General features: G+C 72.8%; 48 protein-coding genes and 1 tRNA gene (1 of these 49 running past the window's edge). 30 read left to right on the top strand and 19 right to left on the bottom strand.

What is annotated here, in order from left to right:
- Window positions 1-23: 23 nt before the first annotated feature.
- From Saso_RS15980 to Saso_RS15965, 4 genes are all read right to left on the bottom strand, one after another.
- Window positions 24-866 carry an S-methyl-5'-thioadenosine phosphorylase gene (locus tag Saso_RS15980; RefSeq protein WP_189920866.1) on the bottom strand — a complete coding sequence of 281 codons (843 nt, stop codon included), beginning with the start codon at window positions 864-866 and terminating at the stop codon, window positions 24-26.
- Window positions 867-941: 75 nt separating this feature from the next.
- The gene (locus Saso_RS15975; RefSeq protein ID WP_189920864.1) at window positions 942-1259 is read right to left on the bottom strand and encodes an FmdB family zinc ribbon protein; all 318 of its coding nucleotides are present in this window, start codon (window positions 1257-1259) and stop codon (window positions 942-944) included.
- A gap of 67 nt (window positions 1260-1326) precedes the next feature.
- On the bottom strand, window positions 1327-2619 hold the full coding sequence (locus Saso_RS15970) for an MFS transporter (RefSeq protein ID WP_189920862.1): 1293 nt from the start codon (window positions 2617-2619) through the stop codon (window positions 1327-1329).
- 277 nt (window positions 2620-2896) lie between these two features.
- A complete protein-coding gene (locus tag Saso_RS15965) occupies window positions 2897-4393 on the bottom strand; it encodes a potassium/proton antiporter (RefSeq protein ID WP_189921413.1) in 1497 nt (498 codons plus the stop codon).
- Window positions 4394-4670: 277 nt separating this feature from the next.
- Between Saso_RS15965 and Saso_RS15960 the strand changes: the two genes are divergently transcribed.
- A complete protein-coding gene (locus tag Saso_RS15960) occupies window positions 4671-7499 on the top strand; it encodes a penicillin acylase family protein (protein WP_189920860.1) in 2829 nt (942 codons plus the stop codon).
- A gap of 121 nt (window positions 7500-7620) precedes the next feature.
- On the opposite strand, the gene Saso_RS15955 is transcribed toward Saso_RS15960, so the two are convergent.
- The gene (locus Saso_RS15955) at window positions 7621-8235 is read right to left on the bottom strand and encodes a 5-formyltetrahydrofolate cyclo-ligase (RefSeq protein WP_189920858.1); all 615 of its coding nucleotides are present in this window, start codon (window positions 8233-8235) and stop codon (window positions 7621-7623) included.
- A 104-nt stretch (window positions 8236-8339) separates the two neighbouring features.
- On the opposite strand from Saso_RS15955, the gene galU reads away from it, so the two are divergent.
- The 7 genes from galU (at window position 8340) to Saso_RS15920 (ending at window position 13860) form a co-directional block, all read left to right on the top strand.
- Entirely contained in the window at window positions 8340-9242 is a 903-nt protein-coding gene (gene galU, locus Saso_RS15950) for a UTP--glucose-1-phosphate uridylyltransferase GalU (protein ID WP_189920856.1), read from the top strand.
- Window positions 9243-9247: 5 nt separating this feature from the next.
- The gene (gene glp, locus Saso_RS15945) at window positions 9248-10573 is read left to right on the top strand and encodes a molybdotransferase-like divisome protein Glp (RefSeq protein WP_189920854.1); all 1326 of its coding nucleotides are present in this window, start codon (window positions 9248-9250) and stop codon (window positions 10571-10573) included.
- A 60-nt stretch (window positions 10574-10633) separates the two neighbouring features.
- On the top strand, window positions 10634-11113 hold the full coding sequence (moaC, locus tag Saso_RS15940; RefSeq protein ID WP_189920852.1) for a cyclic pyranopterin monophosphate synthase MoaC: 480 nt from the start codon (window positions 10634-10636) through the stop codon (window positions 11111-11113).
- Window positions 11110-11646 carry a MogA/MoaB family molybdenum cofactor biosynthesis protein gene (locus tag Saso_RS15935; protein WP_189920850.1) on the top strand — a complete coding sequence of 179 codons (537 nt, stop codon included), beginning with the start codon at window positions 11110-11112 and terminating at the stop codon, window positions 11644-11646. The genes moaC and Saso_RS15935 overlap by 4 nt, the downstream gene beginning before the upstream one ends.
- A gap of 26 nt (window positions 11647-11672) precedes the next feature.
- Complete coding sequence (locus Saso_RS15930) at window positions 11673-12269, top strand: GNAT family N-acetyltransferase (protein WP_229901214.1); 597 nt, start codon at window positions 11673-11675, stop codon at window positions 12267-12269.
- A 136-nt stretch (window positions 12270-12405) separates the two neighbouring features.
- Window positions 12406-13704 carry a divisome protein SepX/GlpR gene (gene sepX, locus Saso_RS15925; RefSeq protein WP_189920848.1) on the top strand — a complete coding sequence of 433 codons (1299 nt, stop codon included), beginning with the start codon at window positions 12406-12408 and terminating at the stop codon, window positions 13702-13704.
- Between the two features lie 82 nt (window positions 13705-13786).
- A tRNA-Ala gene (locus Saso_RS15920) sits at window positions 13787-13860 on the top strand.
- 61 nt (window positions 13861-13921) lie between these two features.
- Here Saso_RS15920 and Saso_RS15915 read toward each other — a convergent pair.
- Both Saso_RS15915 and Saso_RS15910 read right to left on the bottom strand, forming a co-directional pair.
- Entirely contained in the window at window positions 13922-16354 is a 2433-nt protein-coding gene (locus Saso_RS15915) for an ABC transporter permease (protein WP_189920846.1), read from the bottom strand.
- On the bottom strand, window positions 16348-17181 hold the full coding sequence (locus Saso_RS15910) for an ABC transporter ATP-binding protein (protein WP_229901213.1): 834 nt from the start codon (window positions 17179-17181) through the stop codon (window positions 16348-16350). The genes Saso_RS15915 and Saso_RS15910 overlap by 7 nt, the downstream gene beginning before the upstream one ends.
- Before the next feature lie 134 nt (window positions 17182-17315).
- Here Saso_RS15910 and Saso_RS15905 point away from each other — a divergent pair, with 134 nt between their 5' ends.
- A complete protein-coding gene (locus Saso_RS15905; protein ID WP_189920844.1) occupies window positions 17316-18701 on the top strand; it encodes a sensor histidine kinase in 1386 nt (461 codons plus the stop codon).
- Complete coding sequence (locus tag Saso_RS15900; RefSeq protein ID WP_229901212.1) at window positions 18683-19333, top strand: response regulator; 651 nt, start codon at window positions 18683-18685, stop codon at window positions 19331-19333. Before Saso_RS15905 ends, Saso_RS15900 begins: the two co-directional genes overlap by 19 nt.
- Before the next feature lie 69 nt (window positions 19334-19402).
- Here the strand turns inward: Saso_RS15900 and Saso_RS15895 are convergent, their stop codons facing one another.
- Window positions 19403-19885, bottom strand: a complete 483-nt coding sequence (locus Saso_RS15895) for a GNAT family N-acetyltransferase (RefSeq protein ID WP_189920840.1) — start codon at window positions 19883-19885, stop codon at window positions 19403-19405.
- 100 nt (window positions 19886-19985) lie between these two features.
- Here Saso_RS15895 and Saso_RS15890 point away from each other — a divergent pair, with 100 nt between their 5' ends.
- Window positions 19986-20789, top strand: coding sequence for an exodeoxyribonuclease III (locus tag Saso_RS15890; RefSeq protein WP_189920838.1), 804 nt, complete (start codon window positions 19986-19988; stop codon window positions 20787-20789).
- Window positions 20790-20859: 70 nt separating this feature from the next.
- On the opposite strand, the gene Saso_RS15885 is transcribed toward Saso_RS15890, so the two are convergent.
- Entirely contained in the window at window positions 20860-21504 is a 645-nt protein-coding gene (locus Saso_RS15885; protein WP_189920836.1) for a MerR family transcriptional regulator, read from the bottom strand.
- A 144-nt stretch (window positions 21505-21648) separates the two neighbouring features.
- On the opposite strand from Saso_RS15885, the gene Saso_RS15880 reads away from it, so the two are divergent.
- The 4 genes from Saso_RS15880 (at window position 21649) to Saso_RS15865 (ending at window position 25385) form a co-directional block, all read left to right on the top strand.
- The gene (locus Saso_RS15880) at window positions 21649-23208 is read left to right on the top strand and encodes a flavin-containing monooxygenase (protein ID WP_189920834.1); all 1560 of its coding nucleotides are present in this window, start codon (window positions 21649-21651) and stop codon (window positions 23206-23208) included.
- Between the two features lie 95 nt (window positions 23209-23303).
- Window positions 23304-24152: an alpha/beta fold hydrolase gene (locus Saso_RS15875; RefSeq protein ID WP_372442471.1), complete on the top strand. Its 849-nt coding sequence runs from the start codon at window positions 23304-23306 to the stop codon at window positions 24150-24152.
- Window positions 24149-25033, top strand: coding sequence for an SDR family oxidoreductase (locus Saso_RS15870; protein ID WP_189920830.1), 885 nt, complete (start codon window positions 24149-24151; stop codon window positions 25031-25033). Before Saso_RS15875 ends, Saso_RS15870 begins: the two co-directional genes overlap by 4 nt.
- Window positions 25034-25124: 91 nt before the next feature.
- Window positions 25125-25385 carry a hypothetical protein gene (locus Saso_RS15865; protein ID WP_189920828.1) on the top strand — a complete coding sequence of 87 codons (261 nt, stop codon included), beginning with the start codon at window positions 25125-25127 and terminating at the stop codon, window positions 25383-25385.
- A gap of 79 nt (window positions 25386-25464) precedes the next feature.
- Here the strand turns inward: Saso_RS15865 and Saso_RS15860 are convergent, their stop codons facing one another.
- Entirely contained in the window at window positions 25465-28773 is a 3309-nt protein-coding gene (locus Saso_RS15860) for a S41 family peptidase (RefSeq protein WP_189920826.1), read from the bottom strand.
- Window positions 28774-28944: 171 nt separating this feature from the next.
- Here Saso_RS15860 and Saso_RS15855 point away from each other — a divergent pair, with 171 nt between their 5' ends.
- The 4 genes from Saso_RS15855 (at window position 28945) to Saso_RS15840 (ending at window position 33402) form a co-directional block, all read left to right on the top strand.
- Window positions 28945-29553, top strand: a complete 609-nt coding sequence (locus Saso_RS15855) for a TetR/AcrR family transcriptional regulator (protein WP_189920824.1) — start codon at window positions 28945-28947, stop codon at window positions 29551-29553.
- 137 nt (window positions 29554-29690) lie between these two features.
- The gene (locus Saso_RS15850; protein WP_189920822.1) at window positions 29691-31934 is read left to right on the top strand and encodes an MMPL family transporter; all 2244 of its coding nucleotides are present in this window, start codon (window positions 29691-29693) and stop codon (window positions 31932-31934) included.
- 241 nt (window positions 31935-32175) lie between these two features.
- Window positions 32176-33021, top strand: a complete 846-nt coding sequence (locus Saso_RS15845) for an EamA family transporter (RefSeq protein WP_189920820.1) — start codon at window positions 32176-32178, stop codon at window positions 33019-33021.
- Between the two features lie 108 nt (window positions 33022-33129).
- The gene (locus tag Saso_RS15840) at window positions 33130-33402 is read left to right on the top strand and encodes a DUF1876 domain-containing protein (protein ID WP_189921408.1); all 273 of its coding nucleotides are present in this window, start codon (window positions 33130-33132) and stop codon (window positions 33400-33402) included.
- Between the two features lie 3 nt (window positions 33403-33405).
- Here Saso_RS15840 and Saso_RS15835 read toward each other — a convergent pair whose 3' ends face one another.
- From Saso_RS15835 to Saso_RS15810, 6 genes are all read right to left on the bottom strand, one after another.
- Window positions 33406-34584, bottom strand: a complete 1179-nt coding sequence (locus tag Saso_RS15835) for a serine hydrolase domain-containing protein (protein WP_189920817.1) — start codon at window positions 34582-34584, stop codon at window positions 33406-33408.
- Window positions 34585-34716: 132 nt separating this feature from the next.
- On the bottom strand, window positions 34717-35124 hold the full coding sequence (locus Saso_RS15830; protein ID WP_189921406.1) for an organic hydroperoxide resistance protein: 408 nt from the start codon (window positions 35122-35124) through the stop codon (window positions 34717-34719).
- 220 nt (window positions 35125-35344) lie between these two features.
- Window positions 35345-35812: a MarR family winged helix-turn-helix transcriptional regulator gene (locus tag Saso_RS15825; RefSeq protein ID WP_189920816.1), complete on the bottom strand. Its 468-nt coding sequence runs from the start codon at window positions 35810-35812 to the stop codon at window positions 35345-35347.
- A complete protein-coding gene (locus Saso_RS15820; protein WP_189920814.1) occupies window positions 35809-36597 on the bottom strand; it encodes an energy-coupling factor ABC transporter ATP-binding protein in 789 nt (262 codons plus the stop codon). The genes Saso_RS15825 and Saso_RS15820 overlap by 4 nt, the downstream gene beginning before the upstream one ends.
- Entirely contained in the window at window positions 36585-37346 is a 762-nt protein-coding gene (gene cbiQ, locus Saso_RS15815) for a cobalt ECF transporter T component CbiQ (RefSeq protein ID WP_189920812.1), read from the bottom strand. Before cbiQ ends, Saso_RS15820 begins: the two co-directional genes overlap by 13 nt.
- Before the next feature lie 3 nt (window positions 37347-37349).
- A complete protein-coding gene (locus tag Saso_RS15810) occupies window positions 37350-38402 on the bottom strand; it encodes an energy-coupling factor ABC transporter permease (RefSeq protein ID WP_189920810.1) in 1053 nt (350 codons plus the stop codon).
- Window positions 38403-38628: 226 nt separating this feature from the next.
- Between Saso_RS15810 and Saso_RS15805 the strand changes: the two genes are divergently transcribed.
- Entirely contained in the window at window positions 38629-38982 is a 354-nt protein-coding gene (locus tag Saso_RS15805; protein WP_189920808.1) for an SsgA family sporulation/cell division regulator, read from the top strand.
- 70 nt (window positions 38983-39052) lie between these two features.
- Here Saso_RS15805 and Saso_RS15800 read toward each other — a convergent pair whose 3' ends face one another.
- The 3 genes from Saso_RS15800 to Saso_RS15790 all read right to left on the bottom strand — a co-directional run bounded on the left by Saso_RS15800 (window position 39053) and on the right by Saso_RS15790 (window position 44393).
- The gene (locus Saso_RS15800; protein WP_189920806.1) at window positions 39053-40735 is read right to left on the bottom strand and encodes a penicillin-binding transpeptidase domain-containing protein; all 1683 of its coding nucleotides are present in this window, start codon (window positions 40733-40735) and stop codon (window positions 39053-39055) included.
- A 143-nt stretch (window positions 40736-40878) separates the two neighbouring features.
- A complete protein-coding gene (locus Saso_RS15795; protein WP_189920804.1) occupies window positions 40879-42516 on the bottom strand; it encodes a penicillin-binding transpeptidase domain-containing protein in 1638 nt (545 codons plus the stop codon).
- A 125-nt stretch (window positions 42517-42641) separates the two neighbouring features.
- Window positions 42642-44393 carry a dolichyl-phosphate-mannose--protein mannosyltransferase gene (locus Saso_RS15790; RefSeq protein ID WP_189920802.1) on the bottom strand — a complete coding sequence of 584 codons (1752 nt, stop codon included), beginning with the start codon at window positions 44391-44393 and terminating at the stop codon, window positions 42642-42644.
- Between the two features lie 96 nt (window positions 44394-44489).
- Between Saso_RS15790 and rsmI the strand changes: the two genes are divergently transcribed.
- From rsmI to Saso_RS15740, 10 genes are all read left to right on the top strand, one after another.
- Window positions 44490-45350, top strand: a complete 861-nt coding sequence (gene rsmI, locus Saso_RS15785) for a 16S rRNA (cytidine(1402)-2'-O)-methyltransferase (protein WP_189920800.1) — start codon at window positions 44490-44492, stop codon at window positions 45348-45350.
- A gap of 224 nt (window positions 45351-45574) precedes the next feature.
- Window positions 45575-46012, top strand: a complete 438-nt coding sequence (locus Saso_RS15780) for a hypothetical protein (protein WP_189920799.1) — start codon at window positions 45575-45577, stop codon at window positions 46010-46012.
- A gap of 70 nt (window positions 46013-46082) precedes the next feature.
- Window positions 46083-46976 carry a TatD family hydrolase gene (locus tag Saso_RS15775; RefSeq protein ID WP_189920798.1) on the top strand — a complete coding sequence of 298 codons (894 nt, stop codon included), beginning with the start codon at window positions 46083-46085 and terminating at the stop codon, window positions 46974-46976.
- A 111-nt stretch (window positions 46977-47087) separates the two neighbouring features.
- The gene (locus Saso_RS15770; RefSeq protein WP_189920797.1) at window positions 47088-48740 is read left to right on the top strand and encodes a resuscitation-promoting factor; all 1653 of its coding nucleotides are present in this window, start codon (window positions 47088-47090) and stop codon (window positions 48738-48740) included.
- A gap of 47 nt (window positions 48741-48787) precedes the next feature.
- Window positions 48788-49723 (top strand): 16S rRNA (adenine(1518)-N(6)/adenine(1519)-N(6))-dimethyltransferase RsmA, encoded by a 936-nt coding sequence (rsmA, locus tag Saso_RS15765; protein ID WP_189920796.1) that lies wholly within the window; start codon window positions 48788-48790, stop codon window positions 49721-49723.
- The gene (locus Saso_RS15760) at window positions 49720-50613 is read left to right on the top strand and encodes a 4-(cytidine 5'-diphospho)-2-C-methyl-D-erythritol kinase (RefSeq protein ID WP_189920795.1); all 894 of its coding nucleotides are present in this window, start codon (window positions 49720-49722) and stop codon (window positions 50611-50613) included. Before rsmA ends, Saso_RS15760 begins: the two co-directional genes overlap by 4 nt.
- 164 nt (window positions 50614-50777) lie before the next feature.
- The gene (locus tag Saso_RS15755; RefSeq protein WP_189920793.1) at window positions 50778-52583 is read left to right on the top strand and encodes an ABC-F family ATP-binding cassette domain-containing protein; all 1806 of its coding nucleotides are present in this window, start codon (window positions 50778-50780) and stop codon (window positions 52581-52583) included.
- 191 nt (window positions 52584-52774) lie between these two features.
- The gene (locus tag Saso_RS15750; RefSeq protein WP_189920791.1) at window positions 52775-54604 is read left to right on the top strand and encodes an outer membrane protein assembly factor BamB family protein; all 1830 of its coding nucleotides are present in this window, start codon (window positions 52775-52777) and stop codon (window positions 54602-54604) included.
- Between the two features lie 79 nt (window positions 54605-54683).
- A complete protein-coding gene (locus Saso_RS15745) occupies window positions 54684-56708 on the top strand; it encodes an outer membrane protein assembly factor BamB family protein (protein ID WP_189920789.1) in 2025 nt (674 codons plus the stop codon).
- Window positions 56709-56969: 261 nt separating this feature from the next.
- Window positions 56970-57671, top strand: partial view of a helix-turn-helix transcriptional regulator gene (locus Saso_RS15740; protein WP_189920787.1) — the 5' portion only. It continues 3 nt past the right edge of the window; 702 of the gene's 705 nt are visible here — the first part of the coding sequence; it begins with the start codon at window positions 56970-56972; its stop codon lies beyond the right edge, outside the window.

Raw genomic sequence — 57671 nt, 5'->3', positions numbered from 1 at the left:
CGCCTCCCCGCCCCCTGGACCCGTCAGGGCAGGTCGAAGCCCGGATCCAGTCCGCCCAGGGCGTTCACGCACAGGCAGTCCCGTTCCCCCTCGGAGGGCAGCGCGGCCACCGTGTCGAACAAGACCTCGCGCAGCCGGTCCACGTTCGCGGCGAACACCTGGAGCACGTCCTCCTGCGAGACGCCCTCACCGCTCTCGGCGCCCGCGTCCAGGTCGGTGACCAGTGTCAACGACGTGTAGCAGAGCTCGAGTTCCCGGGCGAGGGCCGCCTCCGGGTGGCCGGTCATGCCCACCACGGACCAGCCCTGGGCCTGGTGCCACGACGATTCGGCACGGGTCGAGAAGCGCGGCCCCTCGATCACGACCAGCGTTCCGCCGTCCACGGGCTCCCACTCGCGTCCGCGCGCCGCCTTCAGTGCCGCGGAGCGCCCCGCGGGGCAGTACGGGTCGGCCAGTGACACATGCACCACGTTCGGCACCTTGCCGTCGGGCAGGGGCAGTCCGTCGAAGTAGGTTCCGGTCCGGGACTTCGTACGGTCGACCAGCTGGTCGGGCACGAGCAGTGTTCCGGGGCCGTACTCGGGGCGCAGGCCGCCCACCGCGCACGGGCCGAGGACCTGGCGGGCCCCGACCGAGCGCAGCGCCCACAGGTTGGCCCGGTAGTTGATCCGGTGGGGCGGCAGATGGTGACCGCGGCCGTGCCGGGGAAGGAAGGCGACCCGCCGGCCGGCGATCTCGCCGAGGAAGAGCGAGTCGCTGGGCGGACCGTAAGGGGTGTCGACCTGGAGTTCGGTCACGTCGTCGAGGAACGAGTAGAAGCCGGAGCCGCCGATCACGCCTATCTCTGCGTACGCCTTGTTCGCCATGCGTCGCACCCTAACGGGCCGGGGAAACGCCGAAGACCCCGTCGTCGTACGACGACAGGGTCCCGTGAGCGAGCCTTACGCGGCCGAGCTGCTGCCGGTCGAGGTGCCGGTGCTGGACGACTTCGAGTCCGAGGACGACGACGAGGTCGACGCCTTGGAGTCGGAGCCGGACGTCGACGGCTTCGAGGACGACGCCGGCGAGCTGCTCGACGAGGAGCCGCGGCTGTCGTTGCGGTAGAAGCCGGAGCCCTTGAAGACGATGCCTACGGCGGAGAACACCTTCTTGAGGCGGCCACCGCAGTTGGGGCACTCGGTCAGGGCATCGTCGGTGAACTTCTGCACCGCCTCGAGGCCCTCGCCGCACTCGGTGCACTGGTACTGGTAGGTAGGCACTGTCTTCCTCCTGGCACTCTCACTCAGTGAGTGCTAACGACGGTCTATCTTGACGTATTCCCGAGGATCAGTCCACTGTCACCGGCACGCGGTGACCGACGCCACGTGCCACCGTCCGCGCGCGCGGGTGCGCCGCGAGCCGGGAACGCAGCGCCAGCAGGGTCGTCAGGGCGAGCAGCGTGCCGCCCATGGGCACCAGGAAACCGGCGCCGCCCCAGAAGCGGTCCTCCAGCTGGCCGGCGACCGTGACGGCGGCCGCCTGGCCCAGCGCGACCGCGCCGGTCAGCCAGGTGAACGCCTCGGTGCGGGCGCCGGCCGGAACCAGGTCCTCGACCAGCGTGTAGCCGGTGATCAGCGCGGGCGCGATGCACATGCCGACCAGGAGGCCCAGGCCCGCGAGCACGAGCACCGAGTGCGCGGCCCACAGACCCGAGGCGACGAGCGCCAGCGCGGTGTAGGCGACGACCAGGCGCTGTCGCGGGGCGGCCTTCCAGGCGACGGCGCCGCAGACCAGGCCGGAGAGCATGTTGCCGGCGGCGAAGGTGCCGTACAGGACGCCGTTCAGGCCGGGCTCGCCGATCGACTCGGTGAACGCGGCCAGCGAGACCTGCATGCCGCCGAAGACGGTGCCGATGCCCAGGAAGGTCACGACCAGCACGCGCACCCCGGGGACGCGCAGCGCCGAGGCGTGCTCCACGCGCGCGTGGCCCGCGGCGGCGACCTGCGGCTGGGAGCTCCTCTGCGCGGCGAACAGCAGACCGCCGACCAGGGTCAGCGAGGCCTCGGTGACGAGGCCGGCCGCCGGGTTGACGCCCGTGCACAGGGCCGTCGCCAGCAGGGGGCCGAAGACGAAGGTCAGCTCGTCGGTGACGGACTCGAAGGCCGCCGCGGTGGTCATCAGGGGCGAGCCCTTGAGCCGGACGCCCCAGCGGGCCCGCACCATGGGTCCGATCTGCGGGACCGAGGCGCCCGTGGGGACGGCCGCCAGGAACACCGTCCACAGGGGTGCGTGGCTCAGGGCGAGCACGGTGAGGGCGATGCCCGACAGCGTGTGCACGAGCACACCGGGGATCAGTACCGCCCGCTGCCCGTAGCGGTCGGCGAGGCGCCCGCTGTACGGCGCGCACAGCGCCATGGAGACGCCGGTGACGGCGGCGGCGGCGCCGGCCGCGCCGTACGAGCCGGTGGTGTGCTGCACGAGCAGCACGATGGAGATCGTGAGCATGGCGAACGGCTGGCGGGCCGCGAAGCCGGGCAGCAGGAACGTCCAGGCTCCGCGGGTGCGCAGCAGCTGCCCGTATCCCGGGCGGGCGGGGGCCGACGAGTCCTTCGACGGCTCGGTGGTGACCGTGGATGCCACGGCCCGTGCCTTTCTGCCGCCTGGTAGCGCGGCCCCGCGGTGTGGACGGGGGCGCCGAGAGCTGTCCTCTTGCGCGTGCTGCGGTAGATGCCGGTACTCGCTGCACGAGGTGCCCCGGCCGCCATACGGTCGCGCCAGCTCTGCGTCAGGCAGAGTTGGTTCGATCAAGGTGTGCCTTCATCTTACAGGGATCAAGAAGCGTCACCCCTGTGAAAATGCGCACCATGAAGCGGGCCGCCTCCGAATGAAGGGGGTGTGAACGGTACGAAACGTGCACTTAACGTGTGCCGCCGGTGCCCAGCCAGCCGGCGAGCTTGCCGCCGTGGCCGACGGCGCGCAGTCGTCGTTCGGCCGCGTCGCGGACCGGGTCGGTGGCGACGACGAGGAGTTCGTCGCCGTGCCGCAGCACGGTCGTCGGCATCGGCACGAACGACGTCCCCTCGCGCACGACGAGGGTGACGGCCGCTCCGGCCGGCAGCCGCAGTTCGTTGACCTCGACGCCGTGCATCTTCGACCCCTCGGGGATCGCCACCGACAGCAGATGCCCGCGCAGCCGCTCCAGGGGCGCCGACTCGACGCCGAGGTCGGCGGCCTCGGGGTCGCCGCCCAGGCGCAGTTTGCGCGCCAGCCAGGGCAGCGTCGGCCCCTGGATCAGGGTGTAGACGACGACCAGGACGAAGACGATGTTGAAGATGCGGCGGCTGGCGTCGACACCGTTCACCATGGGGATCGTCGCCAGGATGATGGGGACGGCTCCGCGCAGGCCGGCCCAGGACATCAGGGTCTGCTCCTGCCAGGGCACCCGGAACGGCGTCAGGCACAGCACCACGCTGAGCGGGCGGGCCACCATGGTCAGCACCAGGCCGATGACGAGGGCGGGCAGCACGTCGTCGCCCAGTTCGTGCGGGGTCACCAGCAGGCCGAGCAGGACGAACATGCCGATCTGGGCGATCCAGCCGAGGCCGTCGGCGAACCCGCGGGTGGCGGGCCAGTGCGGCAGCTTCGCGTTGCCCATGACCATCGAGGCGAGATACACGCCCAGGAAGCCGCTGCCGTGCGCCAGTGAGCCCGCCGCGTAGGCGGTGACCGCGATCGCCATGACGGCGATCGGGTAGAGGCCGGAGGCGGGCAGCGCGACGTGCCTGAGGCCCCAGGAGCCCAGCCAGCCGACCGCGAGGCCGATGGCGGCGCCGATGGCCAGTTCCAGCGCTATCTCGCCGAGCAGGACGTACCAGTGCTCCACGGGGCCCGCCGTGGAGAAGGCGACCACCAGGATGACCACCGGGGCGTCGTTGAAGCCGGACTCGGCCTCCAGCGTGCCCGTCACGCGTGAGGGGAGGGGGATCTTGCGCAGGACGGAGAAGACCGCCGCCGCGTCCGTCGAGGACACCACCGCACCGATGATCAGCGCCTGTCGCCACTCCAGCCCGGTCACGAAGTGCGCGGCCGTGGCGGTGACGCCGACGCTGACCGCGACGCCGGCCAGTGCCAGCGCCGTGGCGGACGGCAGGGCCGGTTCGATCTCCTTCCACTTCGTGCCGAGGCCGCCCTCGGCGAGGATCACGACCAGGGCGGCATAGCCGATGACCTGGGTCATCTCCGCGTTGTCGAAGTGGATGTTGCCGATGCCGTCCTGGCCCATGAGGACGCCTATCCCCACGTACACGAGCAGGCTGGGGAGCCCGCTGCGCGAGGAGATCCGGACCGCTGCGACGGCGACGAGCAGGACGAGCGAGCAGACGAGCAGGAGCTGGTTGAGGTGGTGGACAGTCAGCGGCGGTTCCCTTCACCGGCGCGCGCGGCTTGCGCGCGGGCGCACATGTGCACGGATACATCGGACACGAAGCGATGCGCTCCGGACCCAACTACTTCGTTACCTTACCTAACTCTTGACGATTTCTTGACACTCGTCGGGAGAAGATCGAACATCCCTCCGGGCCGCTACCCGACTCCGCGTCAAGTGGCTCAAGGCCCTGCGCCTATGGTTGCTTCAGCGCTCAGTAGAAAGCACAGCCCGCCCTGCCGCTCGCGTTAGGACAGCAAGGACAGCGATGCCCCCCAATACCACCGCCACATCGGGTGACAAGCCCGGCAAGTCCGGCAGGAAAAAGGGGCGCAAAGCCCGTTTGATCGTGCTTGTGCTGGTGCTGGCCCTCATCGGAGGCATCGCCTACGGCGGCTACTGGTCCGTCAGCACGGTCCGCGCGTCCTTCCCGCAGACCAAGGGTTCGATCACGCTCGAAGGCCTCTCCGGGCCCGTCGACGTGAAGCGGGACGGCTACGGGATCCCGCAGATCTACGCGGACTCCGACGCGGACCTGTTCATGGCGCAGGGCTTCGTCCAGGCCCAGGACCGGTTCTACGAGATGGACGTCCGCCGCCACATGACCTCCGGGCGGCTGTCGGAGATGTTCGGCAAGAGCCAGGTCGACAACGACGAGTTCCTGCGCACCCTGGGCTGGGACCGGGTCGCCAAGGAGGAGTACGACACCAAGCTGTCGGCCGACACCAAGAAGTACCTCCAGGCCTACGCCAAGGGGGTCAACGCCTACCTGGCGGGCAAGGACGGCGCCGACATCTCCCTGGAGTACGCGGCCCTGGGCTTCACCAACGACTACAAGCCCGCCGAGTGGACCCCGGTCGACTCGGTCTCCTGGCTGAAGGCGATGGCCTGGGACCTGCGCGGCAACATGCAGGACGAGATCGACCGCGCCCTGATGACCAGCCGCCTCGGCCCGGCGCAGATCGCCGAGCTGTACCCGCAGTACCCGTACGACCGTAACCAGGCGATCGTCCAGGACGGCCAGTACGACGAACTGACCAATACGTTCGAGCAGGGCGACAGCAACAGCGACAGCAACGGCGGGAGCGGCAGCGGCAGCGGTTCGGGCGGCGGCTCCACGGGAAGCGGCTCGGGCGACGGCACGGGCACGTCGGGCGGTTCGTCGGGTTCCTCTTCGGGCACGGACGGTTCGGCCCTCCAGAGCCAGCTCTCGGGCCTGTACAACGTCCTGGACGACCTGCCCACGGCCGTCGGCGTGAACGGCAACGGCATCGGATCGAACTCCTGGGTCGTCGCCGGCAAGCACACGATCACCGGCAAGCCGCTGCTGGCCAACGATCCGCACCTGTCGGCCTCGCTGCCCTCCGTCTGGTACCAGATGGGGCTGCACTGCCGCGCCCTGTCGAGCAAGTGCCAGTACGACGTCTCCGGCTACACCTTCGCGGGCATGCCCGGTGTGGTCATCGGCCACAACCAGACCATCTCCTGGGGCATGACCAACTCCGGCGTCGACGTCACGGACCTCTACCTGGAGAAGCTCTCCGGCGACGGCTACCAGTACGACAGCAAGGTGAAGCCGTTCACCACGCGCGAGGAGACCATCAAGGTCGCCGGCGGCACCTCCAAGAAGATCGTCGTACGGCAGACGCAGGACGGCATGCCCCTGCTCTCCGACCGTGACGACGAGCTCGTCAAGGTCGGCAAGAAGGCGTCCGTGGACACCGCGGCGCCCGACCGCGGCGACGGTTACGGCGTCGCCCTGAAGTGGACCGCGCTCCAGGCGGGCACCACCATGGACGCCGTCTTCGCCATGGACCGGGCGAAGGACTGGGACGGCTTCCGCGAGGCGGCCGAGAAGTTCGACGTCCCCTCGCAGAACCTCGTCTACGCCGACACCTCGGACAACATCGGCTACCAGCTGCCCGGGAAGATCCCCACGCGCGCTAAGGGCGTCGACGGCTCGATCCCCACGCCCGGCTGGAACTCGAAGTACAAGTGGACCGGCACGATCGACTTCGACAAGCTGCCCTACGAGTACAACCCCGAGCGCGGCTACATCGTCACCGCGAACCAGGCCGTCATCGACAAGGACAAGTACCCCTACACGCTCACCACGGACTGGGGCTACGGCGCGCGCAGCCAGCGGATCACCGACCTGATCAAGAGCAAGATCAAGGGCGGCGGCAAGGTCTCCACCGACGACATGCGCCAGATGCAGCTGGACGACGACAGCGAGATCGCGAAGCTGCTCGTGCCCGTGCTGAAGAAGATCAACCTGGACGACCCGGACGTCCGCGAGGCGCAGAAGCTGCTGGAGAACTGGGGCTTCACCCAGGACGCCGACTCGGCGGCCGCCGCCTACTTCAACGCGGTCTGGCGCAACATCCTCAAGCTTGCCTTCGGCAACAAGCTGCCCAAGGAGCTGCGTGTCGAGGGCCAGTGCCTGTGGGTCGACCCGGTCAACACCACCGGGCCGGTCGACGACACCGACAAGGTGCGCGAGTGCGGCCAGCGCGACGCCGACCAGGCGCAGCCGGACGGCGGCGACCGCTGGTACGAGGTCGTGCGCAACCTGATGGCGAAGCCGGACAGCGACTGGTGGACGACGCCCGAGTCGGGCACCCGCCCCGGCGCCGACCACGACCGCGACAAGCTGTTCGCGCGCGCGATGATCGACGCCCGCTGGGAGCTGACCGCCAAGCTCGGCAAGGACATCGACACCTGGAGCTGGGGCCGGCTGCACCGCCTGTTCCTGAAGAACCAGACCCTGGGCACCAGCGGTCCCGGTTTCCTCCAGTACATCCTCAACCGCGGCCCGTGGAAGCTCGGCGGCGGCGAGGCGACGGTCAACGCGACCGGCTGGAACGCGGCCGGCGGCTACGGCGTCGTCTGGGTTCCGTCGATGCGGATGGTGGTCAACCTCGACGATCTCGACAAGTCGAAGTGGATCAACCTCACCGGAGCGTCGGGGCACGCGTTCAGCGCGCACTACACCGATCAGACGAGCAAGTGGGCCGACGGTGAACTGCTCGACTGGTCCTTCTCCAAGAAGGCGGTCGAGGACAGCACCAGCGACACCCTGGTGCTCAAGCCCTGAGTGAACCGCCGGCGGAAGAGAAGCCGCCGGTATGAGAAGGGGCCCTCCACGCGCGCGTGGAGGGCCCCTTCTCATACCGGAGTCGTACCGGCTTCCCATCGGCCTCGTACCGGCCCGGACGTCAGGTGAAGCGGCGCGTCCCCGAGGGTGTCACCACCGCGTGCACCGGCCGGTCGTGGGCCTCCTCCGGGACGCGTTCGACGACCTCGGTGTCGTACAGGAGCACCACCAGCGAGGGGCGGGCGCCGGAGTCCGACAGCCGGGCCAGTACGCGGTCGTACGAGCCGCCGCCGCGCCCCAGCCGCATGCCGCGCTCGTCGACCGCCAGCCCCGGCAGCAGCACCACGTCGGCGGTGGTCACGGCGTCCGGGCCGAGGCGCCGGCCGGACGGTTCCAAAAGAGCCATTTTTCCGCCGTGTTGGACGCGCGCGAGGGAGCCCTCCCCGGTGTAGGCGCCCCAGTCGAGGTCGTTGTCGGGCAACAGGGCGGGGAGCAGCACCCGCACGCCCCGCGCGTGCAGCGCGTCGAGCAGGGTGGTGGTGCCGGGTTCGGTGCCGACGGAGACGTAGGCGGCCACCGTGCGCGCGTGCGCGAGTTCCGGCAGCTCCAGGGCACGTTCGGCCAGTGCGGCGGCCGCCGCGCGCACGTCATCGGTCGTCAATCTGTTTCTCACGGCGAGGAACGCTCGCCGCAACATACGTTTGTCAGACTCTGGTCCGCCTTCGAGGTGGCTCATAGGTCGCTCCCGCACTTTTCCGACACCACAGCAATACGTTCATATGATCATTAATTGACCAGAGGCACAGATCCCTCTCAAAGTCACCGGATAAGGTTGCCGCCATGACTCAGTCGCACCCCAGGATCAGCAAGGCTGTCATCCCCGCAGCCGGCCTCGGCACCCGGTTCCTGCCGGCGACCAAGGCCACTCCCAAGGAGATGCTGCCGGTCGTGGACAAGCCCGCTATCCAGTACGTGGTCGAAGAGGCCGTCTCCGCGGGGCTCGACGACGTCCTCATGGTGACGGGCCGCAACAAGCGGCCCCTGGAGGACCACTTCGACCGCAACTACGAACTCGAGTCTGCGCTCCAGAAGAAGGGCGACGCCGCCCGGCTCGCCAAGGTCCAGCAGTCCAGCGACCTCGCGACCATGCACTACGTGCGCCAGGGCGACCCCAAGGGCCTCGGGCACGCCGTCCTGTGCGCGGCCCCGCACGTCGGACAGGAACCCTTCGCCGTCCTGCTGGGCGACGACCTGATCGACCCCCGCGACCCGCTGCTCCAGCGGATGATCGAGGTGCAGAAGCAGCACGGCGGCAGCGTCGTCGCGCTCATGGAGGTCGCCCCCGAGCAGATCCACCTGTACGGCTGCGCGGCCGTGGAGGCCACCGTGGACAGTGACGTCGTCCAGGTGACCGGTCTCGTGGAGAAGCCCGAGCCGGTGGACGCGCCGTCGAACTACGCGATCATCGGACGCTACGTCCTCGACCCCAGCGTGTTCGGCATACTGCGCCGGACCGAGCCCGGCCGGGGCGGCGAGATCCAGCTCACCGACGCCCTCCAGCAGCTCGCACAGGACGAGAAGATCGGCGGGCCCGTCCACGGCGTCGTCTTCAAGGGCCGCCGCTATGACACCGGCGACCGCGGCGACTACCTGCGTGCCATTGTCAGACTCGCGTGCGAACGTGAGGATCTGGGTCCGGACTTCCGGTCCTGGCTCCGCAGTTACGTCACCGAGGAGATGTAGCCACTTTGAGCACCGCCGCGCCCCGCCCCGCCGGCCAGGACCGCCTCTGGTCGGTGGACGAACACCTGGAGGACATCCTCGCCACCGTCCGCCCCCTGGAGCCCATCGAGCTGCAACTGCCCGACGCCCAGGGCTGCGTCCTGGTCGAGGACGTCATGGTGCCGGTCTCGCTGCCGCCCTTCGACAACAGCTCCATGGACGGCTACGCGGTGCGGGTGGCGGACGTCGCGGGCGCCAGCGAGGAGTTCCCGGCCGCTCTGGACGTCGTCGGGGACGTCGCGGCGGGACAGCCGGCCGACACGCTGCACGTGGGGCCCGGCCAGGCTGCCCGCATCATGACGGGCGCCCCGATCCCGCCCGGCGCCGAGGCCGTCGTCCCCGTGGAGTGGACCGACGGCGGACTGGGCGAGGGGCCGGTCGGCGCGATGCGCGCCCGCAGCCTCGCCCCCGAGCAGGCCGCGGGGCACGTGCGCGTGTACCGCTCCGCCGAGGCACGCGCGCACGTACGCGCGAAGGGCAGCGACGTACAGGCCGGGGACCGCGCCCTCGACGCCGGTACCGTCCTCGGACCGCCGCAGATCGCCCTGCTCGCCGCGATCGGCCGGGGCGCCGTACGCGTGCGCCCGCGCCCGCGCGTGGTCGTGATGTCCACCGGCAGCGAACTCGTCCAGCCCGGCGAGGAACTGGGCAGCGGCCAGATCTACGACTCCAACAGCTTCGCCCTCACCGCCGCCGCCCGGGACGCCGGAGCGATCGCCTACCGGGTCGGGGCCGTCGCCGACGACGCCGACACCCTGCGCTCCACCATCGAGGACCAGCTCGTCCGGGCCGACCTCGTCGTCACCACCGGCGGGGTGAGCGTCGGCGCGTACGACGTCGTCAAGGAGGCGCTGGAGCACGTCGGCGACGCGGACGAGGACGGCGGCGGCGTCGACTTCCGCAAACTCGCCATGCAGCCCGGCAAGCCCCAGGGGTTCGGCTCCGTCGGCCCCGACCACACCCCGCTGCTGGCCCTGCCCGGCAACCCGGTGTCGTCGTACGTCTCCTTCGAGCTGTTCGTACGCCCCGTCATCCGCACCCTCATGGGACTCGAGGACGTCCACCGGCCCACCACGCGCGCGAGGCTGGTCGCCGACAAGGCGCTGACCTCGCCGAAGGGCCGCAGACAGTTCCTGCGTGCCACCTGCGCCGACGGCACCGTCCGCCCCGTCGGCGGCGCCGGCTCGCACCTGGTCGCCGCCCTCGCGCACGCCGACTCGCTGATCGTCGTCCCCGAGGACGTGGAGTCCGTCGAACCCGGTGACGACGTCGAGGTGGTCCTCCTCGGCTGAGTGTTCCTGGTTGGGGGTACCGTGTCGCGCACAGCAGGCCGGACCGGGAGCGCCACCACCATGAGCACGCAGGACCGACTCACGCACATCGACGACGCGGGCGCCGCCCGTATGGTCGACGTCTCCGGCAAGGACGTCACCGCGCGCACCGCGCGGGCGGCCGGGCGCGTCCTGGTCTCGCCCCGCGTGATCGAGCTGCTGCGCGGCGAGGGCGTCCCCAAGGGAGACGCGCTCGCCGTCGCGCGCATCGCGGGCATCATGGGCGCCAAACGCACCCCGGACCTGATCCCGCTGTGCCACCCGCTGGCCCTCTCCGGGGTGACACTGGACCTGTCGGTCGCGGACGACGCCGTCGAGATCACCGCCACGGTCAGGACGACGGACCGCACGGGCGTCGAGATGGAGGCCCTCACCGCGGTCTCCGTCGCCGCGCTCACCGTGATCGACATGGTCAAGGCGGTCGACAAGAGAGCGGTGATCACGGACGTGCGCGTGGAGGAGAAGACGGGCGGCAAGTCGGGCGACTGGAGCCGGGCATGAGCGGCGGCACGCCGGCCGGCGCAGCGTCGCCCGCCCCGTACCGCGCGCTGGTCGTGACCGCTTCCAACCGGGCCTTTGCGGGTGTCTACGAGGACCGGGGCGGGCCGCTGATCGCCGAGGGCCTGCGCGGCTTCGGCTTCGCCGTCGACGGGCCGCAGGTCGTCCCCGACGGGGATCCGGTGGAGGCCGCGCTGCGGGCCGCCGTCGAGGCCGGGTACGACGCCGTCGTCACCACCGGCGGCACCGGCATCTCGCCCACCGACCGCACGCCCGAGGCGACCCGCGCGGTGATCGAGCGCGAGGTGCCGGGCATCGCCGAGGCCGTCCGGGCGTACGGCCGGGAGAAGGTGCCCACCGCGGCGCTCTCCCGGGGCCTGGCCGGGGTGGCCGGCGCCACCCTGATCGTGAACCTGCCCGGATCCACCGGCGGCGTGCGGGACGGCCTGGCCGTCCTGGAGCCGCTGCTGGTCCACGCCGTGGAGCAGATCCGTGGCGGCGACCATCCGCGACCCGGCCACGGGGGTGCCAGCTGAACGGCTCATCCTGGCCCGTCGAACTGGTGGAGGGCGACATCGTCCTGCGGCCCATAAGGCTGCGCGACCAGCGGGCCTGGCGCGAGGTCAACCGGCGCAACCGGGACTGGCTGCGTCCCTGGGAGGCGACCATCCCGCCGCCCGCGCCCAGCGGGCCGATCGCGCACCGGCCGACCTACCGGCAGATGGTCCGGCACCTGCGGTCGGAGGCGAACGCGGGGCGGATGCTGCCGTTCGTCATCGAGTACCAGGGGCGGCTCGTCGGGCAGTTGACGGTGGCCGGTATCACCTGGGGGTCGATGTGCTCCGGGCACGTCGGCTACTGGGTGGACGAGTCGGTGGCCGGCCGCGGGGTGATGCCGACGGCCGTCGCGCTCATCGTGGACCACTGTTTCCGGACCGTGGGACTGCACCGCATCGAGGTCTGCATTCGGCCCGAGAACGGCCCCAGCCGCAGGGTCGTGGAGAAACTCGGATTCCGTGAGGAAGGGCTGCGGCCGCGCTATCTCCACATCGACGGCGCCTGGCGCGACCACCTGGTCTTCGCGCTGACGGCGGAGGAGGTCCCGGAGGGCCTGCTGAACCGGTGGCGGCGCACGCGTTCGCAGAAGGCGTCCAATTGAATTAGCCGAATAAACGTTCGAAAATGATCGGTTGATCGCACCGGTCGCAAAAAAAGTTCGAAATATCAGCCAGATCGTGCGACACACCGGCCCAATTGGCGGATGGCCTCACGCAAACCCCTCTACCGTGTGAGGCGTGAGCAGCAGCGGCCTCATCTACGCAGTCATTGTCGGGGCCTGGGCCGCCTACTTGGTGCCGATGTGGCTCCGTAGGCAGGACGAGCTGAACGAGGCCCGTCCGACGGAACGCTTCAGCACCGCCATCCGGCTGCTGTCCGGACGGGCGGGGATGGAGCGCCGGTACGCCAAGGACCTACAGGCGCGCTCCACCGACGAGGGGGAGTCCGACGCCGACGTCCCGGACGTCGCCACCGCATCGGTGGACGTCCGGTCCTTCGCCATGCCTCCGACCCGCCCGCAGGTCAAGGCGTCGGTCCACGAGCGGGCCCCGGAGCGGGTCCAGGAGCGCGGACCGGAGCGCGGCCAGGAACGAGGGCCGGGACGGCCCGAGTCGGCCCGCGAACCCGCCCGTGAAGCGGTGCGCGAGCCCGCCGCTAAGCACGCGCGCGAGACGGGCGCCGCGCCCGCGGGCCGGCGCGTGCCGGCCGCCCGGCGTACCGCCTCCGAGCAGGCCTCGGCCGCGCGCGCCCAGCGCTCGAAGGCGCTCGCGCGCCGCCGGCGCACCACCGTGATGCTGTTCCTCGCCTTCACGCTCGGCGCGATCGTCGCGGCGGTCGGCGGGCTCACCTTCCTCTGGGCGCCCGCCGTGCCCGCCGTCCTGCTCAGTGCGTACATCGGCTATCTGCGCGCCCAGGAACGCCGCCGCTTCGCCTACCAGATGGACCGCAGGCGGGCCGAGGTGGCCGCGCAGCGGCTGCGCGAGCGTCAGCCGCGCCGCCGTGCGCCCGCCGCCCCCGCGGGCGCCTCCTCCGTCGACCACGGCCCCGACGCCGCCGCAGAGGAGCCGCACGCGGCCCCCGAACCGGAGACCGACCCGGGTCTGCTGGCGCTCGCCGCGGACCGCAGGGCGCTCGTCGAGCAGACCGACCACGCCGAGTGGGTCGACCAGCAGCGCGAGCGGCAGCGCCGGCCCGGGCACGGCGAGAGCTGGGACCCGGTCCCGGTGCCGCTGCCGACGTACGTGACCGCGCCGGTCGCGCCCCGCGCGACCTCCGACGTGGACCTCGGGGCGCCGGACGCGTGGAGCTCGGCCCGCTCCAGTGCGGTGGCGCCCGAGCACGACACGGCGGACGCGGGGAACACACCGGCCGAGGACTGCGAGGGGGCCGACCTCGGGGACGACGCGTCGGCCGACGGCGACGAGCGCAGCGACGCCCGCCGCGCCGCCTCGGCCCGGCGTTCGCGCGAACGCGGCCGCACCCCGCTGTTCGATCAGTACGAGGACGGCGAGCGGCCCCGGGCCGCCAACGAATGAGGAACCCGGCATCCGGCGCCCGGCCTCGGGGAACGGATTTCCAAGCACCCCGACGGGGATGCTAGAGTTTCACTCGTTGCAAGGGCCTGTGGCGCAGTCCGGTAGCGCACCTCGTTCGCATCGAGGGGGTCTGGGGTTCAAATCCCCACAGGTCCACGCAGCATAGAGCCCCCGTCGGGAAACCGACGGGGGCTCTATCGTGTTTACGCCCCCGGCTTCACGCCCTCGCCGCGCGGCGCAGGGCCGGTGCCGTCGATGCCAGTGCCGCGGTCGTCGCGAGCAGGGCGCACGCACCGGTGGTCCAGCCGAGCGCCGTCCAGGGCGGGACGACCGCCGCCGGGGCCGAGAGCAGCCGCAGCGCGCCGGCCAGAGCGGCCAGGTCGACGGCCGTCACCGCCAGACCCAGCAGGCCGCCCGCCGCCACCGCCGTCAGCGCCTCCGTGGCGGCCAGCCGCAGCACCTGTCCGGCCGTCGCGCCGGCCAGCCGCAGGCCCCGCACGTCGGACCGGCGTTCGGCGGCGGCCATGACCAGGGTGTTGGCGAGCGAGATGCCGGTGTACAGCAGCGCGATCCCGAGGACGAGCAGCATGCCGAGCCGGGTCGTGCGGTCGGTCCTCGGCCGGGCCGCCTCGATCCACCGCGCCCGGTCCACGACCCGCACCCCGTCCACGGCGCGCAGCGCCGCCGCGACCCCCGCCGCGTCGGCCCCGTCCGCCACCCGTACGTCCACCCGGTCCACGCCCGCGCCGCCCGCGTTGGCCGGGGTGACGTACGCGCCGTTGTCGCCGGTGCCGACGGCCAGCACGGCGGCGATCCGCAAGGTCCTCGGCGTACCGTCCCCGAGCCACACCCGTACCCGCTGTCCCACCCGGTGCCGGGCCCACTCCCGCGTCACCACGATCGATCCGTCGTCCAGGTCGGCGAGCCGCCCGGCGGCCACCGGCAGCCGTACGGTCGCGGCGAGCAGCGCCGGATTGGCCGCCCTGGCCTCGGACTTCACCAGTGCCACGCCGTCCTCCAGCGTGAACACGGCGGTGGCGGAACTCGCGGAGACGACCGTGCCGGGCACCCGCCCGAGACGCTCCAGCGTCCGCGCGCTCAGGGCCGTTCCGCTCCCGGGGGTCACCACGAAGTCGGCGGCCGTCCGCTGGCGCACCTCCGACGCCCTCGCCTCGCCGAGCGTCGCCGTCGCGCCCAGCAGGGAGCCCGCGAGCGCCACCGTGACCAGGACCGGTGCGGCCACGGCCGCCGTACGGCGGACCCGGGCGGTCGCCTCGGCGCGCGCCAACAGGCCGACCGTGCCCGGCAGTCGGGGCACCACCAGGCGCACCGTCAGCGGCGAGAGCAGCGCCACCGCAGTGATCAGCAGCATCGGACGGCTGATGTACGACTTGCGGTGCAGCAGTTCGCCCGGGTCGGTGACCAGGGTGTACGCGAGCGTCGCGACGGCGGCGAGCAGCAGAGCCGTTCCGCACACCAGACGTCCGCGGGTGAGCGCCCGCCCGTCCGCCGCGGCCTCGCGCAGGGCCTGCGCGGGGGCCGTGCGGCCGGCCCGCCAGGACGCGCCGAGCGCACCGCACAGGGCGACCAGCAGGCCGGTGCAGAAGGCCGACAGGCAGGGCCAGTCCGCGGGCGACGGGACGCCGATCACGTACCAGGCGGGGGCGAGCCCGCCGTCGACCACGAGGTCGCCCAGGAACGGCGCCCCGTACGCGCCCAGCGCGCAGCCCGCGGCCGAGGCGAGAGCGCCGACCAGCAGGGCCTCCGCGAGGACCGTCCGCGCGACCTGGCCCGGGGTGGCGCCCGCGGTGCGCAGCAGCCCGAACTCGCGGCGCCGCCGGTCCACCGCGAAGGCGAAGGTGGAGGCCACGACGAAGACGGACACGAAGGCGGCCACCCCGCCCGCCGTGCCGAACAGGGCGTTCAGCGCGGTGAGCGCCTCGGCGTCGCGGCCCGGCTCGGCGTCCGCGAGGCGCCGGTCGTCCCCGACGAGGACCCGTACGCCGGACGTCGCGTCCACGCGCGCGAGCGCCGTCCGCACGGCGGACGGGTCCGCCTCCACGACCAACTGCTCTACTCCGGGCGCGAGTCGCGCGGCCCGGGCGTCCTCGTAGAAGACGGCGTGCTCGAAGGCGCGGCCGCCGACCCTGCCGACCACGCGCGCGGGGCCGTCGGCGGTGTGCAGCAGGGTGCCTACGGCCGCCCAGTCGCCGCTGGTCACCACCTCGCCGGCCGTCTCGGGCGCGCGGCCCGCGGTCAGCGCGTAGGGGGTGAAGCGGGCCGTGGACCAGGGGTGGCCGACCAGGTCGTCCGGCGCCGCGGAACCGTCCGCCCGGACCGGGAAGGAGCGGTCCTCGGTGACCGGGCCGAGGGTGCGGAGGACGGCGACGGCGGCGGCGGGCACCGGGCGTGGCCGCGCCAGCTCCTTCGTCCGCTCGCCGGCCGCGGTCGCCACCCGCAGGGTGTCCTGGCCCCTGATCACCACCGGGGCCGCCGCGAACCGCTCCGGGGCGCGCACGGGCGCGTGCAGCGACGCGGCCAGCGCCTGGCCCATCACGGTCAGCAGGGCGACGCCGAGCGCGAGGGCGACGAGACTGCCGGCGAAGGCGACCCACCGGGCGCGCAGGGTGCGCAGCGCGACGCTCAGCACGCGGCACCCGCCGTGCTGTCGGACGTACCGACCGCAGTGCTGTCCGCAGTGCCGGCCGCGGTGCCGGCCGACGGGGTGTCCGCCGCGGTGCCCTGGGCGGTCTCCAGGCGCGCCATGCTCGCGGCGATCGTCTCCACGGACGTTCCGGCGCCCCGGAGTTCGCCGTGCACGCGGCCGTCGACGAGGAAGACCACCCGGTCCGCGTACGAGGCGGCGAGCGGGTCGTGGGTGACCATGACGACCGTCCGGCCGTCGTCGGCCAGGGAGCGCAGCAGGGTCAGCACCTCGCGGCCGCTGCCGGAGTCCAGCGCGCCGGTCGGCTCGTCGCCGAACAGGACCTCGGGGCGGGTGATCACGGCCCGGGCGAGCGCGACGCGCTGCTGCTGGCCGCCGGAGAGCCGGTCCGGGCGGTGGCCCGCGCGGTCGGCGAGCCCGACCTGCCGCAGGGCGTCGAGGACCTGTTCCCGGCGCGGACGACGGCCGGCCAGCCGCAGCGGGAGGGCGACGTTCTGCTCGGCGGTGAGCGCGGGCAGCAGGTTGTACGCCTGGAAGACGAACCCGATCCGCTCCCGGCGCAGCAGGGTCAGCCGCCGTTCGCTCAGCCCGGTCAGTTCGGTTCCGCCGATCCGCACCGACCCCGAGGTCGGCCGGTCCAGCCCGGCGGCGCACTGCAACAGCGTCGACTTGCCCGAGCCGGACGGGCCCATGACGGCGGTGAACGAACCCCGCGCGAGGGTGAGGCCGACGTCGTCGAGCGCGGTCACCCCGGTGCCCGGGGCGCCGTATCGCCTGCTCACGGCGGTCAGTTGGACGGCGTGTGTGGTCATGACCCCACGAAACCGCGTGCCCCCCGGCCCCGTCTGTCGGGCAGGACCGAGACCCGGGGTGGGGCCAGGCATACCCCCGGACCTACGGCCGCACCGATGGCCCCGGCGCCCCGCCCCCTTCTACGGTGATCCGCATGCATCCCCGCAACGTGTGGCAGGCACTGCTCCGCCCGGGATACCTGCTCTCGCCGTGGCCCTGGCGGGCCGCCGCCTATCTGCTGACGGGCGCGGTGACCGGAGCGGCGGTCCTCGTCGCCCTGGTCGCGGTGGTGGCGGTGGGCTCGGTCCTCGCGGTCGTCCTCGTCGGGCTGCCGCTGCTCGCGGCCCTCGCCTTCGCCGGTCTGCCGGTGGCCGCCCTGGAGCGGCGACGGCTGCGGCTCGTCGACGGCGACGACGCGAGCGGCGCGCACGCCGAGCCCCCGTCGCCGGGTCTGCGCCGCTGGCTCGCCACCCGGTTGCGGGAACGGGCCACCTGGCGGGAGCTCGGCCACACCCTGCTCACCGCCTGTTTCGTGTGGCCGGCCGAGGCGCTCCTGTTGACCGTCGCCCTGCTCGTCCCCCTCGCGACGCTCGCGACCCCGCTGCTGCTGGCGACGGCCGGCGGGGGACGCGAGACGAAGGTGCTCAAGGTGTGGACGGTCACCGGCTGGCCGGCCGCGTGCGGCGCCGCCGCGCTGGGCCTGCTGCTGCTGGCCGCGGGCGGGTACGTGCTCGGGGCGGCGGCGGGCGGCAGGGCCGCGCTGACCCGGCTCCTCGTCGCCCCGCGCGGTGGCGATCCGCGGTCCAGGGTCGTCGAACTGACGCGGTCACGCGCGCGGTTGGTCGACGCCTTCGAGGCGGAGCGCCGTCGTATCGAACGCGATCTGCACGACGGCGCCCAGCAGCGGCTCGTCGCGCTGAGCATGAGCCTCGGTCTCGCCCGGCTGGACGCCCCGCCCGGCGGACCGCTCGCGGGGCAGCTCGCGCGTGCCCACGAGGAGGCGGGCGCGGCCCTCGCCGAACTGCGCGAGCTGATCCACGGCATCCACCCCCAGGTCCTCGCCGACTACGGCCTGGAGGCGGCCGTCGCCGACGCGGCCGACCGCTCGCCCGTCCCGGTGGACGTGGAGTTCGACCGGCCGTCGCCGCGGCTCCCGCAGGCCGTCGAGGCCGCCGCGTACTTCGTGGTCCGCGAGGCGCTGGCCAACGTGGCCCGGCACAGCAGGGCCGCGCACGCGCGCGTGCGTGCGGAGCACCGGGCGGGACGGCTGCTCGTCCTGGAGGTGCAGGACGACGGCCGGGGCGGCGCCGACGGCGCGCGGGGCACCGGGCTCACCGGTCTCGCCGACCGGGTGTCGGTGCTCGATGGAAGACTGACGCTGACCAGTCCGCCGGGCGGACCGACCCTGCTGCGTGTGGAGATCCCTTGCGAGCCGATCCGGACGGACGAGCCGTCTCCGCCGAGCGAGCCGGTTCCGCCGAGCGGGACGACGCGGGTGGTGGGCCCGACGACGGAGGCGGGGTGCGGGGGTTGCGCGTAGTTCTCGCCGAGGACGGGGTGCTGCTGCGCGACGGTCTGACGGCGCTGCTGGCCCGCTTCGGGCACGAGGTCGTGGCGGCGGTGGGCGACGCGCCGGGCCTGCTCCGGGCGGTCGCCGACCACACACCGGACGTCGTCGTCACCGACGTGCGCATGCCGCCCGCCTTCCAGGACGAGGGACTGCGGGCCGCGGTGCGGCTGCGCGCCGAGCGGCCCGGGCTGCCGGTGCTCGTCCTGAGCCAGTACGTGCAGCGCGCGTACGCGGCCGAGCTCCTCGACTCCGGTGACGGCACGGGAGTCGGATACCTGCTCAAGGACCGGGTGGGCCAGGTCGAGCAGTTCGTGGACGCGCTCGGGGAGGTCGCGGCCGGCGGCACGGTCGTCGACCCGGAGGTCGTACGGCAGCTGCTGCGCCGGCGCCGGGATCCGCTGGCCCGGCTCACCCCGCGCGAGCGGGAGGTGCTGGCGCTGGTGGCGGAGGGGAAGTCCAACGGGGCGATAGCCCGTCAGCTCGTGGTGTCGGAGGCGGCCGTGGGCAAGCACATCGGCGGCATCCTCACCAAGCTGGACCTCCCTCCCGCGGACGACACGCACCGCCGCGTCCTCGCGGTGCTCGCCTACCTCAGGGGCTGAGGCGCGCAGGGGCCGGGCGAGCCCGTTCCCGCACCGGGTCGGCCCGGTCCCGAACCGAGGGGGTCCGGTTCAGGAACCGAGGGGCTTGGCGTAGCAGCGGCTGTTCTCGTACTCGCGGTAGTAGCCGAACTTCACGCACGGCTCGTACCCGCTGGAGGTGTACAGGGCGATGGCCTCCGGCTGCTCGGTGCCGGTCTCCAGGACCATCCTGGTGCGGCCGGCCGCCCGCGCGTCGTCCTCCAGCGCGCTGAGCATCCGCCGGGCCAGGCCTCTGCCGCGGACCTCGCGGATCACGAACATCCGCTTGAGTTCGGCGTCGCCGTCCTCGTGGCCCTTGCCGTCGTGGTCCTGGCTGCGCCAGCCGCCGGTGGCCACGGGCCGGTCGAACTCGTCGTAGGCGATGAGGTAGACCCCGCGCGGGTGCTGGAAGTCGGACGGTTGCAGGACCGTGGCGTCGCCGCCGTCGCCGTACCGCTCGTGGTACTCGGCCTGGACCTCGTCGTTGAGCTTGACGGCGTCGGGGTGGTCGAAGGGGACCGGGCGTATATTCATGCTGCTCACTGTAGTTGTATGCAGGTTTCTGGACGGAACGGGTTCGGACCCCGTCCAGTGTGCCGGTATCCGTCCGCAACCGTGCCTGTATCGTGCCCGGGTGCTGACCGTGACCTCCGTGAACGTGAATGGACTGCGTGCCGCCGCGAAGAAGGGCTTCGTGGAGTGGCTCGCGGACACCTCCGCCGACGTGCTGTGCCTCCAGGAGGTGCGGGCCGAGCCGGAGCAGCTGCCGGAGACGGTGCGGGCGCCCGAGGGCTGGTTCGTCACCCACGCCCCGGCCGCCGCCAAGGGCCGTGCCGGCGTCTCCCTTTACAGCCGCCGTGAACCGGACGCCGTCCGCGTCGGCTTCGGCTCGGCCGAGTTCGACGGCAGCGGCCGCTACGTGGAGGCCGACCTGCCGGGTGTGACGATCGCCTCCCTCTACCTGCCCTCCGGCGAGGCCGGCACGGACCGGCAGGACGAGAAGGTCCGCTTCATGGACGAGTTCCTGGCCTACCTCAAGGAGCTGCGCGTCCGGGCCGCAGCCGACGGCCGTGAGGTCCTGGTCTGCGGCGACTGGAACATCGCCCACCAGCAGGCCGATCTGAAGAACTGGCGCTCCAACACGAAGAACTCGGGTTTCCTCCCGGAGGAGCGGGACTGGCTGACCCGGGTCCTCGACCCCGCGGACGGCGGCTACCGGGACGTCGTGCGGTCGCTGCACCCGGACGCGACGGGCCCGTACACCTGGTGGTCGTACCGGGGGCGCGCCTTCGACAACGACTCGGGCTGGCGCATCGACCTCCAGGTGGCGACGCCCGCTCTCGGGGACAAGGCCGTCAAGGGGCTCGTGGAGCGGGCGGCCACGCACGGCGAGCGCTGGTCGGACCACGCCCCGGTCACCGTGGTCTACGACCTCTGAGGTGACCTGAGGGGCTGCCTCGTCCACGACCTGAGGAGGACCTCCCGGGGGTCCCTCGGGGCGGGGTCCCTCAGGTCGCGTTGTGCAGCCGTCGGTCCAGGGCGAGGGAGAGTTCCGCCTCGACGACGCTGCGGGCCAGGGGGCGCAGACGGGGCAGGTCGGCCTCGGTCGCGTGGCGCAGGATGAGGTCGGCGAAGAGGTCGGCGAGGGCGTCGGCGTGCTCGCGGACCCGGACACCCGCCGCGAGGACCTCGGCGAGCGGGATGCCCTCGCGCACCAGGGCGGAGGAGACGTCCAGCAGACGGCGGCTGATGTGGACGATCTCGTCGCCGTCGGTGCCCAGGTAGCCCAGGTCCAGGGCGGCGGCGAGGTTCTCCGTGGTGACCTGGCCCTCGAAGCGCGCGGCGAGCTCCTCGGGGGTCAGCCGGACCGGCTCCTCCTCGGTGGGGCCGCCGACGCCGAGGAGGTCGGCGACACCGCGGCCGTGGTCGAGGGCGTCGGCCAGCTCCGCGATGCCGGTGAGGGTGTGGCCGCGTTCCAGCAGCGCCGCGATGGTGCGCAGACGGGCCAGGTGATGATCGTCGTACCAGGCGATGCGGCCCTCGCGCCGGGGTGGCGCGAGCAGTTTGCGCTCGCGGTAGAAGCGCAGGGTGCGCACCGTGATGCCGGCCTCCGCGGCCAGCTCCTCCGTTCGGTACTCCCGCTTGTCCGTCACGGGCGAAGCCTATGTTGTACCGCCGGTAACTTTCCCTCTCCCGGCCCTACCCATCGGTACGGAGCTGCTCTACGCTCCCATTGCGCCAGTGTTCACTGGCATAGTCAGTCCGCAGAGTCGCACGCACGGCTAGGAGGCGTCGGGATGACCGAACACGTACGGGTGGCGGTGATCGGGTCCGGTTTCGGAGGACTGGGGGCCGCCGTGCGGCTGCGCCGCGAGGGGATCACCGACTTCGTCGTCCTGGAGCGGGCGGGCAGCGTCGGCGGGACCTGGCGGGACAACAGCTATCCGGGGTGCGCCTGTGACGTGCCCTCCCACCTGTACTCCTTCTCCTTCGCGCCCAACCCCGACTGGCCGCGCACCTTCTCCGGGCAGGAGCACATCCGCGCCTACCTGGAGCACGTCGCGGACTCCTTCGGACTCCGCCCGCACCTGCGGTTCGACACCGAGGTGCTGCGGACGACGTGGGACGCGCAGGAGCTGTGCTGGGACATCGAGACCACCGGCGGGCGCTACCGCGCCGACGTGGTCGTGTCGGCCACCGGACCGCTGTCCGACCCGAAGGTCCCGCAGATCCCGGGTCTCGACACCTTCCCCGGCAAGGTCTTCCACTCGGCGCGCTGGGACCACGACGCCGACCTCACCGGACAGCGGGTCGCCGTGGTCGGCACCGGCGCCTCCGCCATCCAGATCGTCCCCGCCGTCCAGCCCGACGTCTCGCGCCTGACGCTCTTCCAGCGCACCCCGCCCTGGGTGATGCCCCGCGTCGACCGGGCGGTCAGCGGCGCGGAGCGCGCCCTGCACCGGGCGCTGCCCGCCACGGCCCGGATGCGCCGCGGGCTGCTCTGGGGCATCCGCGAGCTCCAGGTCCAGGCGTTCACCAAGCATCCGAACCAGCTCGGTCTGGTCGAGCGGCTCGCGAAGCAGAACATGGCCCGCGCCATCAAGGACCCGGCCCTGCGCGCCCGGCTCACCCCGGACTACCGCATCGGCTGCAAGCGGATCCTGCTGTCCAGCACCTACTATCCCGCCCTCGCGCAGCCCAACGTGGACGTCGTCGCGAGCGGGCTGAGCGAGATCCGCGGATCCACGCTGGTGGCCGCCGACGGCACCGAGGCCGAGGCCGACGTGATCGTCTTCGGCACCGGCTTCCACGTCACCGACATGCCGATCGCCGAACGGGTGGTGGGCGCGGACGGGCGCACGCTCGCGGAGAGCTGGAAGGACGGCATGGAGGCCCTGCGCGGAGCCTCCGCCGCCGGATTCCCCAACTGGATGACGATCATCGGCCCCAACACGGGCCTCGGGAACTCCTCGATGATCCTGATGATCGAGTCGCAGCTCGCCTACATGGCCGACTACCTGCGCCAGCTCGACCTCCTGGCGGGCTCCCCGGGGCCCGGTGGCACGGGGCGCGGGCGCGCGGCCCTGGACGCCCGTCCGAGCGCCGTGCACGCCTGGAACCGGCGGGTGCAGGAGCGGATGAAGCGCACGGTGTGGAACACCGGCGGCTGCACCAGCTGGTACCTGGACGCGAACGGCCGCAACACCACCGTCTGGCCGGGCACGACGGCCGAGTTCCGGCGCGCCACCCGGCGCGTGGACCTCGCGGAGTACGAGGTCCTGCGCGCCCCGCGGGTGCGTCCGGCGGCCGGCGCGGCCGCGCAGGAGCCCGTCGGCGGGAACGAGGTGACGGCGTGACCTCCCCGGCCGCTTCCTCCGGCGCCTCCACCCCCCGGCCGACTCCCCGGCCGGCCACCGGACCGACCCCCGGGCCGGTCCATGAGCTCACCGCCGTGTCCGCGGACGGCACCCCGCTGCACGTCGAGGTCCACGGTCGCGCGGGCGCGCCGGCCGTCGTGCTGGCCCACGGGTGGACGTGCTCGACCGCGTTCTGGGCGGACCAGATCCGCGACCTCGCCGCCGACCACCGCGTCATCGCCTACGACCAGCGCGGCCACGGACGCACCCGGCCCAGCGCCGTGTGCAGCACCGACACCCTCGCCGACGACCTGGAGGCCGTCCTCGCCGCGACGCTCGCGCCCGGCGAGCAGGCAGTGATCGCCGGGCACTCCATGGGCGGCATGACCGTGCTGGCGGCGGCCGCCAGGGACGGCTTCCGGGAGCACGCGGCGGCCGTCCTGCTGTGCAGCACCGGTGCTTCGGCGCTGGTCGCCGAGTCCACCGTGCTGCCGCTGCCGCCCGGCCGGCTGCGGACCTGGCTGACCCGGCACGTCCTCGGGTCCCGGGCGCCCCTCGGACCGGTCACGCCGGTCGCCAAGCGGATCCTCAAGTACGCCACCATGGGCGCCGGTTCGGCCCCGCACATGGTGGACGCGTGCGCCCGCATCGTGCACGCCTGCCCGCGCAAGGTGCGGCACACCTGGTCGCACGTGCTGAACCTGCTCGACCTCGACCACGGCGTCGCCGCGCTGAGCGTGCCGACGGCGGTGATCGTCGGGACCGGGGACCGGCTCACCCCGCCGGTGCACGCCCGCCGGATCGCCGCCTCGCTCCCGCACTGCGTCGGGCTCACCGAACTGCCCGGCCTCGGCCACATGACACCGGTCGAGGCACCCGAACTGGTCACCGGCCGGATCCGGGAACTCGTCACCACGTACGCACAGTCGAAGGAGGGCGCATGAGCGGGGTCAGCCTCGAAGGACGGGTCGCCGTAGTGACCGGGGCCGCGCGGGGCGTCGGGGAGCTGCTCGCCCGCAAGCTCTCCGCGCGCGGCGCGAAGGTCGCGCTGATCGGCCTGGAGCCGGACGAGCTCAAGCGGGTCTGCGAGCGGCTGCACGGCGACAGCGACCACTGGTACGCCGACGTCACCGACCACGAGGCGATGACCCGCGTCGCGGCGCAGGTGAAGGAGCGCTTCGGCAAGGTGGACATCGTGGTCGCCAACGCCGGTGTCGCCAACGGCGGTCCGTTCGCCGACTCCGACCCGCAGGCCTGGCGCCGGGTCATCGAGGTCAATCTGATCGGCTCCGCCGTCACGGCCCGCGCGTTCCTGCCGCTGCTGCGGGAGAGCCGCGGCTACCTGCTCCAGATCGCCTCGCTCGCCGCGATCACCCCGGCGCCGATGATGACCGCGTACTGCGCGTCCAAGTCGGGCGTGGAGGCGTACGCGCACAGTCTGCGCGCCGAGGTCGCTCACCTGGGGGTCCGGGTCGGCGTCGGCTATCTGTCCTGGACCGACACCGACATGGTGCGGGGGGCCGATCAGGACGACGTCATGCGGGAGTTGAGGCAGCGGCTGCCGTGGCCGGCCAACAAGACGTACCCGCTGGGGCCGGCCGTCGACCGGCTCGTGGCCGGGATCGAGCGGCGTTCCTCGCACGTGTACGGACAGTGGTGGCTGCGGGGCATGCAGGGCGTGCGCGGCTACCTGCCCGGGCTCATCGGCACGGTGGGACAACGGGAGATGAGGCGGTTCGCGCCCAGGCTGCAAGGGATGCGCACGGGCCTGGTGGGCGCGGGCGGTTCCGCCGACGAACAGGCCAGGGCTACGCAGCGTAGTTGATCGAGATGCGTGGGGTGAGCGCCCGTGTGAATCTGGTCGAGGCCCCACCAAGGGGCCCAGATCCCCTCATCTCCCACAGGAGTGAACCCACATGGGTATGAAGGACAAGTTCCAGGACCAGGCCGAGCAGTTCAAGCAGCAGGCCAAGCAGAAGGTCGGGCAGGCCAAGGAGCAGGCCCAGCAGCGTGGCCAGCAGCGTCCGGGCGAGCGTCCCGGTGAGCGCCCGGGCGAGCGTCCCGGTGAGCGGTCCGGCGGGCGTCCCGGTGAGCGGCCCGGCGAGCGTTCCGGCCAGCAGCCGGAGCGGATGCGGCGCGAGGACACCGAGCGCATCGCGCAGGACTTCGACGTCTAGCCGTTCCAGGCTGACGCGTTGACGTGGGGCGCCCTCCCTCGGGAGGGCGCCCCTGCGTTCGTGGCCGGTGCGCGGCGGTTCAGCCGGCGTCGCGCGGGGGCAGCGGGGGCCGCGAGCGGTCGGGCACGTTCTCGTGACCGGGCGGGGTGGCCGGCGGATGGTCGGTGAGCAGGTCCAGGGCCAGCCGTACGGCGTCGTCGAGCTGGGCGTGGCGGCCCTCGGCCCAGTCGAGGGGGGTGCGCAGCACTTCGAGGTCGGGGGTGACGCCCTCGTTCTCCACCGACCAGCCGTAGGCGTCGAACCAGGCGGCGTTCATGGGGACGGTGATGACCGTGCCGTCGCCGAGCCGGTGGCGTCCGGTCATGCCGACGACGCCGCCCCAGGTGCGCTGACCGACCACGGGGCCGAGCCCCAGCAGTTTGAAGGCGGCCGTGATCATGTCGCCGTCCGAGGAGGTCGCCTCGTCGGCGAGGGCCACCACCGGACCCCTCGGCGCGTTCGAGGCGTACGACACCGGCTGTGCGTCACGGGTGAGGTCCCAGCCCAGGATCCTGCGGGTCAGCTTCTCCACCACCAGCTCGCTGATGTGGCCGCCCGCGTTGCCGCGCACGTCCACCAGCAGCGCCGGCCTGGACATCTCCATCCGCAGGTCGCGGTTGAACTGGGCCCAGCCCGAACCGCCCATGTCGGGGATGTGCAGATAGCCGCACCGGCCGTCGCTCAACTCCCTCACCACGGCGCGGCGTTTGGCCACCCAGTCCTGGTAGCGCAGGGTCCGTTCGTCGGTGAGCGGGACCACGGCCACCCGGCGCGGGCGGCCGCCCGCGCCCTCGGCCGGGGTGAAGGTGAGTTCGACGGTGGTGCCGCCCGCGCCGGCCAGCAGCGGGTACGGGCCGGTCACCGGGTCGACGGCGCGGCCGTTCACGTGCGTGAGCACGGCTCCTTCCCGGATCCCCGTACCGGCCAGCGGGGAGCGCGCCTTGGAGTCGGAGGAGTCGCCCGGCAGGATCCGCCGGACCGTCCAGCCCGCCTCGCGGTGCACGAGGTTGGCGCCCAGCAGGCCCTGGAGGCGCTGGTAGTGCGGCGGGCCCTCGTTGCGGCGGGCGGCGGTGACATAGGCGTGGGACGTGCCCAGTTCGCCCAGCACCTCACGCAGCAGGTCGGCGAACTCGTCCGGCGACGCGACCCGTTCGACGAGCGGCCGGTACTGGTCGAGGATCGCGTCCCAGTCGATGCCGCACATGCCCGGGTCCCAGAAGTACGCGCGGATCAGCCGCCCGGCCTCCTCGTAGGACTGGCGCCACTCGGCGCCGGGGTCCACCTCGTGCAGGATGCGCCGCAGGTCGATCCAGACCGTGGAGTCCAGGTCGCCGCTCTCCGAGGACGGCACGGCCCGCAGGTCGCCCTCGTCGACCACGACCAGCCGGGAGCCGTCCCCGCTGAGCGCGAACCAGTCGAGGTGGTCGACGAGTTCGGTCCGCTTCGCCTTGCCGATGCCGAAGTGTTCGAGCGTCGGCCGTCCGCTGGTGTCGTCCGGGTTGGCGAACGTCTCGCCGAGCGCGCCGGAGATCGGCCAGCGCAGCCACACCAGCCCGCCGCCCGCCACCGGGTACAGCGCCGAGTACTTGGACGCCGGCACCGGGAACGGCGTGACCCGGCTCTCCAGCCCCTCGGTCTCGACGGTCACGGTCCCGTCGCCGCCCTCGTCGTCGGCGACGGGGTCCAGGCCTCCGGCGGCCGGGCGGCCCTCCGGGGTGAGGGCGAAGGGCGAGGGGGTCGCCGACGACAGCGGCACGAGGTAGGGGCGGCAGCCCAGCGGGAAGGACAGGTCGCCGGTGTGCACGTCGTACACCGGGTCGAAGCCGCGCCAGGAGAGGAAGGCCAGGTAGCGGCCGTCCCGGGTGAAGACCGGGTTCTCGTCCTCGAAGCGGCCGTCCGTGACGTCCACGACGAGCCGGTCCTTCATGCGGGCCATCCTGATCTGCCGCAGCGACCGGCCGATCCCCGGGTGCGACCAGGTCAGCCAGCTGCCGTCGGGGGAGAAGGCCAGGTCGCGCACGGGCCCGTTGGCCGAGGCGGCCAGCTCGGTGACCTCGGCCCCGCCCCCGGGAGGGCTGTCGCCTTCCGGGGCGTCTTCGGGGTCGCCGTCGGGGACGGTGAGGTCGTCGGGGACCGTGATCAGCAGCAGCCGTCCGTCGTGCGAGGCGACGGCGAGGCGTTCGCCCTGCGGGTCGCAGACCATCTCCAGGACCCGCCCGAGCCGTCCCGCGGCCAGCCGCCGGGGCTCGCGGGCGCCGGTGGCCCGCGGCAGGTGGGCGATCTCGACGGCGTCCTCGCCCTCCGCGTCCGTGACATAGGCGATCCGGCCGCCCGGGCCGAGCATCTCCGGCAGCCGGACCCGTACCCCGGGGGTGTCGGTGATCGTCCGGGCGGGGCCGTCCCGGTGCGTCAGCCAGTACAGGCTGCCGCGGACGACGACCGCGCTCGCCCGTCCCGTCTCGTCGACGGAGATGCCGTCCACGTGCTGGGCGGCCGGGATCTGGTACGGCCGGCGCCCCGCGCGCGGCCCGCCGAGCCGTACGTCGATCCGGCGCGGCGCGGAGCCGGCGGCGAGGTCGTCGACGATCCACAGGTCCCCCGCGCACTGGTACACCACGCGCGTGCCGTCGCTCGCGGCGTGCCGGGCGTAGAAGGCGTCGTGGTCGGTGTGCCGGCGCAGGTCGGAGCCGTCGTGGGCGCAGGAGTAGAGGTTGCCGACGCCTTCGTGGTCGGAGAGGAAGGCGATCCGGCCGCCGGCGAAGAGGGGGGAGTGCAGATGGCCGTCGAGGTCCTCCAGGAGCCGGTGCCCGTGCAGCCACAGGCGGCCCGTCGCCCCGCCCCGGTAGCGCTTCCAGGCGGCGGGTTCGTGCGGTGGGGTGCCGGTGAGCAGGAGGGTTCTGCGCTCGCCGTCGAGGTCGGCGCACTGGAGGTCGGAGACCGGGCCCCAGGGGAGTTTGCGGCCGGGGTCGCCGTCGGTGGCGAGCTTGTAGGCCCAGGTGAAGTAGGAGAAGGGCTCGCCGTGGGAGGCGACGGCGAGGATGTCGCTGGTGCCGTCCTGGTCGGGGGGTGTCCAGCCGCGGACCTGGGTGTCGGAGCTGCCCCAGTAGGTCAGCTGCCGCCCGGGTCCGCCGTCCACGGGCACCAGGTGGATCTCCGGGACGAGACTGCGCCAGCTCGTGTACGCGATCTGGCTGCCGTCGGGGGAGAAGCGGGGGTGCCCGGCCTTGGTGCGGTCGGCGGTGAGCCGCCAGGCGCGGCCGGGGCCGTCCAGGGGGGCCAGCCAGAGGTCGTCCTCGGCCACGAAGCACAGCAGGTCACCGTTGAGGTGGGGCAGGCGCAGATAGCTCACCTGTCCATGCTTTTCCGGCGAATGGGGCCGGGCAAGTCGTGCGCCCCTCTTACGCGGGCTTCACCTTCGTGAGCCAGCACACGTACGAAACGGTTTCGTTTCGTTGATTCTCGGGGTATGTTCAGGGTGTACGAGAAGCGTGGACGAAGACGGAGCCGGAAGGTGAGTGGCATGACTGAGATCGCAACGGCGCGTCGCAGTCGCATCACGCCCGAGCGCGAGGCCGAGCTGTACCGGGCCGTGCTCGACCTGCTCCGCGAGGTCGGCTACGACGCCCTCACCATGGACGCCGTCGCCACCCGTACCCGGTCCAGCAAGGCGACGCTCTACCGCCAGTGGGGCGGCAAGGCCGAGCTGGTCGCGAAGGCGGTGCGCCACGACAAGCCCGGCGCCTCCGCGGACGGTGTCGACACCGGATCGCTGCGGGGCGACCTGCACGCCCTCACCCTGCGTTCGGACGACTGCGAGATGGAGCAGAACTCCGCGCTGATGCGAGGGCTGGCGATGGCCATCCACGCCAACCCGGACCTGTTGAAGGCGTTCAAGGAACACCTCGTCGAGCCGGAGATGGCGGAGTTCCGCCGTGTCCTGCAACGGGCGATCGACCGGGGCGAGGTCCCCGCGGACAATCCCGCCCTCGACTACGTGCCGCACATGATGATCGGCGCGTTCGCCGCCCGCACCATGCTCGACGAACAGCCGCCGACGCAGGCCTTCCTCCTCGCGTACATCGACGCCGTGGTCCTCCCTGCCCTCGGCGTGCGAAGCCCCACCACCTGACCGTCCCCGCGGTCCGCCCAACCTGACGTCACCGCTCACGTCGTCGGGCCGATCACCCCTGCCTCCCCGCCGGGTTGGTCAACCCTGCCCCTGGGGCCTGCCGCCCCGCACCACGACCTGACCGGGAGTACGCCTCCGTGGCCACGTTCCTCTACAAACTCGGCCGGCTCGCCTTCCGGCGACGCCACTTCGTCGCCCTCATATGGGTGGCGCTGCTGACTCTCGCCGGTGTCGGCGCGGCCTCCGCGCCCGCCGCCGGCTCGACCTCCTTCTCGATTCCCGGAGTCGAGGCCCAGAAGGCCTTCGACCTGCTGGAACAGCGCTTCCCCGGCGCCAGCGCCGACGGTGCGACCGGACGCATCGTCTTCAAGGCGCCCGAGGGCGAGAAGATGACCGACGCCGCCAACCGGGCGACCGTCGAGAAGACCGTCAAGACGCTCGGCGACGGCTCCGAGGTCGTCTCCGTCACCGACCCCTTCACCACCGGCGCCGTGAGCAAGGACGGCACGGTCGCCTACACGTCGGTGAAGTACGACGCGCCCGGCATGGAACTGACGGACCCGACCCGGCAGGCCCTGGAGAAGGCCGGCGACGACGCCCGGGCCACCGGACTGACCGTGGATGTCGGGGGCGACGCCCTCCAGGCCGGGGCCGAGCCGGGCGCGATCGGCGAGGCCGTCGGTCTCGCGATCGCCGCCGTCGTCCTCGTCATCACCCTGGGATCGCTGGTCGCGGCCGGACTGCCGCTGCTGACCGCGATCATCGGCGTCGGTATCGGCGTCTCCACGATCACCGCCCTCGCCAAGGCGCTCGACCTCGGCGACACCACCTCCACCCTCGCGCTGATGATCGGGCTCGCGGTCGGCATCGACTACGCGCTGTTCATCGTCTCCCGCTACCGGAGCGAACTGGCCGAGGGCCGGGACCGCGAGGAGGCGGTCGGCCGGGCCACCGGCACCGCCGGATCCGCGGTCGTCTTCGCCGGACTCACGGTCGTGATCGCGCTGGCCGGCCTCGCGGTCGTCAACGTGCCGATGCTGACCAAGATGGGCCTCGCCGCGGCGGGCACGGTCGTGGTCGCCGTCCTCATCGCGCTGACGATGATCCCGGCACTGCTCGGCTACGCGGGCCGCAGGATCAGGGCCACCGGCGAGAAGCGCACCAAGGCCGCCGGGCGGGCGGGACAGACCGCGCAGGACGGCCGGGGCAAGCCGGCCAGGCCCGGCCCGGGCGTCCGCTGGGCGAGCTTCGTCATCCGCCGGCCGGCCGCCGTGCTGCTGCTCGGCGTACTCGGTCTCGGCGCGATCGCCGTCCCCGCCACCCAGCTCGAACTGGGCCTGCCCGACGACGGCTCGCAGCCCACCTCCACCACCCAGCGCCGGGCCTACGACCTGCTGTCGGAAGGCTTCGGCCCCGGCTTCAACGGCCCCCTGATGATCGTGGTCGACGCCAAGGACAGCGACGACCCCAAGGCCGCGGCCACGTCGGTCACCGACGGGATCAAGGACCTCGAGGACGTCGTCACGGTCACCCCGGCGATGTTCAACAAGGCCGGCGACACCGCGACGATCACCGTGATCCCGGACTCCAAGCCGTCCTCGACGCGGACCGAGGACCTGGTGCACGCCATCCGCGGCCAGGGCGCCGACGTCCGGACGGACACGGGCGCCCAGGTGCTGGTCACCGGCACCACGGCGATGAACATCGACTTCTCGCAGAAGCTCAACGACGCGCTGGTCCCGTACCTGGCCCTGGTGGTCGGCCTGGCGTTCCTGCTGCTGATCGTGGTCTTCCGCTCCGTCCTGGTCCCGCTGAAGGCGGCCCTCGGCTTCCTGCTCAGCGTGCTCGCCGCGCTCGGCGCCGTGGTCGCGGTCTTCCAGTGGGGCTGGCTCGGCGGCCTGATCGGCGTCGAGGAGACCGGCCCGATCATGTCGATGATGCCGATCTTCATGGTGGGCGTGGTCTTCGGCCTCGCGATGGACTACGAGGTGTTCCTCGTGACCCGGATGCGGGAGGCGTACGTCCACGGCGAGAGCCCGAGCCAGGCCGTCGTCACCGGGTTCCGGCACAGCGCCAAGGTGGTGGCCGCCGCCGCGATCATCATGATGGCCGTCTTCGGCGGCTTCATCAGCTCCAGCGAGTCGATGATCAAGATGATCGGCTTCGGCCTCGCCATCGCCGTCTTCTTCGACGCGTTCATCGTGCGCATGGCGATCGTGCCGGCGGTGCTGGCGCTGCTCGGCAAGAAGGCCTGGTGGCTGCCGAAGTGGCTGGACCGCGTCCTGCCCAACGTCGACGTCGAGGGCGAGGGCCTGCGGACCGCGGACGGGTCCGCCTCGTCCAAGGACGACGACGAGGACCGCGCACTGGTACGCGCCTGACGTACTACCGCACGCACCGGTAGGCCCGGTGCGTCCGAGGACCGCCGGTGAGGGCTCCGTGGGGACGGGGCGCCCTCACCGGCTTCTTCTCCGCCCCGCAACCCGTTCGCCCGTCCCGCGCGCCGGCCGCTAGCGTGCCGTGCATGACGACGACAGCAGCGCACCCCCGTTCCGCCGAAGCACTGCGCGACCTGGTCCGGCACGCCGGGGCGACTCCCGCGCACGTGCGCGAGCCCCTCGCGTGACCCCGCTGGTCACCGCCGCCGTCCTGCTCGCCGCGCTCACGCACGCCGGCTGGAACGCCATCGCCCACCGGATCACCGACAAGCTCGTCGGCTTCACGCTGATCGCCGGCGGCGGCATGGTCATCGGGCTCGCGCTGGTGCCGTTCGCCCCTCTCCCGGCGGCCCGCGCGTGGCCGTACCTGCTGGCCTCCGTGCTCGTCCACACCGCCTACTACGCGCTGCTGATGCGGTCGTTCCGGCTCGGGGACTTCGGGCAGGCCTACCCCCTCGCGCGCGGCTCCGCGCCCCTCGTCGTCACCGTGCTCGCCGCCGTCTTCGCGCACGAGGTGCCGGACGGCTGGGCGGCCGCCGGCGTCGCGCTGTCGTGCGCGGGGCTGACCGGCGTCGCCCTGTGGGGACTGCGCGGACGCCGGCCCGACTGGCCGGCGATCGGGGCCGCGCTGGCCACCGGGGCGACCATCGCCGCCTACACGGTCGTCGACGGCATCGGCGTGCGCGCCTCGGGGTCCTCGCTGGGGTACATCGCCTGGCTGATGGCCGTGCAGGGCGTCGTGCTGCCCGTGTACGCCGTGCACCGCTGGCGCGGGCGGACCGCCGCCGTCCTGCGCCCCTTCGCCGCCCTCGGCCTCCTCGGGGCCGCGCTGTCCGTCCTCGCGTACGGCCTCGTCCTGTGGGCGCAGACCCGGGCCGAACTGGCGCCCGTCGCCGCGCTGCGGGAGTCGTCGGTGCTCGTCGCCGCGGCCATCGGCGCCGTGTTCTTCAAGGAGCGGTTCGGCGCACCGCGGCTCGTCGCCGCCGGGATCCTCGTCGTCGGCATCGGACTGATGCTGCACACCGGCTGACCTCGCGCCGCGAGGGTCGCGTCCGCCGCCGTGAGCCGACTGGGTGCGCCCGCGCGCTCGCGGGAGCACCCTGGAATGAGGACTTCCGGAGGTGACCCCATGACCGCAATGCACACCACTGTCGGATGGCATGTCGAGCTGGAGTTCGAGGAGGACGGCCGGCACACGCGCGCGGTGGCGATGGTGCGGCTGCCCGACGGGACCGAGATCAGGACCCAGGGGCATGCCACCCGGCACAACGTGGACGTCGACCAGCCGCGGGTCGGCGAGGAGATCGCCGGCGCCCGCGCCCTCAACGAGATCGCGATGCGCCTGCTCACCAAGGCCCATGTGGAGATCGACGACGACTCGGGCCGCAAGTCGCACTCGATCAACGTCTGAGCGTCAGCGGCCCGCCGCCACGGCCGTCCGTACCGCCCGCAGCAGCGCCTGCGCGCGCGGGTCCGCCGTCACGCTCGTGCGGAACCCGTTGGTGACGTAGCCGAAGGCGATCCCCGAGGCGGGATCGGCGAGGCCCAGCGCGCCGCCGCGGCCCGGGTGACCGAACGAGGTGGGCGACAGCAGCGGGGAGGCCGCCCCGTGCAGCATGTAGCCCAGGCCGAAGCGGGTGTTCACGACGAGTACGCGGTCCGGGCCCGACGACCGCTCGCCGCGGGCCCGTTCCACCGTCTCCGGGCGCAGCAGCCGTACCCCGCCGTCCACCTCGCCGATCAGGGAGGCGTAGAAGCGGGCCAGGCCGTCGGCGGTCGCGATGCCGTTGGAGGCGGGGAGCACCGCGGACCGGTAGGCCGGGTCGTTCTCGTCGGGGAGCGGGGTGATCGCGGCGAAGGCGCGGCGGGTGAGGGAGCCCGGGTCGGCGTAGGCGGCGGTCACGGCGGGCTTGGGGCGGGTCCTGAGGGCTCCCGCCGGTGCGGGCCCCTCCACCTGTCCCACGCGCCCCACGCGCGCGTGCAGCTCCGGCGGCAGTCCGAGCCACAGGTCGGCCCCCACCGGCCCGGCGATCTCGTCGGCGACGTACGCGCCGACGGTCCGCCCGGTGACCCGCCGGACCAGCTCGCCGGTCAGCCAGCTGTACGTCTGCGCGTGGTACCCGTGGTCCGTGCCGGGCTCCCAGACGGGCGCCTGCGCCGCCACCGCCGCCGCGCCCAGGTCGGGATCGGCGGCCTCCGCGGGCGTCAGGGGGCGGTCCAGGACGGGGACGCCCGCGCGGTGCGCCAGCAGGTCCCGTACGAGGGTCCGTTCCTTGCCGGCCGCCTTGTACTGCGGCCAGTACGTGCCCACGGGCGCGTCCAGGTCCAGTTCGCCGCGCTGATGCAGCAGCAGGAGCGCGGCGGCCGCGACGCCCTTGGTCGCCGAGCGCACGATCTGCGCGGTGCCCCGTTCCCAGGGCGCGTCGCCGTCCACGCCGTCCACGTCCCGGGTGCCGCCCCACAGGTCGACGACCTTGTGCCCGTCCCGGTAGACGGTCACCGCCGCGCCCCGGTCGCCGAGCACCTCGAAATTGCGGACGAACGCCTCCCGTACGGGCTCGAAGCCCTCGGTCACCGCACCGCTCACGTCCACGCCCGCACGTCCTCTCCCGGCTGCTCCCGCACTCCTGGGGGCAACACGCCCGCGCGGCCGGTGATTCCTCGCACGCGGTCCCGGCCGGCCCCTCGGACCGGCCGTTCGCCGTTCGCCGCCGGCCCCTCGCCCCTAGCCGAGGATGATCGTCACGTCGATGTTGCCGCGGGTGGCGTTGGAGTACGGGCACACCTGGTGCGCGGCGTCCACCAGCTTCTCGGCGAGGTCCCGGTCCAGGACGGGCAGCGAGACGCTGAGGGCGACGGCCAGTCCGTAGCCCTTGTGCTTGTTCGGGCCGATCCCGACCTTCGCCGCCACCGTCGACCCCGTGAGGTCGAAGCCCGCACGGTTGCCGACGAGGATCAGCGCGTTGTGGAAGCAGGAGCTGTATCCGGCCGCGAAGAGCTGCTCCGGATTGGTGCCGTTGCCGTCCCCGCCCAGCTCCGGCGGCATCGCCACCTTGAGCCCGATCTGGCCGTCCTGACTGGTCACGAACCCGTCGCGGCCGCCGTGCGCGGTCGCTTCGGCGACGTACGTGATCTTCGTCGGTCGGGTGTCGCCGGTGTCGGCGGTGACGGTGTCGTCTGCGGTGTCGCTGGTGTCGACGGCGGTGCTTTCGGCCACGGCGGGACCTTCCCCGGAACTTGTCCAATTACATCGTGCACAAGGTACCGGCCGGTACGTGGAGGTGTGCCTACCAGGGGGTAGTAACCGCGGGTAACTTCGTCCGAGCGCCGTGCGGGGCGCGCCGGAGCCGGTCTCAGCGGGTGCGGTCCGCCGCGTTCTGGGCCCGCTGCGCGAGCCCCCACAGGTCCTCGCGCAGCCGCGCGACCTCCGCCGCCTCCAGCCCCGTCGACGCGAGCAGGTTGCCGGGCACGCGCTCCGCGCGCCCCTTCAGTTCCTCCCCGCGTCCGGTGCACGCCACGAGCACCGTGCGCTCGTCACGGGCCGAGCGCTCCCGGCGCACCAGCCCCGCCGCCTCCAGCCGCTTCAGCAGCGGCGACATCGTGCCGTAGTCGAGGCGCAGGGCGGCCGCCAGCTCCTTGACGGTCGTCTCACCGCGCTCCCACAGGACCAGCAGCACGAGGTACTGGGGGTAGGTGAGCCCCAGTTCGTCCAGGAGCGGCCGGTACGCGGCCGTCACCGCGCGCTGGGCCGCGTACAGCGCGAAACACAGCTGCTCGTCCAGGAGCAGCGTGCCGGCGGCGGTGGGTGCCTCGTTCGTCACGCGTCCATTGTCGCCGAGCGCGGGTCGAACCCGAAGGGCAGCTCCAGGCGATGTGCGCGCATGAGCGTGTCGTCGGCCAGCAGGTCGCCGGTCCTGCCGTCCGCCGCGATCACGCCGTCGCTCAGGATCAGGGCCCGCGGGCACAGCTCGAGGGCGTACGGCAGGTCGTGCGTGACCATGAGCACCGTGACGTCCAGGGCGCGCAGGATGTCGGCCAGTTCGCGACGCGAGGCCGGGTCGAGGTTGGACGACGGCTCGTCCAGGACGAGGATCTCCGGTTCCATCGCGAGCACCGTCGCGACGGCCACCCGGCGCCGCTGGCCGAAGGACAGGTGGTGCGGCGGACGGTCCTTGAACTCCGCCATGCCGACCTGCGCGAGCGCGTGGTCGACCCGCGCCTCCAGGGCGTCCCCCTTCAGCCCGGCCGCCGCCGGCCCGAACGCCACGTCCTCGCGGACCGTGGGCATGAACAGCTGGTCGTCCGGGTCCTGGAAGACGATGCCGACCCTGCGGCGGATCTCGGCCATGTGCTGCCGGCCGACGGGCAGCCCGGCCACCGTCACGGTGCCCGCGCCGCCGGTCAGGATGCCGTTGAGGTGCAGCACCAGGGTGGTCTTGCCGGCGCCGTTGGGCCCGAGCAGCGCGACGCGCTCGCCCCGCGCGACGGAGAAGTCCACCCCGAACAGGGCCTGGTGGCCGTCGGGGTAGGCGAAGGCCAGGCCCGCCACCTCCAGGGAGGGCGCGGGTGTCACGGAAGGAGTCACGGCGTCGGTCACAGGGCCCATCCCAACACGCAGACGGCGAGCGCGGCGAACGGCAGGGCGAGCGCGTACGACCACTGCGCCCGGGAAGCGGTCACCTCGTCGATCACCGGCATCGAACCGGCGTACCCGCGGCTGACCATGGCCAGGTGCACGCGCTCGCCGCGTTCGTAGGAGCGGATGAACAACGCGCCCGCCGACTTGGCGAGCACGCCCCAGTGGCGCACGCCGCGGGCCTCGAAGCCACGCGACTCCCGGGCGATCCGCATCCGGCGCATCTCGTCCGTGATGACGTCGCCGTAACGGATCATGAAGGACGCGATCTGCACGAGCAGCGGGGGCAGCCGCAGGCGTTGCAGTCCGAGAAGCAGCTCGCGCAGCTCCGTCGTGGACGCCAGCAGGACGGAGGCGGCGACGCCCAGGGTGCCCTTCGCCAGGACGTTCCAGGCGCCCCACAGTCCGTTGACGCTGAGCGACAGGCCGAGGACGTCGACCCGTTCACCCTGTGCCACGAACGGCATCAGCACCGCGAACGCGACGAACGGCACCTCGATCAGCAGACGTTTGAGCAGGAAACCGGCGGGCACGCGCGCGTGCCGCGCGACGACGGCCAGCAGCGCGGCGTACAGGGCGAACGCCCACATCGCCTCGCGCGGCGTCGACACGACGACGACCACGAAGCCGAAGGCGGCGGCGAGTTTGGTGTGCGGCGGCAGACCGTGGACGGGGGAGTGCCCGTGCCGGTAGAGCCGGTGCGCGTGCCCGGCGCCCATGACTCAGACGCTCCCCGTGGCCGTGGCGGACACGTCGTCGCCCGCGCGCCGCCTGCGGACCGCCCAGAACACGGTGCTGCCCGCGACGACGGTCACTCCTACGCCGATCACGCCCGCGAGGCCGCCGGAGAGACGGGCGTCCGACACGTCCTTGACGCCGTAGTCGGCGAGCGGGGAGTCGGCCGAGGCGTGCTGCCCGGTCTTCTTGTCGATGCCCTTGTCGGCGGCGACCTTCTCCAGGCCGTCGGGGTTCGAGGAGGCGTAGAAGCTGACGAAGCCGGCCAGGACCAGGGAGGTGACCAGACCCGTCACCCACAGGGTGCGCCGGGAGGTGCGCGCCGCCACGGGCGCGGCCTCGGGCGCCGGGGCGTCGACGAGTTCGCCGTGCACCCGCAGCCGGAGCTTCTGCCGCAGGTCGCGCGCTCCGTGGACGAGGTCCGGCCGGACGGCGACGACGGCGCCCACGGTCAGCGCGGTGATGACGGCCTCGCCGATGCCGATCAGCACGTGGACGCCGATCATCGCGGTGGCGACCTTGCCGATCGCCACGTCGGTGGTGCCGCCGATCCAGTAGATGAACGTGAAGGCCACCGCGGCGGCGGGCACGGAGAGCGCCGCGGCGACGAAGGATGCGGCGGTGATGGACCGGCGGCTGCGCGGCAGCACCTTCACCAGGCCGCGGAAGACGGCGTAGGACACGACGGTCGTCACGATCGCCATGTCGGTGATGTTCACGCCGAGCGCGGTCAGGCCGCCGTCCGCGAAGAGGATGCCCTGCATCAGCAGGACCACGGAGACGCACAGGACCCCTGTGCAGGGGCCCACGAGTATCGCGGCGAGCGCGCCGCCGAGCAGATGTCCGCTGGTCCCCGCCGCGACGGGGAAGTTCAGCATCTGCACGGCGAAGATGAACGCCGCCACGAGGCCGGCCAGCGGCGCGGTGCGGTCGTCGAGCTCACGGCGCGCGCCGCGCAGACTCACGGCGATCGCGCCGGCGGCGACGACTCCGGTGACGGCGGAGGTCGGGGCGTTGATGAATCCGTCGGGTACGTGCACCCGACGATGATAGTGGCTTAATGCGAACGGTTCGCAAGAGCGAGTGCTTGTCCATTGGTGGAGCGACACCGCCGGCCGGTCACGACATGTGCCGCCCGGCGACTGTGTGTATCGCACATATGAGATACATCGGCTCGGAGGAGCGCATTCCGCAAAATATGCGACATTGGAGGGGGAGCGGGTTCATGGCTTCCGCACAGATCACCCTGCGTGAGAGGGCCGGTCGATGTCCGTAGTCGAGCAGTACGCGCGTGCCCACATCGTCAGCGACGCCGACCGCATCGGAGAGGATGCGGCGGTACCGGTCGTCCTGCGCTACGACTCCGAGGAACCCCGCACCGTCCGCGTCGGACTGCCCGACCGCCGGGAGTGGACGTTCTCCCGCACCCTCCTCGAACAGGGGCTGCGGGTGCCGACCGGCACCGGCGAGGTCCGGGTCTGGCCCTGCGGACGGGTCCAGGCCGTGGTCGAGTTCCATTCCGCGCACGGCGTCTCGGTCGTCCAGTTCGAGTCCAAGACACTGCTGCGGTTCCTGCGCCGCACCTACTCGGCGACGGCGCAGCAGCCTGTCACGCACTGAGGCCCGCGCGTGACAGGGCCGTGAAGCCCGGAGCTGTCACGCGCGGACCCGCGCCGTCGGGACCGTCGCCTCAGCCGCCCATCCGCAGCAGGGACGCCACGATCGGCCCGGCCGTGTCGCCGCCGTGGCCGCCCGCCTGCACCACGCCCGCCGCCGCCAGGTCGCCGCGGTAGGCGGTGAACCAGCCGTTGGGCTTGTCCTGGTTGTCGACCTCCGCCGAGCCCGTCTTGGCGCCGTAGTCGGGGCCCAGGCCGGACATCGCCTCGGCCGCGGTGCCGGCCGCGGCGGTGTAGTTCATCAGCTCCCGCAACTGCCCCAGCGTGGACGCCGACATGGTGCGCGAGGCCGTCGCCAGCTTGCGGTCGTCGACCGACGGGGCGACCAGGTACGGCTGGTGGAAGGTGCCCGCCTTCACGGTGGCCGCCACCGACGCCATGTTCAGCGGGTTCATCCGGACCCCGCCCTGACCGATCAGCGACGCCGCCTTCTGGGCGGCCGACTGCACCGGCACCGAGCCGTCGAAGGACGGGACGCCGATGGCCCAGTTGTTCAGCGACAGACCGAACACCTGCTGGGCCTGCTTGGTCAGGCTGTCGTCGTCCAGCTCGGGGGCCTGGCTGATGAAGGCCGTGTTGCAGGAGCGCGCGAAGCTCGCCTTGAACGTGCCGCCGGTGATCTCGAAGTCGTCGTCGTTGTGGAACTTCCAGCCGCCGTAGGTGAACGTCTTCGGGCAGGGGTGCTTCTTGTCCGCCGAGGCGAGGTCCTTCTCGATGAGCAGGGACGACGTGACGACCTTCATCGTGGAGCCGGGCGCGAGGGAGCCGTTGAACGCCGTGTTGAAGCCGTGACCGGCGTTCGCCACCGCGAGGATCTCGCCCGTGGAGGGGCGCAGGACGACCACCGACGAGCGTGCCTTCTTCGCCACCTGCTGTTCGGCGGCCGCCTGGAGCGTGGGGCTCAGCGTGGTCCGCACGGTGCCCGGGGTGCCCTTGCTCAGCTCCAGCAAGGTCTTGTCGGAGGCCTTCTTCGCCTTCGACGCCTTGCCGCGCACGACCTGGAGCTCCACGCCCGCCTTGCCGCCCGCCTTCTTGCCGTACTTCTCCCGCAGTCCGTCGAGGACCGGTTCGAGGGAGGGGTACCGGGCGGCGGTCAGCTCACCTCCCTTGGCGTCCAGGGCCTTGACCGGCGGGGTGCCGGACTCGCCGGTGACGAGCCGGTCGCCGTCCTGGAGGTCCGGGTGGACGACGGAGGCGTGCCAGTCGACCTGCGCCTTGCCGTTCTTCGGATTGCGGACGACGGTGAGCGCGCTGGAGTAGCTCAGCGGCTTGCCGACGCCCTTGTACTTCACCGTGCCCCGCACGGAGAACGGCACCTTCGCCCCGTGCGCCTTGCCCGCGGTGAGGCTGACGCCCGTGACGTGGGCGTCCTTGGTCCAGCCGGTCAGGAGGACGGTGGCGGCGGCCGGGTCGTCCGTCGCGGCGGCCGCGCCGGCCACCTCGCCCTGCTGCCAGTCCGTCAGGAACCGCGCGGCCGCGGACTTCGCCTCGGCCGCCGACGGCGCGTCGGCCCTGACCCGCGGCACCTGCTTGCCGTTGGCGGCCGCGGCGGACCCCTCGTCGGCGGCCGCTCCGCCGCCGTACAGCGCCCAGACCCCGAGACCCGCCCCGACGACGACGGCACCGGCGATCACCCCACCGGTCACGGCGGGCCGCCGTTTGCTGCGCCGCTCTTCGACGCGCCTTCTCTTGCCCACTGCCAGATCCTCCGGATCCCCAGGGGCTTCCCCCCAGCCCCGCTGCCCTCGTTGCCCTCACTGACCCCAACGACGGCAACCACCCTAGAGTCCCGTGCTGTGAGGGTGGCGTCATGTGTGACGTCAGCCACCGCGCCGCCGGTTCAGCCCGCCCGCAGTACGTCCACGACGATCGGGCCGGACGCGTCGACGCCGTGCCCGCCGTCCTGGGTCATCGCGGCGGCGGCGACATCCCCCCGGTACCCGGTGAACCAGCTGTCCGAACGGGCGCGGCCGTCGACCTCGGCGGACCCGGTCTTCGCGCCGATCCGGCCGCTCAGCCCGGCCATCAACCGGGCCGCGGTGCCGCTGGTCGCGGTGCGGTTCATCATCGAGCGCAGCTGCTGCACGGTACCCGACGACAGTCCACGCGCGTGTGCCGATGTGCGGTCGTCCAGGCCGAGCGGCACGATCACCGGCTGCCGGAAGGTGCCCGTCATGGCGGTCGCCGTCACCGACGCCATGTTCAGCGGGTTCATCTGGACCTGGCCCTGCCCGATCAGCGCGGCGGCGGTGTCCGGTCCGCCGGCGGCCGGCACCGAGCCGTCGAAGGACGGGATGCCGGTCTGCCAGTCGAGGCCGATGCCGAAGCGGTCGCGGGCCTCGTTCGTGAGCGAGTCGACCTTCACCTCGTCGGCGAACTTCACGAACGCCGTGTTGCAGGACCGGGCGAAACTCTCCGCCAGCGTCGCGTTCTCGTCCGGCTTCATGCCGGTGATGTTCTTGAAGGTCTGGCTCTCGGAGACCGCCGAGGCCGGACAGGGCGCTGCACCGCTCGCGGTGGTGAGCCCGTTGTCGATGAGGGTCGCCGCACTGACGATCTTCATGGTGGAGCCGGGCGCCACCTCGCCCAGGAAGGCGGCGTTCCAGCCGTCCGTACGGTTGTTGGCGACCGCGAGCACCTCCCCGGTGCTCGGTTTGACGGCGACCACCGACGACTGGGCGTACTTCTGCACGGCCTTCTCGGCCGCCGCCTGGAGGCCCGAGCTGAGGGTGGTGGGCAGCTTGCCCGCCTTGCCCTCGGCGAGCGTCAGCAGCGGGGTGTCCGGGGTGTCCGGCGTGGCGTGCCTGACGGCCAGTTCGACGCCGGCCGTGCCCCCGGCCTGCTCGCCGTACTTGGCGCGCAGCTGGTCCAGGATCGGCCCGAGGGAGGGGAACTTCTCCTTCGTCAGGACCTTGCCGTCGCGGTCCACCGCCTCGATGGACGGCGCCGCCGACGCGCCCGTGACGAGGGTGTCGTCCATGGACTTCAGCCCCGGGTGGACGACCGACGGCTGCCAGTCCACCAGCGCCTTCCCGGTGGTCAGGCCGCGTACGACCGTCAGCCGGCTGCGGTACGCGAGGGGCTTGGACTTCCCCCCGAAGGTCACCGTTGCCTTGACGGCGAACGGCACGCTGTCGCCGGCCGCCGCGCCGGGTGTGATCTTCACCGCCGTGATGTGCGCGGCCTGGCCGTACGAGGCCAGCAGGGGCTCGGCCCGGGCCGCGTTGTTGGTGAGGTCGGCGGCCGCCGAGGCCTGCCCCTTCTCCCAGGCGGCGAAGAACGCGGCGCTGGTCTCCTTCACCTCGGAGCCGCTCGGCGGCCCGCTCTTCACGACGGCGGGCCCGGCGTCCCCCGGTCCGCCCGCCCCGCTCCCGCTGTCGTCGAGGGCGTCGACGATGTTGAACGCCCCGTAGCCGGCCCCGCCCACCATCACGGCGAACACCGAGCCGACTATGACGGCCTTGGCCCCCTTGCGCATGCCTGCACCTTCCCCGTTGTCCCCGCCGCCGCCCTCGCGGGCCTTTCTGAACACGTTCAGAAAGTTGCGCTCAGGCTCACAGTAAGGGGAAAGGGAGGCTCACGGGGCGAGAGTTTCCGTAATTGTTAGACCCATGTATCCAGCCACATACGTGAACGCCAGTCGTCGATCGGAATCGCCTGGCCGGTGTACAGGGGCCAGAAGTAGATGAAGTTCCACGCGATGAGCAGGACCAGGACGCCCGCGCCCGTGGCGCCCGCGACCCGTCGGGTGTCGCTCGAACCCGGGGGACCGACGAGGGCGCCGATCATCATCGCCACCGCCAGGCACAGGAACGGCAGGAAGACGACGGCGTAGAAGAGGAAGATCGTGCGTTCCTGGTACATGAACCACGGCAGGTAGCCGGCCGCGATGCCGCAGGCGATCGCCCCCGCGCGCCAGTCGCGGCGGAAAAGCCAGCGCCACAGGACGTAGAGGATCGCGAAGCAGGCGGCCCACCACAGCAGCGGCGTGCCGATCGCGAGGACCTCGCGGGCGCACTTCTCGCCCGCGTCCGTCGGGCAGCCGTCCGTCCCGGGCGCCGGCGACTCGTAGAAGTACGAGACCGGACGGCCCAGCACCAGCCAGCTCCACGGGTTCGACTGGTAGGTGTGCGGCGAGGTGAGGTGGGTGTGGAACTCGTAGACCTCGTGCTCGTAGTGCCACAGGCTGCGCCACCAGTCGGGGAACAGCCAGGTCCAGCTGCCGCCCTTGCCGTCGGTGGCCGCCCAGTTGCGGTAGTAGCCGCCCTTGCCGTCGGTGGCCGACAGGATCCAGCCCGTCCACGACACCAGGTAGGTGACCAGCGCGACCGGCACCGTGGCCAGGAACGCCAGGCCCGTGTCCCGCTTGAGCACCGCGAGGTAGGGGCGGCGGGCGCCCGCCACCTTGCGCGAGCCGACGTCCCACAACACCGCCATCAGGCAGAACGCGGCCAGGATGTACAGCCCGTTCCACTTGGTGCCGATGGCCAGACCCAGCATCAGGCCCGCCGCCCAGCGCCAGGGGCGCCATCCCAGGCGGGTGGTCTGCGCGATGTGCGGGTCGGGGCGGTGACGGCCGTCCTCGTCCGCCGGGAGCGCGGCGGCGAGTCTTTCGCGCGCCCGGTCCCGGTCGACCACCAGACAGCCGAAGGCCGCCAGGACGAAGAACATCAGCACGCCGTCGAGCAGCGAGGTGCGGCTCATCACGAAGGCGAGCCCGTCCACCGCCATCAGCGCGCCCGCGAGACAGCCGAGGAACGTGGAGCGGAAGAGCCTGCGGCCGATCCGGCACAGCAGCAGGACGCTGAGCGTGCCGAGCACCGCCGTCATGAACCGCCAGCCGAACGGGTCGAACCCGAAGAGCAGCTCGCCCAGCCCGATGACGTACTTGCCGACCGGCGGATGCACCACGTACGCCGCGTCCGACGGGATCGTCACGTGCCCGCCCGACGAGAGGATGACGTCGTTGGCGTTCTTGTCCCAGTTGACCTCGAAGCCGCGGTGCACGACCGCCCAGGCGTCCTTGGCGTAGTACGTCTCGTCGAATATCACCGCCTTGGGGCTGCCCAGGTGCCAGAACCGCAGCACGCCCGCCAGCAGCGTCACCAGCAGCGGACCGCCCCAGGACGACCAGCGCGCGAGCCGGTCCGTCCACAGCGGCGGCAGGCCCAGCACCTGCCACAACCGGGGGCTGGGCTGCGCGAACGGCGGCACCAGCCGCTCCCGGACGTCGGCGGAAGGCTCCGCGGAGTATCCGAAGCGGCGCAGCCGTTGCTGCCAGGACGGCCGCTGGTCGGGCGGCGTCCGGCCCTGCCGGTAGTCCGTGGAGTCCGTGGAGGACGCGGTACTGGTCACCGCGCCATCGTAGGGAACAGGTCTGTGTGAGTCCCGTGCACGGGCCCGGCCCGGCCTGGTCGACCGGCCGGGGCCCGGCCCTGCGAGGATGGAAACGTGACAGCTACGCCCGGAATCCTCGTTCTCGCCGGTACCCCCATCGGTGATGTCTCCGACGCACCGCCCCGGCTCGCCGAGGAGCTGGCCGGCGCCGATGTCATCGCCGCCGAGGACACGCGCCGGCTGCGCCGGCTGACCCAGGCGCTCGGGGTGACGCCCAAGGGCCGCGTCGTGTCCTACTTCGAGGGCAACGAGTCGGCCCGCACCCCCGACCTGGTCGCGGAACTGGTGGGCGGCGCGCGCGTGCTGCTCGTCACCGACGCGGGGATGCCGTCGGTCTCCGACCCCGGCTACCGGCTGGTGGCCGCGGCCGTCGAGCAGGACGTCCGGGTCACCGCCGTCCCCGGCCCGTCCGCGGTGCTCACCGCGCTGGCCCTGTCCGGACTGCCCGTCGACCGGTTCTGCTTCGAGGGGTTCCTGCCGAGGAAGGCGGGGGAGCGGCTGTCGCGGCTGCGCGAGGTGGCCGGCGAACGGCGCACCCTCGTCTACTTCGAGGCCCCGCACCGGCTGGACGACACCCTCGCGGCGATGGCGGAGGTGTTCGGCGCGGACCGGCGGGCCGCCGTGTGCCGTGAGCTGACGAAGACGTACGAAGAGGTGAAGCGCGGCCCGCTCGGCGATCTCGCGCGGTGGGCGGCCGAGGGCGTACGGGGCGAGATCACCGTCGTCGTCACGGGCGCGCCCGAGCCCGGGCCGCAGGAGCTGGACCCGGCGGAGCTGGTGCGCCGGGTGCGGGTGCGCGAGGAGGCGGGCGAGCGCCGCAAGGAGGCCATCGCGGCGGTGGCGGCGGAGGCCGGACTGCCCAAGCGCGAGGTGTTCGACGCGGTGGTGGAAGCGAAGAACTCCGGCTCTCTGTGACGGCTGTTGCCGAAGAGGTGTGAAGGGGCTCACACCCCCTCTGAGCAGGGCGCATGTCGTCTGAGCATGCGCCCCATGTGCGGGCAAAGGACCCCGGGTCCCGGGGCAAGGGACGCCCAAATCGGCTTCAACAGTGCACAGGTCGAGTGCATTCACCCCCCGGGAGGCGTCCACTGGACGACGGGACCCGAACGGTCCCGCCAGCGGACCCCTCAGGAGCGGTCATGAGTGACATCACAGGGCAGACCGGCCTCCGCGGCGGCGCGAGCGCCGTCGTCAACGAGTCGTACTCCTTCGCCTGCATGCGCTGCGGACACGGCTGGGAGCAGGCGTACGAGATCGAGCACCACACCGGCGCCGACGGCCACGAGTTCGTCCTCTACGTGGCGGACGGACGGATAGTCCCGTCGCCGCTGAGCCGGCCGGCGTGCCAGAACTGCGACGGCCACGTCGTGCGCATCATGCGGGCCGGACAGGTCTCGTCGGTGCTCAGCGCCTCCCGGCCGCGCAAGGCGCCCTCGGCCGGACCGGTGCAGGCACCGGTGACGGCGGCCGGGGAGGAGCCGGACGCGTCGGACGCGACACCGGCCGGGGCGCACTCCGGCGAACCGCACCACTGGCACCTGTCCGATCTCCTCCACCCGTTCCGCAAGGCGAGCTAGCCCGGGCCGGACGCGCAGGGCGGGCCGGCGGGCCCGCCGCGGGGCATGCCCCCTTCCGTAGGATCGGGGCATGCCTTCGAACGCCGACACACGCGCCGACAAGAACGCCGCGCCGCCGCTCCCGGCCCCCCTCGCGGTACCGGTCGCCGACTCCCACACCCACCTCGACATGCAGTCGGGCACGGTGGAGGAGGCCCTCGCGAAGGCCGCGTCGGTCGGGGTGACGACGGTCGTCCAGGTCGGCTGCGACGTACGGGGCTCGCGGTGGGCGGCCGAGACGGCCGCGGCCCACGCCGGCGTCCACGCGGCGGTCGCCCTGCACCCGAACGAGGCGCCGCGGATCGTGCACGGGGACCCCGAGGGAGGGTGGTCGCGGCAGGGGGCGCGGACACCGGGCGGCACCGGGGCGCTCGACGAGGCGCTCGCCGAGATCGACCGCCTGGCCGCCCTCCCGCACGTCAAAGGCGTCGGCGAGACCGGACTCGACCACTTCCGCACCGGCCCCGAGGGCAAGGACGCCCAGGAGAGCTCCTTCCGCGCCCACATCGAGATGGCCAAACGGCACGGCAAGGCCCTGGTCATCCACGACCGCGACGCCCACGCCGACGTGCTGCGCGTGCTGAAGGAGGAGGGCGCTCCCGAGCGCACCGTCTTCCACTGCTACTCGGGCGACGCCGAGATGGCCGAGATCTGCGCCCGCGCCGGATACTTCATGTCCTTCGCCGGCAACGTCACCTTCAAGAACGCCCAGAACCTCCGGGACGCCGTCGCCGTGGCGCCGCTGGAACTGCTCCTGGTCGAGACCGACGCCCCCTTCCTGACCCCCGCGCCCTACCGCGGACGGCCCAACGCGCCGTACCTCGTCCCGGTCACGGTGCGCGCGATGGCCGCCGTGCGGGGCATCGACGAGGACACGCTGGCCACCGCGCTCGGCGCCAACACCGCACGCGCGTTCGGCTACTGAGCGGGCGTCGCCCTCGAACACCACGCTCGGTAGCCGTGCCACTTTGGAGAGTGACCGTCGCTCCGCTAGGTTCTGGGGGCCCGATCCGGACCCCTCCCCTGGAGTGTCGGCGTGAGCAACTCGCAGTACCTCGAGTACGAGCAGTTCGGCGGTGGTGATCCGTACGCCGGTCTGCACGACGCCGAGACGGTCGCCTACGGCGTGTACGCCGCCCCCGGGACGTACGACGACACGTACCGGCCCGCGTACGAGGCCTACGACGCGTACGAGGCCCACGGGGAGAGCGGCGCGGGGGCCGGCGCGCCGCCGCGGCCCCCCGGGACCCTCCGGCTTCCGGCGCCCACCGGGTACGCCGACCCGGCCCCGCTGCCCGAACCGGTCCCGCTCACGGGTGCGTCCCCGTACGCCGAGACGGTCCAGCTCGCCGGTGCGTCCGCGTACGCCGAGACCGTGGAGCTCGCGGGGGCTTCCGCATACGCGGAGACGGTCCAGCTCGCCGGGGCTTCCGCGTACGCCGAGACCGTGCAGCTCACCGGGACCGCCCGGTTCGCCGAGGCGGTCCCGCTCTTCGGCCCCGTGCTGCCCGGCCCCGCGCCGGCGCCGGAGCCGCCCGGCGAGGACGCGGGCCGGCGGGCCGCCCGGCGGCGCAGGACCCGCTCCGGGGAACGCCCGGAGTCCCCGATGCGCCGGCTCCTCCCGCAGGCGCTCGTCGTCGCCTTCCTGGCCGGCGGCACGACCGCCTTCCTCGCCGAGGACAAGGCCGTCGAGCTGACCGTCGACGGCACACCGCGCACCCTGCACACCTTCGCCGACGACGTGGGCGAGCTCCTGGCCGAGGAGGGCGTCCCGGTGGGCGCGCACGACGTGGTCGTGCCCGCGCCCGGCACCGGCCTCGCCAGCGGCGACGAGGTCACCGTGCACTACGGCCGGCCCGTCCGGCTCACACTGGACGGCCACCGGCACGAGGTGTGGACGACGGCGCACACCGTGGAGGAGGCGCTGCGGCAGTTCGGGGTCCGCGCGGAGGGCGCCTACATGTCCGTCTCGCGTTCGCGGCGGATCGGACGCGCGGGCCTCGCGCTGGACGTGCGCACCGAACGCACCGTCACGGTGATGGCCGACGGCCGGGCCCGCACCGTCCGCACCAACGCGGCGACCGTGGGCGAGGCGGTCGAGGCGGCCGGGATCACCCTGCGCGGGCAGGACACCACCTCCGTCGCGCCCGGCAGCTTCCCGCGCGACGGGCAGACGATCACCGTGCTGCGGATCACCGGCACCCGGGAGGTGCGCGACGAGCAGATCCCGTTCCGGGTGCGCCGCACCGAGGACCCCTCGCTGTTCAAGGGCACGGAGGTGGTGGACCGGGCCGGACGGCCGGGGCTGCGCCGCATCACCTACTCCCTGCGCACCGTCAACGGCGTGCGGCAGACACCGCGCCGGATCCGCGACGAGACCGTGCGCGAGCCGCGCGACCAGATCGTCAGGGTGGGGACGAAACCGCTGCCCGCGTCCGTGCGGGGGGCCGACGGGCTGGACTGGCGGGGCCTCGCGGCCTGCGAGTCGGGCGGCCGCCCCGACGCGGTCGACCCCTCGGGCCACTACGGCGGCCTGTACCAGTTCGACACCCGGACCTGGCACGGCCTCGGCGGCAGCGGACGGCCCCAGGACGCCCCCGCGGCGGAGCAGACACTGCGCGCGAAGAAGCTCTACGTGCGGCGCGGGGCGAGCCCCTGGCCGCACTGCGGGGCGCGGCTGCACGGGTGACGGGTGCGGCGGCGGACGGTGCCCGCGCGCCCCCGTACCCTTGTCCCGTGAGTACCAGCCCCGCCCCCGACGCCCTTCTGGGCCCCGCCGACATCCGTGAGCTGGCGGCGGTCCTCGGCGTGCGTCCCACCAAGCAGCGCGGACAGAACTTCGTGATCGACGCGAACACGGTCCGCCGTATCGTCCGCACCGCGGAGGTCCGGCCCGACGACGTGGTCGTGGAGGTCGGCCCCGGGCTCGGTTCCCTCACCCTGGCGCTGCTGGAGACCGCCGACCGGGTCACGGCCGTCGAGATCGACGACGTCCTGGCCGGCGCCCTCCCCGCGACGATCGCGGCGCGCATGCCGCAGCGCGCCGACCGGTTCGCGCTGGTGCACTCCGACGCGATGCAGGTGACCGAACTGCCCGGTCCCGCCCCGACCGCGCTGGTCGCGAACCTGCCGTACAACGTGGCCGTGCCCGTGCTGCTGCACATGCTGGAGACCTTCCCGACCATCGAGCGCACCCTCGTCATGGTCCAGTCGGAGGTCGCCGACCGGCTCGCCGCCGGGCCCGGCTCGAAGGTGTACGGCGTGCCGTCCGTCAAGGCGAACTGGTACGCCGAGGTCAAGCGGGCCGGCGCGATCGGCCGCAAGGTGTTCTGGCCCGCGCCGAACGTGGACAGCGGGCTGGTGTCGCTGGTGCGGCGGGCCGAGCCCCTGCGGACCACGGCGTCGCGGCGCGAGGTCTTCGCCGTCGTCGACGCGGCGTTCGCCCAGCGCCGCAAGACCCTGCGGGCCGCGCTCGCCGGGTGGGCGGGTTCGGCGGCGCGCGCGGAGGCCGCCCTCGTGGCGGCCGGGGTGTCGCCGCAGGCCCGCGGCGAGGCCCTCACGGTCGAGGAGTTCGCCCGGATCGCCGAGGCGGCGCCGGACCGGGAGGGTCCCCTGCCGTCCCCCGGTTCCGCGGAGCCCGTCGAGCCGCGGCAGCGGAAGGACTCCGAGTGAGCGTCACCGTACGGGTGCCCGCCAAGGTCAACGTGCAGCTCGCGGTGGGCGCGGCCCGCGCGGACGGCTTCCACGACCTGGCCAACGTCTTCCTCGCCGTCGGTCTGTACGACGAGGTCACCGTGACCCCGGCCGACGGACTGCGCGTCACCTGCGAAGGGCCGGACGCCGCCCTGGTCCCCCTGGACCGTACGAACCTCGCGGCGCGGGCCGCGATCGCGCTGGCCGAGCGGTACGGCCGCACCCCGGACGTGCATCTGCACATCGCCAAGGACATCCCCGTCGCCGGGGGCATGGCGGGCGGCAGCGCCGACGGGGCGGGCGCCCTGCTGGCCTGCGACGCCCTGTGGGGCACCGGCGCCTCGCGTGACGAACTCCTGGAGATCTGCGCCGAGTTGGGCAGCGATGTGCCGTTCAGCCTGGTCGGCGGGGCGGCCCTCGGCACCGGGCGCGGCGAGAAACTGACGGCCCTGGAGACCGGCGGCGCCTTCCACTGGGTCTTCGCGATGGCCGACCGGGGGCTGTCGACGCCCGCGGTGTTCCGGGAGTTCGACCGGCTCACGGCGGACCGGGACGTCCCCGAGCCGGTGGCCTGCGAGGCCCTGCTGGACGCCCTGGCCGCCGGCGACCCCGACGCGCTCGCGGCCACGGTCTCCAACGACCTCCAGCCCGCGGCCCTCTCCCTCTTCCCGGAGCTGTCCGGCACGCTGGCGGCGGGCCGGGCGGCCGGCGCCCTGGCCACCCTCGTCTCCGGTTCGGGCCCGACGACGGCGTTCCTCGTGCGGGACGCGGGGTCGGCGCGGGAGGTGGCAGAGGCGCTGCGCGCGTCCGGCACCTGCCTGGCGGTGCGCACGGCGGCCGGGCCGGTGCCCGGCGCGACGCTCGTCTGAGACGGCGGCCGTCCCGCGGCGGCCGCGCCCGGGCCCCGCGGACCGCCGGGCGGGGCCCCGTACCCCGCCCGCCGTCACCAGGAGTGACGGCCCCCTGGCGCCCGGCGCCGTACCCGCCAGGCCGTAGGCTTGAAGGCTGACCGACCCCGATGCGCAGGAGAGAAATGGCCGTCAATCTGGTCAATGTCGAGAACGTCAGCAAGGTGTACGGGACCCGTACGCTCCTCGACGGCATCTCGCTCGGCGTGTCCGAAGGGGACCGGATCGGCGTCGTCGGCCGCAACGGCGACGGGAAGACCACGCTGATCCGCATGCTCGCCAAGCTGGAGGAGGCGGACTCCGGCCGGGTCACGCACTCCGGCGGGGTGCGCATGGGCGTGCTCACCCAGCACGACTCGCTCGACTCGACCGCGACCGTCCGCCACGAGGTCATCCGGGACATGGCCGACCACGAGTGGGCCGGCAACGCCAAGGTCCGCGACGTGCTCACCGGGCTGTTCGGCGGGCTCGACCTGCCGGGGTTCCCGCAGGGCCTGGACACCGTCATCGGCCCGCTGTCCGGCGGTGAGCGCCGACGGATCGCGCTCGCCAAGCTGCTGATCGAGGAACAGGACCTCATCGTCCTGGACGAGCCGACCAACCACCTCGACGTCGAGGGCATCTCCTGGCTCGCCCGGCACCTGCGCGAGCGCCGCTCCGCGCTCGTCTGCGTCACCCACGACCGCTGGTTCCTGGACCAGGTCTGCACGCGCATGTGGGACGTGCAGCGCGGCGCCGTCCACGAGTACGAGGGCGGCTACTCCGACTACGTCTTCGCGCGCGCCGAGCGCGAGCGCATCGCCGCGACGGAGGAGACCAAGCGGCAGAACCTGGTCCGCAAGGAGCTGGCCTGGCTGCGGCGGGGCGCGCCCGCGCGGACGTCCAAGCCGCGGTTCCGGGTCGAGGCCGCCAACGAGCTCATCAAGGACGTGCCGCCGCCGCGCGACAGCAGCGAGCTGATGAAGTTCGCCTCCTCACGGCTCGGCAGGACGGTCTTCGACCTGGAGGACGTCACCGTCCAGGCCGGTCCCAAGGTGCTGCTGAAGCACATCACCTGGCACCTCGGCCCCGGCGACCGCATCGGCCTGGTCGGCGTCAACGGCGCCGGCAAGACGTCCCTGCTGCGGGCGCTGGCCGACGCCGCCCGTACCGAGGGCGAGGCGCAGCCGGCGGGCGGCCGGGTCGTCGTCGGCAGGACGGTGAAGCTCGCCTACCTCTCGCAGGAGGTCGGCGAACTCGACCCCGGACTGCGGGTGCTGGAGGCCGTGCAGCAGGTGCGTGAGCGCGTCGACCTCGGCAAGGGCCGTGAGATGACCGCCGGACAGCTCTGCGAGACGTTCGGGTTCAACAAGGACAAGCAGTGGACGCCGGTCGGCGACCTGTCGGGCGGTGAGCGCCGCCGCCTCCAGATCCTGCGTCTGCTCATGGACGAGCCCAACGTCCTCTTCCTCGACGAGCCCACCAACGACCTCGACATCGAGACCCTCACCCAGCTCGAGGACCTCCTCGACGGCTGGCCCGGATCGATGATCGTCATCTCCCACGACCGCTTCTTCGTGGAGCGCACGACGGACCGGGTCTTCGCCCTCCTCGGCGACGCCGCCCTGCGGATGCTCCCGCGCGGTATCGACGAGTACATCGAGCGCCGGCAGCGCATGGAGGAGACCGCGGCCGCGTCGGCCCCGGCCGCCGCCGCCAAGCCGGCCCCCGAGAAGAGCGCCGCCGACCAGCGCGCGGCGAAGAAGGAACTCCAGAAGATCGAGCGGCAGTTGGACAAGATCTCCGACAAGGAGGCGAAGCTGCACACGCAGATCGCCGACAACGCCACCGACTTCGAGAAGGTCGCCGGACTCGACGCCGAACTGCGGTCCCTGGCCGGCGAGCGCGAGGAGCTGGAGCTGCGGTGGCTGGAACTCGCCGAGGACGCGTGAAGGGTGCGTGAAGGCGCATAACGACGGCATCACAGGCCGGTCCGCCCTTGGGAACAGGGGCGGATCGGCCCCGGGGGCCGTCGGTCACGGGTGATAGAAAGAGCCGTCAGAGAACGCTTTGAAGACGGCTCCGGGAGGGTCACCGACCCGGGGGTGTGGCCGAAAAACAGTGACATAGGGGGAACACGCTGATGGCTCAGCCGCCCAATCAGCCGCCGCAGCAGGACGGTTCGGGAGCGCCGCAGGACCAGCCGGCCCAGCCGCAGGTACCGCAGCCGCCGCACGCAGGCTTCGGCGCACCCCAGATGCCGCCGCAGCCGCCCCAGGGCCCGCCCGCCCAGCCGCCGCAGCCGGGGTACGGCTACCCCCAGCAGCAGCCCCCGCAGCCGCCCGCGCCGTCCGGACCGTACGGTCCGCCCCAGCAGCCGGGTCCCTACGCCCAGCCCGGTCCGTACGGCGGCGCGCCGGGACCGTACGCCCAGCCGGGACCGTACGGTCAGCCGAGCGGCCCCTACGGCCCGCAGCCCGGCTACGGCTATCCGCAGCAGCCCCCGTTCCCCGGCGCCCCTACGCCGCCCGGCGGACGCAACCCCTTCAAGGGGCGTCCCGCGCTGGTGATCGGCGCCGCGGTGGCGGCGCTGCTGCTGATCGGCGGAACGGTGTACGCGGTCACGAGCGGCGACGACAAGGGCGACGACAAGCCCGTGGCCGCACCGGGCGACGACGCCTCGGCCTCCGCCGCCACGAGCGGCGCACCGGCCAACCCCGGTGACGGCAGCGGCGACGGCGGCGAGGAGAACCAGGACTTCAACGCGGACCGCAAGGCCGGCGAGGCGAAGGTGCTCTGGTACAAGGAGGCGCCCGACGCGCCCGCCTCCGGCGCCGACGCCCCCGGGATGTGGATCACCTCCAAGGCGGCCGTGAAGGCGGCGTACAAGGAGGTCGTCGCCTACGGCGTCGGCGACGGCAAGCCCGCCTGGAGCACCGTCGCGTTCCCGCAGAAGATCTGCGCGGTCACCCCGCAGAAGACGGCCGACGACAAGATCGTCGTGGCGTACATGAGCGGTACCAGCGACCGCGCCAAGTGCAACCAGCTCCAGCAGATCGACCTCGCAACCGGCGCCAAGGGCTGGAAGGGCGTCGTCGCGGACGGCGCGCTGTTCGACAGCGCGATCAGCGTCGAACTGTCCCTCGCGGGCAACACCCTGATGGTGGGCCGCTCGCAGTCCGGCACGGCGTACGACGTGCGCACCGGCAAGAAGCTGTACGACAAGCAGAAGTACGGCGACGCGTGTTTCCCGACGGCGTTCGCGGGCGGCACCCGGCTGATCTCCGTGGCGTCCTGCGACGCGACCAAGGCCGGCGAGCACGACGAGATCCAGGAGCTGGACCCGGCCACCGGCAAGGTCCGGTGGACGCGGAAGTTCGACAAGGGCTGGTCGGTCTCGAAGACGTACTCCGTCGACCCGCTGGTGGTCTACAGCACCAACAAGGACAAGAACAGCTGGAACATCTCGACGTTCAAGGCGGACGGCACGTACCGCTCGCAGGTCGGCTTCGACGAGGACTTCGCGCCGTCCTGCGACTCCGGGTTCCTCCAGCGCAACCTCACGGGCTGCTCGGGCACGGCCGCCGACGCGAACACGCTCTACCTGCCCACCGAGGCGAAGAGCGGCCCCAACGAGATCGTGGCGATCGACCTGTCCACCGGCAAGGAGAAGTGGCGCGTCAAGTCCCCGACGGACGAGGCGATGCTCCCGGTGAAGGTCGAGGGCGGCAACCTCGTCGCGTACGTCGAGCCGTCGTACGACGCGGCGGGCCGGGTGGTGGGCATCCCCACGGCCGGGACCGCCCACACGCCGACGACGCTGATGCAGCTTCCCGAGAGCACGGCCGAGATCGAGGACAGCTTCTACTCGCGTGACCTCGCCTGGGCCGACGGGCGCTTCTACCTCTCCTCCACCCGGCTGACGGGCAACGACGAATCGAAGGAGAAGCTGATGCTCGCCTACGGCAAGTGAGGCTCCCGGCCGCCTTCCCTGCCCCGTCGACGTCCCGTCCGCCCGAGCTCACCGAGCGTTCTTCCGAGGTATCCACACCATGACCCAGCCGCCGCCCCCGCCGCCGAACCAGCCCCCGCAGCAGCCGCAGGACACGCCGCCGCAGGACGCCGCGCCCCAGGACGCGGCTCCGCAGGCTCCCGCGCCGCAGCCGCCCGCGCCCGACCTGACGAAGTCCCCGCAGACCCCGGCCCAGCCGCCGCAGGCCCCGGCCGCGCAGCCTTCGCAGGCTCCCGCACCGCAGGCTCCCGCGCCGCAGGCACCGGCCCCGCAGCCGCCGCAGGCCTCGCCCGCGCCGCCGCCCCCGGCCCCGTCCGGGCCGCCGCAGCAGCCGCCGCCGGGGTACGGCTATCCGCAGGCCCCGGGACAGCCGGCCGCCGGCGCGGGGTACGGCTACCCGGCCCAGCCGGGCGCGCCCGCCCCCTCCGCGTACGGACAGCCCCAGCCCGGTCCCTACGGCCAGCCGCCCACGCCCGCCTACGGTCAGCAGCCCGCGTACGGCTACCCCGGGCAGCCCGGGCACCCGACCGCGCAGCCGGGCTACGGCTACCCGGGCCAGCCCACCGTGCCCATGTACCCGCAGCCCGGCGGCCCCGGCCAGGGACCGGGCGGGGGCGGCAAGTTCAACGCGCAGCTGGCGATCATCGTCGGCGCGGTCGTCGCGATCGCGCTGATCGTCGGTGGCGGCGTCTGGTACTCCAAGTCCTCCGACGGCGGCAAGAAGGAAGAGGCGGACACCGCGGGCCCGACCGGCGGCGGAGGGGACAAGGGCGGCGACCCAGGCACCGGCGGCACCTCGTCCGGCGGCAGCGAGAAGGTGCCGTCCGACCCCGCCTCCAAGGTGCTCTTCAAGATTCCGGCGCCCGTGCTGAAGAAGGACGACAACGTCGGCGTCAAGGGCTCCTGGGTGACCGACAAGGCGTACGTGAAGACGGGCGTCAACAAGATCACCGGGTACGACCTGGACAAGGGCACCGAGCTCTGGTCGGTCGCGCTGCCCGGCCCGGTGTGCGAGGCCAGCCGGTTCGCCACCGACGACTTCCGCACGGCGGTCACCTTCCAGGCGAGCACCGCCGACACGGCCGCCTGCGACCAGATCGCGGCGATCGACCTCGTGGCGGGCAAGCAGCTGTGGAGGAAGACCGTCAACTCGGGTGACTACCCGGTCCGTTTCGACAACGTGACGGTCAGCGGGAACACGGTCGCCCTCGGCAGCACCAGCGGCGGCGCCGCCTTCGACATCGGCTCCGGCAAGGTGCTGTGGTCGCCCAAGCCGGCCGACACCTGCTACGACGCCGGCTACGGCGGCGGCCCCAAGCTGGTCGCGGTGCGCAAGTGCGGCGCCTACGACAACCCCGAGCTGCACATCCAGACCATCGACCCGGCCTCGGGCAAGGTGCTCTCCGAGTACAAGCTGGCCACCGGCATCGAGTACGCCTCGGTCGTGTCGACCGACCCCCTCGTGGTGGCCGCCGACGTCGGCGACAGCGCCGGCGACGGCAGCGGCATCTCGGACTTCTTCTCCATCGACAACAAGACCGGCAAGCTGCGCACCCGCATCTCGGTGCCGGGCGACCAGTACGCGGCCGACTGCGAGGGCATCACCCGGATCGAGGCCTGCACCGGTCTGGCCGTCGGCAACGACCGGATCTACGTCCCGACCGAGGAGCACGACGGCACCGGCGACTACAGCCGGACCAACGAGGTCATCGCCTTCGACCTGGCCACCGGCAAGCAGACCGGCCAGCGCGCGGACGCCGGGGACGGCTACACGATCTACCCGCTGCGCATGGACGGCAGCAACCTGATCGCCTACAAGCGGCCGCCGTACGACAAGGGCGGCCAGGTCGTCAGCATCTCCGGAAGCTCCTTCAAGCAGACCACGCTGCTCCAGAACCCGTCGACGGAGTCGGTGCGGGACCTGGAGACCAGCCTGTCCCCGGAGTACGCCGAGGTCCTCTACGCCAAGGGGCGCCTGTTCATGTCGGAGGTGTTCGCCGACGACGGCGGGACCTCGGGCGGCGACCCGCAGTACCTGGCGGTCGTGTACGGCACGGACGGCTGACCGCCGCCGCTCGCCCCGCTCGCCGTGACGGCCCCGCCCCTGCTCAGGGGCGGGGCCGTGCACTTACCGCGCATGACCCTCGAATGTGAGGAATTTCGGCGATCCGGGGCACTTCTCACCGGTAGGGGGAGCGCAACGTCGAACAAGCGTGTAGCTTCCGGGGGCATGAAGAACGGGGTGCCGGGGGGCACCCCTTTGTCGGTCCGTGAGGGTCCGCATGGGCCCGTACGGGCATCCGTGGGGGGACTGGGGGGTTGCTCGATGGGAGTGCGGCTGATGGTGGTCGACGACCACCGACTGCTCGCGGAGGCACTGGCCTCGGCACTCAAACTGCGCGGGCACCGGGTGCTCGCCGCGGCGGCGCCGGCCGCGGGCGCCGCGGAGCTGGTGATCACCCGCGCCCCGGAGGTGTGCCTGCTGGGCACGGCGGTACCGGCCGAGCCGGGCATCTTCGACCCGGTGGTCCGCATCAAGCGGGAGCGGCCGCAGGTGGCGGTGCTGGTCCTGGGGCCCGTGCCGAATCCCCGAGGTATCGCGGCGGCCTTCGCGGCCGGCGCCTCCGGCTACGTACGGCACGACGAACGCATAGAGGGCGTGGAGCGGGCCATCATGAAGGCCCGCGCGGGTGAGGCGGCGGTGGCGCCGCAACTGCTCCAGGGGGCGTTCAGTGAGCTGCTCAACCCGGCGGCGCAGCCCGACGACGAGGGCCAGCGGCTGCTCCAGATGCTCACGCCCCGCGAGGTGGAGGTGCTGGTCCGGGTGGCCGACGGCGAGGACACCCGGCTGATCGCCGCCGGTATGGGCATCGCCCCGTCCACGGCCCGCACCCATGTGCAGCGGGTCCTGATGAAGCTCGGCGTCGGCTCCCGTCTGGAGGCGGCGGCGCTGGCCGCGCGCACGGGCCTGCTGGACCGGGCGGGCCCGCTGCCGCACACCTCCCGCGAGCCGGCGGCGGAAACGGAG

The organism is Streptomyces asoensis (assembly GCF_016860545.1).
Classification (GTDB): Bacteria; Actinomycetota; Actinomycetes; order Streptomycetales; family Streptomycetaceae; genus Streptomyces; species Streptomyces asoensis.
The sequence above is the reverse complement of the archived record's forward strand: the minus strand, read 5'-3'. Positions and strand labels throughout refer to the sequence as shown.

Excerpts from the sequence above, each read along its gene's own strand:
- Saso_RS15980 (WP_189920866.1), bottom strand. The coding sequence starts at position 866 with ATGGCGAACAAGGCGTACGCAGAGATAGGCGTGATCGGCGGCTCCGGC.
- Saso_RS15960 (WP_189920860.1), top strand. The coding sequence starts at position 4,671 with ATGCCCCCCAATACCACCGCCACATCGGGTGACAAGCCCGGCAAGTCC.
- Saso_RS15955 (WP_189920858.1), bottom strand. The coding sequence starts at position 8,235 with ATGAGCCACCTCGAAGGCGGACCAGAGTCTGACAAACGTATGTTGCGG.
- galU (WP_189920856.1), top strand. The coding sequence starts at position 8,340 with ATGACTCAGTCGCACCCCAGGATCAGCAAGGCTGTCATCCCCGCAGCC.
- moaC (WP_189920852.1), top strand. The coding sequence starts at position 10,634 with ATGAGCACGCAGGACCGACTCACGCACATCGACGACGCGGGCGCCGCC.
- Saso_RS15935 (WP_189920850.1), top strand. The coding sequence starts at position 11,110 with ATGAGCGGCGGCACGCCGGCCGGCGCAGCGTCGCCCGCCCCGTACCGC.
- Saso_RS15910 (WP_229901213.1), bottom strand. The coding sequence starts at position 17,181 with ATGACCACACACGCCGTCCAACTGACCGCCGTGAGCAGGCGATACGGC.
- Saso_RS15905 (WP_189920844.1), top strand. The coding sequence starts at position 17,316 with ATGCATCCCCGCAACGTGTGGCAGGCACTGCTCCGCCCGGGATACCTG.
- Saso_RS15895 (WP_189920840.1), bottom strand. The coding sequence starts at position 19,885 with ATGAATATACGCCCGGTCCCCTTCGACCACCCCGACGCCGTCAAGCTC.
- Saso_RS15880 (WP_189920834.1), top strand. The coding sequence starts at position 21,649 with ATGACCGAACACGTACGGGTGGCGGTGATCGGGTCCGGTTTCGGAGGA.
- Saso_RS15870 (WP_189920830.1), top strand. The coding sequence starts at position 24,149 with ATGAGCGGGGTCAGCCTCGAAGGACGGGTCGCCGTAGTGACCGGGGCC.
- Saso_RS15865 (WP_189920828.1), top strand. The coding sequence starts at position 25,125 with ATGGGTATGAAGGACAAGTTCCAGGACCAGGCCGAGCAGTTCAAGCAG.
- Saso_RS15855 (WP_189920824.1), top strand. The coding sequence starts at position 28,945 with ATGACTGAGATCGCAACGGCGCGTCGCAGTCGCATCACGCCCGAGCGC.
- Saso_RS15840 (WP_189921408.1), top strand. The coding sequence starts at position 33,130 with ATGCACACCACTGTCGGATGGCATGTCGAGCTGGAGTTCGAGGAGGAC.
- Saso_RS15820 (WP_189920814.1), bottom strand. The coding sequence starts at position 36,597 with ATGGGCCCTGTGACCGACGCCGTGACTCCTTCCGTGACACCCGCGCCC.
- cbiQ (WP_189920812.1), bottom strand. The coding sequence starts at position 37,346 with ATGGGCGCCGGGCACGCGCACCGGCTCTACCGGCACGGGCACTCCCCC.
- Saso_RS15805 (WP_189920808.1), top strand. The coding sequence starts at position 38,629 with ATGTCCGTAGTCGAGCAGTACGCGCGTGCCCACATCGTCAGCGACGCC.
- Saso_RS15795 (WP_189920804.1), bottom strand. The coding sequence starts at position 42,516 with ATGCGCAAGGGGGCCAAGGCCGTCATAGTCGGCTCGGTGTTCGCCGTG.
- Saso_RS15780 (WP_189920799.1), top strand. The coding sequence starts at position 45,575 with ATGAGTGACATCACAGGGCAGACCGGCCTCCGCGGCGGCGCGAGCGCC.
- Saso_RS15775 (WP_189920798.1), top strand. The coding sequence starts at position 46,083 with ATGCCTTCGAACGCCGACACACGCGCCGACAAGAACGCCGCGCCGCCG.
- Saso_RS15755 (WP_189920793.1), top strand. The coding sequence starts at position 50,778 with ATGGCCGTCAATCTGGTCAATGTCGAGAACGTCAGCAAGGTGTACGGG.
- Saso_RS15750 (WP_189920791.1), top strand. The coding sequence starts at position 52,775 with ATGGCTCAGCCGCCCAATCAGCCGCCGCAGCAGGACGGTTCGGGAGCG.
- Saso_RS15745 (WP_189920789.1), top strand. The coding sequence starts at position 54,684 with ATGACCCAGCCGCCGCCCCCGCCGCCGAACCAGCCCCCGCAGCAGCCG.